Source organism: Prevotella sp. P4-51 (genome assembly GCF_002251455.1).
GTDB lineage: Bacteria > Bacteroidota > Bacteroidia > Bacteroidales > Bacteroidaceae > Prevotella.
On the sequence record NZ_NPJM01000038.1, the window covers coordinates 1 to 46898 of the forward strand.

The window sequence follows — 46898 nt, forward strand, 5'->3', positions numbered from 1 at the left end:
TCAATGAGATACACAAATTTTCAAAGAACTAATTCTATTACTAAAACGTTAAATATCAGAGCTTTAAATTAACATTTCAAACAGGGCTAATCCAGTGCGTTTTTAGTACGACAAACTGGACACCCTAATTGTTTATAGAAGCATGACCAATATGAAGATACAATACGCATCCGACCTGCATCTGGAGTTTGCCGACAATTGGCGGTATCTGAAAGCCCACCCCTTGGAGGTGACGGGCGACATACTGCTGCTTGCCGGCGACATCGGCTATCTCGGCGATGACAACTACTCCAAGCATCCCTTTTGGGACTGGGCATCGGAGAACTACAAGGAGGTGCATTGCTGCATGGGCAACCATGAGTTCTACAAATATTATGATGTGGCGACACTGCCCGACGGCTATCTCTTGGAGGTACGTCCCAATGTATTCAGCCACTACAACGGTATTGCGAGGATTGGCGACACCGACATCATCCTCTCCACCCTTTGGTCGAGGATTCCTTTGGAGGACGCTTACTTCACCGAGCAAGTGATAAGCGACTTCCGCCGTATATTATATAAAGGTGAGCTGATGACCCATGCCCAATTCAATGCTGAGCATGAACGTTGCCTCACCTTTATCAAGGATGCAGTGGCATATTCGCAAGCAGCCCATAAGATTGTTGTCACCCATCATGTACCATCGTTCCGTATGCTCCACCCAAAGTTTCAAGGCAGCAAGGCAAACGTGGCGTTCACCGTAGAGTTGGAGGACTATATCACCGATAGCGGCATAGACTATTGGATATACGGACATTCGCACACCAACATCGATGCCAGGATAGGCAACACCCAATGCTTGTCCAACCAGTTGGGCTATGTTTTCTCTAACGAACATCAGGACTTCTCCCATGGCAAGTACCTGACCATATAGCCATCCACATTTTTTTCATCCACCCTCTTTACAAGCTCTTCCCTATCGGAAGGGCTTTTTTTGTGCCTTTCGAGTTTGATTTTTGAGTATGATTGCGAGTGTAATCAAAATTAGAGTTAAGATTTGGCTCCGCGGAAAGTCATTTCGGTTTAAGATTGAAGAAAAGGTAGTTCCTTTGCATCGGCAATAAGCCAAACCATAGTAAAATCAAACTTGAAAATATGAAGTCATTTGTAATATTCGCCATTGTCGTGACCATAATCTATGTCATCTACTATACGGTCATCATCGTGCAGGATCTGTACGGAAAGCCCAAGGACGAGAAGTCACAGGGCGAGTCGTTTGATGTCAGTGACATGACCGACGAGGAAGAGTCGATAGCGGTCAGCGAGAGCGACGGTGGTTTCAGCGTAGGCGACAACCAATATGAGACAGCCTACGAGGAGAAGCAGCTTGCAGAGCCTACAGAGGAGGCAGCCGCCACTGCGGAAGAGAGCAAGCCTCATGTGCTTGAAAAGATACAAAGCGCAATCGAGAAGAAGATGGAGGAAGTGAATACCACCTATTCCGACCCCATGTATTCGGAAGAATTGAACAACACCATCATCGCCCGCGGTCTTCGTCACAATGGACGTGACATGGTCAAGGTGGAATCACTCAATAATGAGATATGATGTCAAAAACAAGAAGTGCATTTCTATCATTATATGCCGCTTTAACCCCAGCTCTGGCCAGTGCTAAGTGTGGCAACGTGGACTACAGCTGGGGAGCGGACGCACTTGCGAGTGCCCATGACTATGCCGTGACGATGATGCTCTATATCGTTTATCTGTGCTATGCAGTGGCGGGCATCGTGGTCATAGTCAGCGCCTTGCAGATATATATAAAGATGAATACGGGCGAAGAAGGAGTGAAGAAGAACATCATGATGCTGGTGGGAGCCTGCCTGTTCCTCATAGGAGCGACCATCGTCTTCCCCGCTTTCTTCGGTTATCAGATTTGAGATACAGGTGATACGAGATAAGATAACTCAAAGTGTAACAAATTAAAAGGTAAAAAGAATGTTTGAAAGGATTAACAAGAAGGTGAAGGGATTCTTCTCTTCACAGCGCATGAAAACGCTCGCCCTGATGTTGCTTGTCGGCACCACCGCAGCAATGGCACAGAACGCAGCCGGCGACTACTCGGCAGGAACGACCGCGCTTACCACAGTGACGGAGGAGATTGCCAAGTATGTACCTATCGTGGTGAAGCTCTGCTATGCCATTGCAGGTGTCGTTGCAATTGTCGGAGCCATAAGCGTTTACATCGCCATGAACAACGAGGAACAGGACGTGAAAAATATCTTAGTCCTCCAAAATTGGTTGGAAAGGATAAGAAAGGAAGTGACAAATAAAGTGCTTAGTATCAAGCGAATAAGCGATTTTTTGATTTTTCCGATTCTTGCTCAACCGACTCTTAAAAAGATATAATAAAATGATTTTTGTTTCTGATTTGTTTCTCATATATGGCTTGATTTTCATATCTTTGCACATGCTTTCAAAGGCATAATCACGATGCAGAAACGATATATCAGCATCCGAAAAGCCCAACCCTCGCAGACCCTCTGCAAAATTCATTTTCCCTTCTTTCGGGAGTAAATTACCAAAATAAAATATAAACAAGCATGGCAAGACCAAAGAAACAAGTCAAACTGAAGGAGCCGATTAAGATTCGTCTCAAACCTCTCGCAGATGGCAACAAGAGTATCTATCTTGACATCTACTGGAAGGGAGTCAGAAAGTATGAGTATCTGAAACTCTATATCATTCCTGAGGTCAATCCACTCTGCAAGGAGCAGAACAAGGAAACGATGGCACTCGCAGAACGTATCAAGGCAGAGCGCATCAAGGCTCTCCATGGTCACGGAGTGCAAGACTGGGAAACCGTCAAGCAGGGTTCACAACTCTTGACAGGATGGATCAAGAAGTATTGTGAAGGTGGAGTCAGCACCAAGAAGTCAACCCTCCATTGTCGTGTTGAAATGCTTCACACCGTGGAGAAATATCTTGAAGAGTCCAATCAGACCTTCATCACCCTTGAAGAGGTCAATGCTGATTTCTGCCGTGGGTATGTGAAGTTCCTTCGCACCTTCCCAAACTCACACTGCAAGTACATTGAGCCAAGACCTATCAGCCAGAACACGGCAAGCCGTTACCTCGGCATGTTCTCGACTACTCTCAACAATGCTGTCCGTCAAGGTATTATCCGAAACAATCCAATGAAGGAACTGGATGCCAAGGAGCGCATTCAGCCAAAGGATGGCAAGAAGGAATACCTTACCATTGAGGAACTTAAAGCCCTCATGGCAACCGACAGTTACCGCCCAGAGGTCAAGCAAGCCTTCATCTTTGCTTGTTTCACTGGATTGCGACTCAGTGATATGTACAAACTTGCACCGATTCACATTTTCAAGACTCCTGACGGCAAGGGCGAGTATATTGACATGGAAATGCAGAAGACGGAGAAGCCTGTCATCATCCCACTCTCTGAAGAGGCAAAGCGTTGGTTACCAAAACCAAAGGGAATAACAACTCCCTTCTTTGATATACCAACTACTCAGACCGTCATAGGCAGAGCCCTTCGCAAATGGGCAGAGGCAGCAGGTGTAGAGAAGCACATCAGTTTCCACTGTTCACGTCACACCTTCGGCACAATGATGCTGACACTTGGCGCAGACCTGTTCACCACAAGCAAGTTGATGGGTCACACCAACATTCAGACCACTGAAATCTATGCGAAAATCGTAGATAAGAAGAAGGAGGAAGCCATCAACCTCATTGATGGAATGTTCAAGTAAAGGATGTACTTTGAAAGTACCCCCCCCCTTCAAAGAGTTAAGGGAGGTGACTTGAAATCACCCCCTTTGATAAACCAGGGTGGTGTTTCACCCCAGTGGTATAACCAATTATAACAATCATTGATATGACCATCACACTTCGACAAAAAGACCTTGAAAACGACAACAAGAGCCTGTATCTTGACATCTATGAGAATGGCAAGCGCAAGTTTGAGTTCCTTTCCCTCTACCTAATCCCTGAGATTAACCAAGAGACAAAGGAACGCAACGAGGCTACCTTGAAACGTGCGCAGGAGATTCGTGCCGAGCGCGTCCTTCATCCCGAGACCATTCCCGAGAAAGGTCACTTGATGGTTGTACCCGACATTCCCAACGATGACTCACCCGAAGTCATTGACTGGATCCAGACTTACATGGAGTGGATGGACGGCAATCCCGAATATTCCAAGAGGACTGTCGAGCAGACTCAATACCTTCAAGAACGCATGAAGGAGTTTCTGAAAGCCAAACGCAGACCGCACATCACTCTGATGAAGTTCGATAAGACATGGTTCAAGGCATTCTTTCTTTGGCTGAAGAATGACTATGTACCTCAGAAGTATGTGAGAGTCAAGGCAAAGCCGTTGAGTAATGCCAGTTTGCGGAACATGCAGCAACGCATTGTCGCAGTATTCAACAAGGCAGTCAAGACTGGCAAGTTGAAGGCAAACCCCTTCTATCAGTTGGAGAAGGAAGACACAATCTCCAAGCCAAAGTCTGGTCACAAGCTGTACCTTACACCCGATGAACTCAAACTCTTCATGGCATCCGAAGAGACTAACGGAGTCAGGGAAACCCAGTTGGCATTTGGCTTCGCTTGCCTTACAGGACTACGCATCAGCGACATAAGGGCTTTGCGATGGTCAAACATCATGAGGAACGAGGTAACGAACACACTTGTAATCGTCCAGAAGAAGACCAAGGAACTCAATGCCGTCCCAATCTGCTCAACCGCAGAAGCATGGATGCCACCCAAGAAGGATGACAAGGTTTTCCACCTTCCTGCCCATGCCAATGTGGATGCAGCTCTCAAACGAATAGCCAAGAAGGTAGGTATCACGAAGACAATCTCCTTCCATACCTCCCGACATACCTTTGGCACATTGATCCAAGCGGCTACTGGTGACATCGAGACCACCAAGAAACTCATGGGTCACAAGTCGCTCAAATCAACCGCAGTCTATGCAGACGTGCTGACTGAGGAAAAGGTCAAGGCTATCTCCAATACCAAGACGGTATTCAGGAGTCGCAAGCCACACACCGAGAACAAGAAGATTCCACGAACCAAGCGAACGGCAGCGACCAACACGCACCCTCGCAAGGTCATAGATATACAGGATAACGAATAACGGCTAACGAGCCGATTCAGGATAACAACCAGTTTCATTTCATCAAAAGCAGTGCCCTGATTCAAGGTAGTGGTTTCCGCTACCCTTAGGGGCTTGCTATCTCAAAACCAAGCATTCAGGATAACGTAAACAACTAAATATCAAGATTATGAATAAGACTATTGACAACGAGACTCTTCTTTTGAAGGTAGAGTCATTTGAGCATCGCATCGAGGTTCTGGAGAACACTCTCAGCGCAGCCAAGGAGGTATTGACACTTGAAGAAGCAGCCCTTTTCATGGGTATATCAAAGAGCAGTCTCTACAAGATGACCCATCGTCATGAGCTTCCTTTCTTCCGTCCAAACGGCAAACTCATCTACTTTGAGAAGGCTGAACTTCTGAAGTGGATGCGTCAGAACCGCAGCATGTCTGAGGCTGAGACCAAGGAGGCAGCAGCCCAGAAGCTGAATGAACTTGCCAACCACTAATCAATGAGTATTATGAATCAGGATTTCAATCAACAGCAGTACAACGACAAACTGGCTCAGGTAGCCAGCCTTGCCGTTACCTATGCCAAGGATGGCACAGGCTATCACAGTATGAAGGATGCCTTCAATGAACTGTGCGAGATTTCACATGCCAACAAGGGCATTGACCAAGAAAACACTATCGGCAGACGAACCCTGCTTGTGCAGAGTGTCTGCATCAAGGCTATCCATGCGCTCACTCCATACCAGAACGAGCGACTTGAACAGCAGCTGAAGGACATTGCTTCGGACTATCCCGAGCATCGTCACCTGCATTTCCGCAGATAGTTTCTTCTTTCCCTTTTGTCATATCATAGACATATCAATGAGAGTTACCGCTTACATACGTCAGAAAGATACATCGAAGAACGACCTTGACAGCCGTGCTTCGGTGTACTTCCGTGTCCGTGACAAAGGGCTTGATGTCAAGTGCGCAAGCGAACTTCAGATCAATCCCAATCACTGGAGCCAAGAACGACAGGGCTACAAGAGCCGTGTCAATCTTGTGGATGACGATACCAGAAACCTCTTTGACTCACAGGTCAAGGAGATTACAGGTATCATAACCAGGGAATACTATATCGGAGCAAACTCCGACTGGCTAAGACGACTGATATTTGCCTATCACCACCCCAATGCCTATTGCATGGGCAGTGGCATGGCGGTAAGCAAATCCTTTGTCATCTGGGCAGAGAGGTACCTTCAGAACAAGCATTTCGGCAAGCATCAGGAGTGCAACACCCGATGCCTGATTGACAAGGTTACTCGTTTTGAGGATGAACACAAACACCCGATGAACATTGACAGCATGACTGCCGATGATCTTCGTGTGTTTGCGGATTTCCTGTCTTCTGACTATGACATATCTATGAATACCATCGTCACTAACATGACCTTGATGCGTACCGTCTGCAACTGGGTACGAAAGCAGGGAGTCACAAACAATGACCCCTTCTTTGGCTATGACATGCCCAAGGCACTCTATGGCACTCCATATTTCCTGACCATTCAGGAGCGTGACCAAGTTCTGGATGCAGACCTAACGGATGATGCAGAACTTGCTGAGTATCGTGATATGTTCGTGTTTCAGTGTATGGTCGGATGCCGTCATAGTGATCTTGTGACCTTCACCCCCAAGAACATTATTGACGGTGTTCTGGAATATATCCCCATCAAGACCAAGGGCAAGTTAGGTGACGTTGTAAGGGTTCCTCTTATCCCCAAGGCTATGGCTATCCTTGATGGCCATGACCATGGTGATGATGAACCAATCTTCCCCAAGCATTATAACTTCAAGTTCAACGATGCTATCCGTAGAATCTTGAAGCGTGCCAAGGTAAATCGTGTTGTCACTGTGATTAACCCTAAGACACGGCTTGAAGAGAAGAAGCCAATCTCAGATGTGGCTACCTCTCATCTTGCACGAAGGACTTTTATCGGTAATCTTTACCGCATGGTCAAAGACCCTGATTTGGTTGCTTCTATGTCTGGTCATGCCAAAGGCAGCGTTGCTTTTGCCCGATACCGAGTCATTGATGATGACATGAAGAAATCCCTGGTTGAACTTATCCAGTGATTCTCTTCTTTTTGATGGCATATTCCTTTTCCCTTTATTCGGTTACATTTCAATAATATCATAGACTATGGACGATAAAAAATTACATCGTTGCTTCACTTTCTCTGAAGAGCAGTTGAAGCATCTTCGAAGCAAGAAGTACAAGATTGACCGTATGGAATGCTTCATGTCGCTTGTGGATCTTGCCGAGCCAGTTCCAAAACTTGTGCAAATCAGCAAGACCAAGCAAGTAGAAATCTTGGCAGGTCAAGTTATGGTTGACAATACCCAACTTGCCAAACTCTGGGACAAAGACCGCAAGACGGTTCCAAAGCTGTTGGATGCTATGGAGGCTGTGGGCATTTTCTCTTCTCAGGAAGTGGAAGATAACCGCATCTACACCCTTCATTGTCTCTCAGGCTGGTATGTTGATGCCAAGTTCGTGTCGAATGCCTTTGCCTTAAAGCGCAATAACGACAGTACGGCAATCATCCATGCGGAAGTTCCTGCCTCCAAGGTCATCATCACTGAGGATCCTGATGACAAGAAGAAGGACAAGGAAGGTTCTGCTTCTGCCGATGACAAATCCAATGACTCTGCCGAGGGCAACAATCCTCAGACAACTGGCAATGTGTCGCACCAATCACCACAATCTAATGATAGTGGCAATGTGGGTAAGTCTGGAGCAGATGGCAACAAGTCACCATCACCTCCTGAAAACAATTCCCCGCAGTCTGCTGACAGCCCTTCTCCCCAAGGTGAAGCCGATGGCAAGCAGAATGAAGGGAAGCAGCATGAGCAGATACCTTCTCAGCAAGGAGGACAGCAGCCACAACAGCCTAACGGCAATCAAAGACCGCCTTTCAACGGCTATCAGAAGCCTAACGGCTACTACAACCAGAACGGCAACAAATAGCCGTCTGAGGACTCAGGAATGCGACCTGCACCGCCAAACCATCCCAAAGGACGTTTACCGATACAGGACAACACGGCAAGCCGAAACGACTTTCTAAGCCCTGACGGGAACTTAGCAGGTAAAAGGACCGATTTTTAAGAGGTACTTTTCGAGAAATCCTTTTGTACTACATTATTTGTGACCAAATTTATGCAGTCCTAAAAGTTTCTCGGGCTACTCGCAGGCTCGCAGACCTATGTCCTTCTTTTTTACTGATTTATATTCATCCCTTTAATCATATTCAAAGATATGGCTAAGAAAAAGAAGATTATCAAGAAGACACCCACAAGGGTGCATTCCTTCCGCTGTACCGATAAGGACTGGAAGGAACTGAAAAAACTCGCTAAGGAATGTGGTATGAGCATAGGCAAGTATCTCGTTGAGACTGGCAAGAAGCATCACCCACGTCAGCGACTCACTCCAGAGGAAAGCAAAGCCCTGAACTCTCTGACTGAGGCACGTACCGACTTGATAAAAGTCCGCAGTAAGTTGCACGATGCTTCACCCGAGGAAAAGCAGAAGATGTTCAGATCTCCAAAGTTCATGAAGTGGTGGATTGAAGCCGTTGAACGACTCATCAAACACTGGTATAGCATTGAAGACAACCTTACTTCTCCTGTACTGACCAAAGTTCAAGAAGACGAATGATTATACTCGCAAGACCAGTAGCCTATGGCGGCAATGCCGCAAGGTACGCAATGGAGAAGGAGGATGCAACCGTGGTCAAGGTGAACCACATGCCTGACTATCTCGATGCCACCGAAATCTGGTATCGGATGAAGCATCACTGCCAGTTGCATCAACAGGACAGGACTGTTGGGCGAAAGTTGGAACGCTTCATGACCACGTTTGTACTCTCCCCATCCAAGGAAGAGTCAGAGAACTATACCTTGGATGACTGGGCAAACCTCGCTGATGAAGGATTGGAAGCTTTGGATTCAGTCGGACTTTTACCCAAAGGCTTTAAGGAGAAGGTCAAGACCAATTTCCGCAATTCTATGAGTGTTGCTGCCTTGCATCGGGATTCCAAGTCTGGAACCCTTCACCTGCATCTTGACTGTTGCCGTGTGGATAATGACGGCAAGACCAACGATGTTCACGATGTTCACATCAGAGCAATAAGGGCTGCGGAAATTATCAACGCAAGGCATGGTTGGGAGCAACCTCAGGAGGTTCGTGAAATGCGCCAACAAGATATAGCGGAGTTTTGCGAATATACCCTTCAGAAGATGGATAGTTTCGACATTGACCGTTACTTTGATATGCTTCGCATGAGAGGCTATGAGGTCAATCCAAGGTATGACACTACTAACTGCAAACTTGTGGGCTACACCATCGGCAAGAATGCCTCAGTGTTCAAGGTTTCTGCCATCGGTCGAAAGTTCATGGTATCACAGCTTGAAGCCACATGGAAGAAGATGCATCCTAAGCCTACTCAGGTCAAGATGCGACCTGCTTCACCTTCCGTTTCACCGGCTCGCCCTGCTCGCCATGTTGCTCAGACAACGAAACCTACCCAGTCCAATTCTAAGCCATTGCCAGTTGCTACCAAGACTGCCTTCAATGTCAATGTTAGCGGTGAAATGAAGAGAATCTATATTCCGAACACGGTCAAGGACATCTTCCTCAATGAGGTTCAGGTTCCTGATTCTGATATGACTGCATCAAGAGAGGACATTTCTCATGTAGGTATGCTTCTCTTCCTTGATATGATTGATGCAGCAACAACCGTGTCCGAATCTTGTGGCGGTGGTGGTTCTGCTCCTTCCTCTGGTTGGGGTAAGGATGATGACGAAGACGAGCGTGAGCGGGCTCGCCGTTGCCTCCAGATGGCTCATGCCATGTGCAAGCCACCGCAGAAAAGACGTTCATTCCACCGTTAGACAAATCCTACATATCAATGAGAAGAACAAAACATGTAGAAGAACTCATCGAAGATGACGAGCAGAAGCCTGACTTCGATGACATGATGAACGAAGTCCAGGAAGAGATTGAAGAGCATGATGCCGAGGATGCTGTTGTCAGTCGTGCGCCTGAACTCAGGCAGTTGAGTGAGAACATTGACAAAGCGACCAACACTTGGATCAATGCAACTCTTCAACTGGAGTCTGCCATCCGTAAGTACAATTCAGCTCAGACTGCTCTTGGCAATGCCGTTGACACTATCAGTGGTAAGGTTGACACCATCAATACCCACATTGACAATGTTCTGAAGGATGCCCCAACCAAGTTGAAGGTTTCAGTCAGAGTCGATGATGTTGACTGGAAGAAGATTCAGGACATGTTCGACAAACAACATGAATGGATGACCACTCAGATGCAGAAGCATATCCGTGAGGTCAATCAAATGTTTTATGAAGAACGTAGAAGGGTTCAGGAAAGGTACAAGGAGTACGACGGAACCTACCTCGGACACTATGTGCAGTATTTCTTCTGGTTCTTCTTTGTCCTTGGACTCGTTATTTTCGGCTTGGCTATCTTCCTGATGCTCGACAGTCACTACCACTGGACGAAGTAATCTAATGTTTATACCCTCCAAAATCCCTACGAAACTTGGCATAGTCTAAGTTTGTAGGGATATTTTTTTTCTTGAAAACGTCATTTTCTTGAAAATGTGCACTATTGCCCGTTGTGGGAGCCAGATAGCATGAGTAACTTTGCACCGTCAAAATAAACGAGTGTAAACCTAATTGTTATAAAGTAAGCATTCCGTAAACCACGTATAGATGGTTATGGAATACTTTTTATATAGTCCGCTAAATGGGAATTTACAATTCTGATATACTTCAGATGTAGGTTGCCGTTTCTAAAGCAATATAAAGTTTGTTTAAACTATGGTTGGCATTGTTCAAGCCTTTGGCTTCATATCCATTTGTATCCAAAATGTCACCTGTTTCAAAAAAAGCATACAACTTCAAATTGTAGAAGTCGCACACAGATTGAACTCCAGCCAATTCCATTTCTACAGCGATGCACCCTTCTTCCATACGTTTGCGTACAAGTCCTTTTGTTTCTCTGATCATCGAATCTGTCGTCCATATTTTACCTGTAATATATGGTACAGATAATTTGTCGAAAATTATGGAAAGTTCCTTGCTTGCGGCTATATCAATATAGTCGGATGGTGCTGCAAAATAATATGAACACCCGTCCCCTCTGTAACTTTGTGTCGGTATGATAAATCTACCTTGTGTGGTTGTACGGTCAAGACTGCCACAGGAACCGAACATAATGAACTTTGATGCTCCAGTTAGCCAGCTTGCAAGATGACATTGAGAGGATGCTACTGCTGAACCTATTCCTGACAGGTAGAAAGTTATCGTAACTCCTTTATAAGTTGTTTTATAGATATGCGTATCGCCATTGCAAGCCGGCATAGTTGCAATAATTTCAGATTCGTAGGAATCAAGTAAATGCCGATGAATCTCCTTCGAGAATATTATCAGGCATATATCTGCAAAATCTCCACGTCTGCCGTAGAAATCAAACAGATTGATCATTGGTTCAGTTTCAATATCATAACTATCAGTAATCATAGCATATTGAATCAGATGTGAGTTTTATATTGCTCCGGTATCTCAAGATTGAAAGTTCTGCATAATAACAGGACGTCGTGGACATCATTTTCATCGTATTCATATCCAAGATGGAACTGTACCTGTGCCTCCGGGTTTATGCATGTTACCTCAATATTCCCGATATTTCCTTTACCTGAGAAAGTTTCGCTTGGGAAAGTGTATCCGTCATATAGAATTCCATCTTCGACATATTCGAAACAATGCAGATCGATTATTCTTCCGTTGTCATCTTTCCAGACAGTATGGCTATCGGTCGTATAGTCCATTACAACTTCTCTGTATCCCTTCCAGGTAATCACGGATATGGCCTTACCATAGTCTTTCTTCTCTACGAACAGATCGATGTCGTTATGTATTCTTGTTTCTCTGCCTATAAGTGCATCGACACCCCAACCGCCGTCCAGAAACACCTTTACAGATGCTTCAGACAGCATTTCAAGAATCTCACATGCATCAAAATAAGTGACCATAAAATTGCAATTAAAATAAACTTTGGTGCAAAGTTAATAAAATTCCGTGAGACTAAAGAGACTTATACGTAGAAAGTTAAACATACAACTGTATTTTCGCAGAAAATACTATAAAATGCCACCTGAAAAGCCCACTTTTCGTGCACATTTTTCCAACTAAAGCCATTTTTTCAACCTGATTGCTGAAACGACAATAAGGTTCACAATACCTGATTTTGCACCTTCAGGAACGCAGCACAAAATGATAGAAAATGAAAATTTCCGTTCATTTCCGTGTTAAGATATGTTAAGCAGATGTTTTCATTTTGGGGTTTTTGAAATTTTTGTTTCCAGTTTGTTTCTTTTGGTACTTTTTGCTTTTTGGGAGTGTTGATATTCAGCACTTTACAATTCGGAAGCAGATTCTGAAAAAGAAGATCATGATGGTCGTCGGCGCATGTATTTTCCTCATTGCAGCAGCCCAGGCACTGCCTCTGTTCTTCGGCATTGGAGGTTAAACGCAGCGTGAGATTGTGAGTATGTAGAACGTTAAAACACTGACAGTTATGGCAGATACAAAGCAAGAGCGTTTTCCGGATTATCCCATTTTCAAGGGACTGCAACGTCCATTGGAGTTCTTCGGGTTGCAGGGACGCTACATCTACTGGGCGGCAGCCACCGCAGGAGGAGCCGTTGCGGGTTTCATCCTCGGCTACTGCATCTTCGGTTTCGTGGCAGGACTCGTGCTGCTAGTCCTCGCCGTAGCTGTCGGTGGCGTTCTCATCGTCATGAAGCAGCGCAAGGGCTTGCACAGCAAGAAGAGTGACAACGGCATATTCATCTATGCCTATTCAAAGAAAGTGTAAAACAAAAAAGAGAATCCATTATGTCCAAGTGGAAAGCTATCAATGATTGTAAGTGAATGGAGGTGGGGGCATCACGCATGAGGGTGCGCCCGCCTTTTTGCGATTAAAAAAGAAAAAGAACAATGACCCTATACATCATACTCATATTCTCAGCCATCTGCGTGGGCATGGCCATCAGTGTCAAGGCATTCGGCACGGGAGGGAAGCGCAAGCGCATCTTCCAGGACATCTACTTCTCCATCGAGGAAGTGGATGGCATCGGCGTGCTCTATACCAAGACGGGCGAATACTCCGCTGTTCTGAAGATGGAGAACCCTGTGCAGAAGTATTCCGCCAACATCGAGGCCTACTATGAGTTCACCCACCTCTTCGCCGCCCTTGCCCAGACCTTGGGCGAAGGCTATGCGCTGCACAAGCAGGACGTGTTTGTGAGGAAGGCATTCAAGGAAGAGAACGGTGGAAATCATGAGTTCCTGAGCGAGAGTTACTTCCGCTATTTCAACGGCAGACCCTTTACCGACAGCGTCTGCTACCTCACCATCACACAGGAGAACAAGAAGAGCCGTCTGATGTCGTTCGACAACAAGAAATGGCGTGACTTCTTGGTGAAGATACGCAAGGTGCACGACCAGCTGAGGGATGCCGGCGTGAAGTCCCGATTCCTCGGCAAAACGGAAGCCTGCGAGTATGTGGACCGTTTCTTCTCCATGAACTTCCGTGACAAGGTGGTGTCGATGACCAACTTCAAGGTCGATGACGAGACCATCGGCATGGGGGACCGTAGCTGCAAGGTGTATAGCCTTGTGGATGTGGATTATGCCAACTTGCCGTCGGTCATCCGTCCCTACGCAAATATCGAGGTGAACAACACCAGTATGCCCGTTGATCTCGTGAGCATCGTCGATAGCGTGCCCGGAGCCGACTGCGTGGTGTTCAACCAGATGGTGTTCGTGCCCAACCAGAAGCGTGAGCTTGCCCTACTCGACAAGAAGAAAAACCGCCATGCCTCCATGCCCAACCCCAGCAACCTGATGGCTGTAGAGGACATCAAGCGTGTGCAGGAGGTGATAGCCCGTGAGAGCAAGCAGCTCGTCTATACCCACTACAACCTCGTGGTGGCAGTGAGCGGCGACACCGACATACAGAAATGCACCAACCATCTCGAAAACTCCTTCTCGCGCATGGGCATCCACATCAGCAAGCGGGCCTACAACCAGTTGGAGCTGTTCGTCAACTCTTTCCCCGGCAACTGCTATGGCATGAATGCCGACTACGACCGATTCCTCACCCTCGGCGATGCCGCCACCTGTCTGATGTACAAGGAGCGCATCGTGCATAATGAGGACACCCCGCTGAAGATATACTATACCGACCGCCAAGGTGTGCCCGTAGCCATCGACATCACAGGAAAGGAGGGAAAGGAGAAGCTGACCGACAACTCGAACTTTTTTTGTTTGGGTCCTTCGGGCAGCGGCAAGTCGTTCCACATGCATGTCTTTATGGACTAAAACGCATCGAAAAGAACTCCAAACAAAACTTAGAGAAGCGTCATAAAATGCTCATTTTCAATACACATTCATTAACATAACGCTCCAACCACCTATTGCGAGTTTCATCCGTTTATAGTAATTTTGTACCACAGTTGTACCATGGGCAGAGGGACACACGGTTCTTAATGAGGGTTCTTATTTCCTCTTATTTCCCCTTGTTTCCTCTTAAAAGTTTCCGTCAAGGACCATCACCCATGAGTCACTGTAAAATTCAAAAAATAACGGTAAAAATGAATACAACAACTCGCATTCCGATCGTGCTGATGTCAGTAGAGGAAACAGCACAGGCAGTAAGCATCAGCGTCAAGACAGTACGCAGTCTTATTCGTCAAGGCAGGCTCAGAGCCGTAAATTTAGGTACGCGCATGACAAGGATCTATTTGCAAGACCTTCTTGAAATAGCCAAGGAACAAGGTTATCAGGTAGTACTCCCTTCTTCCCTATCGTTAGAAGGGACAACTTCCAAGAATGCACAAAGGTTGAAAGATGCCGAGACAGGGGCAGTCAACAAGTTGGCAAAGTGTCGCAAGACTCCCAAGGCTGGGGAAAGAGCACCTGACGGAGTAACCCACGACACCCATTATACGATGGCAGAGGTGTTGAGCACCTTTGATATTAAGTACGGCAGATTCTATGAAGTCCGCAATCGCTACCAACTACAATCAGTCCACGCATGGGGAACGACCTGCTTCAAAAAAGAAGATGTAGAGAGGGTCATTGGACTTTACAATGAAGACCAGGGAAAGAATATTTCAGATGACTGGTACACCTGCTTCGACATCATGAAACTCTACGGATTGGGTAAGACTCAGGTACGCAGATTTGCAGAAACCCATGGAGTGAGAATCCGGAAGTTCAAAGGTGGAAGAGCCAACTATTATCTGAAAGCAGACTGGGAGGCTGCACGCAAGAAGGCTGAGAAAAACAGTACTTCGACCAAGGCTAAGCGGAAGTGAGAAACAAACTCATATACGACCCATACCGTTGTAAATGGTCTGAAACTGCCATCATTGACGGTCGAAATAAACTCACAACGCAGAGAAACGGATATAAGACAAAATGCACTTCCTATACCTGTTTAAAGTCCGATTTTTAGCGTAAAATCATACTCAAAAGCAAATTCAGGTTAAATTCAGACAGTATTTGAAGCCATCTTTGCTTTTCTCTTTTCACGGCAATCTAACTTTGCATCGGATTTGAGAGTTAAAGCGTTGCGACCATGGCTATTCGCATCCACAGATACACATCGGTAAGAATAATAAAAGAACAACAATATGACAAACATTTGTACAAAGGTCACCGTGCGGAAACGACCTATCAAGAACGGACAGACTTCCCTCTATCTGGATTTCTATCCTCCAATCCGCAACCCGAAGACAGGCAAGCTCTCACGCAGGGAGTACCTCGGTCTTTACATCTACACCAACCCTGTTGAACGCTTTCAGCAGGAGTACAACAAGAGTATGATTCAGAAAGCGGAAATCATCAAGTGCCGCAGGACTGAGTCCATCATCAATGAGGAGTATGGCTTCCTCGACCGCAACAAGGGCAAGGAGAGCTTCTTGGAATACTTCAAGAACCTCATGATTGAGCGTGGCAGCAGCCAGAACTGGGCAACCGCCTACATGCACTTCCACAACTACACGCATGGCGAGTGCCGTTTCTGCGACCTTACTGTTCCGTACTGCCAGGGATTTCTCGACTACCTGTTGTCGGATGCCTGTATGCACAACGGCAAGCACATGATGGGAACAACAGCCAACAACAACCTTACCAAGTTGAAGTGCATCCTTGCCATCGCATACGAGGACGGACTGCTCAAAGAGAATATCGCCAAGAAACTTGTGCGTGCCAAGGCTCATGGCAACAAGCGGCAGTTCCTCACCAAGGAAGAGTTGTTGCAGTTGTCTCAGACTCCTTGCAAGAGTGATGTCCTTCGCCGTGCAGGTCTCTTCTCCTGCCTCACAGGTCTTCGCCTCTCTGACTGCATCAGACTCCAGTGGGAGAATATCGTCAAGTTGGCTGATGGCGGCTGGGGAATGGACATTATCACCAAGAAGACTTCCACCGCTGCAATCCTGCCTATCAGCGAAGAGGCTCTGCAGCTCTGTGGCGAGCGAGCAACTGGACAGGTGTTCAAAAATCTCACGAACAGTACAGTGGCATTGTATCTCAAACCGTGGATAAAGGCTTCCGGCATCGAGAAACACATCACCTTCCACTGCTTCCGGCATACCTTTGCCACCTTGCAGTTGGCAGAGGGAACGGACATCTACACCGTGAGCAAGCTTCTTACCCATAGCAACCTTGCCACTACTCAGGTGTATGCCGATGTGGTGGATGAGCTCAAACGTGATGCAGCAGAACGTATCTCTCTCAAGATGCCAACCAAGGGAGAGGGTAATCAGACATAAGTGAATAACATAATCAGGATAACAAATGGAAGAAAACAAATCGTTATCGTTCGACCAGCTGCCCAGTGCAGTTGGCGAACTTCTGACCAAGGTCAATACGATGATGACTCGTCTTGATGACATAGGTCAGAGAATATGCAATGCTCCGTGCGAGAATGACCATGTTCTTATGGACATCAGAGAGGCAAGTGCCTTCGTCCGAAAGAAGGTATCTTCGCTCTATGCTTACACATCAGAAAGACGCATTCCCTTCTACAAGAGAGGCAACACGCTCTACTTCTTCAAAGACCAGCTGATAAAATGGATTGAGGCAGGTGGCTCATGGGACAAGCCTTACGAATCGACCCCGGAGGAACAGGCAGACTTCGAGGCTCATCTGGCAATGTTGCAGAAAAGTAAGAAGAACAAACCTGCCTCCATGAAGAGGGACAAGGATGAGAAAATTCCTAATGGGGAAGAATGACATGACGGATAAGAGAATCATGTAATCTAATTTTTACGAAAGGGGAAAGAGAAACTATTCATTCTTTCTTTGCTGAGTAATCCGTTTCACTTATAACCAGTTTTGCAAGATGAGTAACCAAAGCATAAAATACGGAATCCTGCTGACCAAGGAGCAGCTCGATTTCTTAAAGGATGACAGGCAGGGCTTCCACCGCATGACCGCCTTCGGCACTTTTGTATCAATGGCTTCCACCAAGCCAAGTGTTTATCATAAGACAGGCTTCTCCGCTTCTCTCTCCATCGGGCAGTTTGCCATCTCAACCGTTGAGCTGTCTGCCCTTTGGAAGTGTGACCGCAAGACTGCGGCAAAGGTGGTGGAACTGTTCAATCAGGTGGGTATTCTCTCAACCGAGAGGAACAACCGCACCTCCATACATACGATACTATGCATCGCCTTCTGGTACGTTGACGGCATTAAGGAAGCCATCAAGAATCCCTTCTACAACCGTCAAGCCGTGACTTCCGCCACCCAAGAGGAATCGGTGTCCAATGTCCCATCCGATACCGCTTGCTCTTCGGGAGGCAATCTCTCCAATGGCATAGGTCAGCAGAAAGACAGCAGCGTCAATCCTGTCACTACTGACATTCTGCAGCCCCATGTTCCTGCCTCTTATAATACCTCTTCCCCTTTCGTTGATTCTCATGTTATCGGGGACGGACTTTCAGATCCTTCTCCGATACCACAAGACTTCAAACAAAGGGAAAAGGAAGGTGATGACCATTTTGATTTTGAGGTTGGACAGCCGTCAGAAGATGACAACAATCAAGGAGAAGGGACACCAGCCGTTGAGCTGCTGTCGCCTCCTGTCTATGATGACGAGGGGAACCTATTGCAGCCACCGCCTCATGAAGGACGATGCGAGGATAACACAGAGAGGCATAGCGCACATATCACCCCAAGTCTCTCATGATGTCATTTCTCCTGTTCCCTTATTTCGATTATTGCGTTCCAGACAGGCAAGCTATCCAGGAGCCGCTACCTCTATTAGCCGTAGTTTTTTCGGAGGTCTAAACAAGAAGTACCAGTGTCAGACGGTTTCGCTTCGCCCACCGCTTCCTACTGGCATTCTTGAATGTTCGCAGGCTCACATTGGCTGTCCTGTTATATCAAGTATAAACTTTATAAACCCCATCTACAATGACAAAAGACAAGAATAGCAACATGGAGAAAACCTCAAGGAAGAGACCTCCGAAGACCAGACACATAGACGTTCGTTTCACAGAAGAACACTACAACCTGATAGTACATAATGCCCGACTGTCAGGCAGGAGCAAGAGCACTTATCTCCATGACTTAGGCATCGGACACAAGCCATCCCTACCCATGACCGCAGAGCAGGAGGAAGCCTTGAAGGGCTTAATCGGAGCAAGGTCTGAACTGGTTTATGTGCGCAATGCGCTTCATGCCCTGCCACAGGCCGAGAGACTGAAACTCTTCAAGAGAGCCGACTTCATGGAACGTTGGCTTCAAGGCATCAGCACCCTGATAGAGGAATTGAGCCGCATTAGAGACAAATTCTTGGATATGTTATGATAGCAAAAGCATCAGCAATTCAGCATGGTCAGGCAATGACCAATTACGCAACCAAAAACAACCGCGCGGACATCGTCAAGACCAACCGTCTCAGCGAGGGTCTGCCGCCAATGGGCATGTGGGACGAGATGGTGCTGCATCAGTCCATGTTCAAGCAGAGGTATGCCAAGAAGCCCATCGAACTGACGTCCATCCGCTTTGAGCTTTCCCCATCTGAGGAGGAGGCACGTAACTGGACTATGGAGGACTGGAGAAGATTCCTTGACGAGTTCATTCGTGAGATGGATGGTATCTCCAAGGTGAACCACATCGGCAAGAAGAAGGGCAGGGCTGCTACTTCGGTCAAGCCGACCAACATAGCCAACTCACAATATTTTGCCGCCCTTCACCGTGACTCCAAGAGTGGCATTCCCCACCTGCATCTGGTGGTGAACCGCATCGACATGGACGGTAATCTCAATGATGTGAAGTTCATCGGTGAGCGTGCCGTGATGGCTGCGAAAGCCATCAATCAGCGTCATGGTTGGAAGGATGCCATGGATATTCGTCAGGAGCGCATTGCGGAGGTGACCAAAGCCTGTACGGATGTGCTGCGCTCAATGCCGTTCTTTGATTGGGATGAATATGCCGACCAGTTGAGGGCAAAGGGATATGACATCGAGCTTATCCGTGACAAGAATGGTCAAGGCAGGGTGCATGGCTACCGCTTCAAGTTCGGTAAAACGTCCATCAAGGCTTCCGAACTGGGTGTAGGAAGGAATCTCACTGCATCGAAAATCGGTAATACCTTCCGCAAGCTGCACCCTCAGCCAACACCTGTTGCAGTTAGTCAAAGACCTTCGTCATCTGTTTCAAACGCTACCACATTGGACAGCAGAAATACGGCATCGCAAGGTGGTCAGTCTCGCACAAGCAATGTTACCAATCCTGACCTGCCTGACGGATTGAGAAAGATTATTGAAGTCGATGGTGAGCGTTTCAGCATAGTCATGCCGAGAACGGCTTACGACACGATGAACAGTTGTATCGAAGTTCCCGAGAATGGATCCGCAAGCCACACTGACATTCTGAATGTGGCTATGCTGCTCTTCATGAACTACCTTGATGCAGCCACATCGATGTCTGAGTCATGTGGTGGCGGTGGCAGTCCTGGCAGTGGTTGGGGACGTGATAAGGACGATGATGACCGTGACTGGGCAAGACGCTGCGCAATGCAAGCCAACACACTCTGCAAGCCGATAAGGAGAGGCATGAGACGATAACTTTTCAAACAAAAACGGTATGGGAAGAAACAAAAAAGATGCCACACAGGATGTGCTTAATCTATACAATCAGATGCAGGAGGACGAGAACATCGAGAGTGGCAAGGAAGAAATCAAAGTGACCCTGGAAGAGATTGAATCAGCCAAGAAAGCACTCTATGAGGCAAAGGAGGAACTGGACAATGCCTATCGGAGGTTGGAATCAACGAAAGTGGCACTTATGGCTGCCCACAGGAGTACGGAGAACATCGTTGACGGCATCTGCCATGCCATAGTCAAGGCTGAGCAAAGTAACCTCAAAGTTGGCATCAATGATGAAGGACTTGCCCAGTTGGACGAGCGGAACAACACCGCCATTTCTGCCTTCAAGCAAGCCCTTGACGAGCATGAGAAGTGGATAAAAGAACTGTTCGCTCACCAGCAGAAGGAACTCAAACGAATCCGAAATATCGAGGAGGGTGCATACTTCAACGGTCGCACCTATGCCTGGATGTTCGGCTTGGCTTTTGTAAGTTGGGCAATCATCTTGGTTGAAATAACCATTTGGATATGTATCAAACTTTTTTAGCAAACTCAAAACATCAGAATTATGACAGACAACGAATACAGCAAGACAAGAAAAGCAGCTGCCGATGCCCTTATCTACTGGGCAAAGACAGGTATGAGACAGTTCACCATGCGTGATGCAGTAAACAACTACCTGAAGGCGAGCGGTGCAAACCGCACCTCCATTTAATCGTTCCACCCTCGGTCAAACAGCCAGACAATGACTCCAAATAACATCTGAAAAAGAAAGACAAACATTTTGACCATTAAGTACATAATGTATAATGGCATAACAATAAAATATATCAGCCACATTGCAAGATAATTTTTTATTCGTCTGTGTCTAATAATTTTACTCCCATAGGCCATCCAAGACCAAGATCAGAATATTCATCTGATGAAATTTCTTCAGTATTATCCGAAAGATATTCAAGCGGTGTGTCCAAGAATGCATTTTCTCCGATTTTCAAAACATTGGGATGAAGTCGCATTTCGGCAACAAGATTTCCATCATAATCATTGATAATATGTGTAAGGTTCATACAATCACAGAATGCCATATCACCTATTTCTCTTAGAGAAGACGGAAGTTCTATATAGTCAAGAAAATGGCAGCCCATAAATGCACCACTGCCTATAACTTCAAGGCAATTTGAAAGATGAACATCGTTCAAACTAAGGCATCCAATGAATGCATCTACCCCTATTTCCTTAACATTTGGAAGATTCACCGACTTCATATATCGACATCTGCTGAATGCACAATCTTCAATGTAGTTAGCATCGGACGTGAATGATTCTATGTTTTTGTTCAAACAGAGAACAACGCTCTTACGACCATCGTGATAGTGTTTGTAGACAATATCATTTTCTACTGCATACATATAGTCATTATTGTACATCAACATGAACTTGTTAGATAGAAAAGGCACCACAGAAGCTTTTATTCGCTGTTGGCGTGACAAAAGACGTGTGGTCATATTGCAGTTCTTGTATATTTTCTCTATGTACGCAAGCCTTGGCGCACTCAATTTCTCATACATAACTACAATATCTTCTCGCATCTCGTCCAATGAATGTAACTCGCCATCGGAACAGAACTCCTGCATATATTCATACTGTTCTTTTGACACCTCAATAGATTCAAACTCTTCCAAAAGCATTGACTCAATGATGTCAGTGGCGGGAACAATGTTGCCGTCTTTGTCTATCAAGTCTTTAACAAGATAAACATCAATCTTGCACCTTAGCTTCATTGTATTTCTCACTCCATTTTTGTTGCCAAATGTCCATCAAATAATCCATAGATGTCTCTATTCCAGCCTCCTTGGCCTTATTATACCAAAACTCCGCTTTATCTCTGCTTTGTTGAGTGCCAGAACCACATTGATATCTCAATCCGAGCGGAATAAATGATGGAGTATAGCCCAATTCTGCTGCTCTGTGTAGCCACTGGAATTCCTCTTCTTCGTCAAGAATACTTATTCCATCAAAGACTATTCGATGCATCTGGTTTCTGTTAACCAATTTCACCATGCAGTACAGAGAACCTTTCTTTGCACCTTCCAATAATATTGTTAGCGAAAGATGGTAATCATTCTCCGTCCCAATGCCATTTTCGTAATAATCTGCTAAGAGACCATATCCATCAACATACCCTAACTCTACGCATAATTTACATATCTCAAAGGACAACTGAGGATTGGGGGTAATTACGGACGACCCAATCGCATAGAGTTCTGCAACATGAATTATAACATTTAAGTCAGCGTTCTTCACTGATTCTACATCTTTGGACTCGAACTTAGTATGTGGGTTCAGCCTTATTTCCTTCTCGAATTGAACGAGGTCAATCATTGATATTAGTTTCTCAAACTGTTCCATTATGCAATTGATTTAGTATTGTAGTGGCAGTGGTCTAATACCGCTGCCACTTCCAATAATATGTTGCCTCAAATGTTGCGCCAATCACTCTTGTCCGTTAACCTTCCGTTCTTGAAAATCATGCGCACACCATTGAAATTGTAGTGCTCGAATCTGTTATTTCCTATAACATATTCATTATATGGTCTTTGCGTGAGGAATATGTTGTTATCTCCCTGCATCACTCTGCCTAATTCCTGGAGGAGCACTAAAGGAGTACCGATAGGACAATCCATGAATTGAGCATTGTTCTTAAAGAGACCTACAATCTTTGCTACAAGAGTAGCTCCGTACTTCGCACTATACTTTTTTTGAATAATATTGTACTTGTGTCTGCAGAAGTCAAATGCAGTAGGTGACACTTTGGCTGTTGCAGGAATATTCTTTATTTCAAGGTTCTTGCACTTATAAAATGCATTTTCGCCTATTGATTTGAGCGTTGCTGGCATAGTTAATGAGGTCAACTTCTCGCAACCGCCAAACGCAACATTGCCAATTGTGTTAAGAGAAGTAGGTATATTTACAGATTCAAGACTATTACAGTTGGTGAATGTTCTTTCTTCCAAAGTTTTGATCTTATTTGAAAGTTTGACGGTTTTAAGACAGACACATCCAAAGAAGGCGCAACTGCCAATCTTGTTGACATTTTCACCCATAACAACTGTATCCAAATATCTACATCCCTCAAATGCACTCGGACCAATCTCTGTCACGCTTGCAGGAATCGTTATTTCACAGAGTCTTGCTGCTCCATAAAACGCTCCCAGCCCTATCGTTTTAATGGTATTCGGCAACTTCACATGAGTAACCTCGCTATTACGAAATGCTTGTTCACTGATAGCCACAACTGTATAAGTGCCATCATACATCTCAACCTTTTCAGGAATAACGATATTCCCTCTATACGAAGAAGAATAGATGTTTCTGACCCCGTTGTTTTCCTCAAATGTCTCATACAACACTTCGCATGTCTTAGAGACCGTATCTATGACATTGTAACGGATTCCATCCACATACGTTGCCTGTGCTTTTGACGAAAGAGCCATGAATAGTAGGCTCAGAATACTTAACGTTCTTTTCATAATACCTTGTTTTATTGATTATAGTTTTATGCCGCAAAGGTACACTTGTTTACTCAAAAACAAAGTAATGATATACGTATATAGAAAAATCCCGTCTGGGTTATGGCGGGATTTTTATGTATCATGGATATCTGAGTTTATTTATCGGGAAGGATTTCCTCAATTTCATCCTCTATTCGCCTTAGATTATTGGAATCAGGTTCTTCTTCTGTGATTTCCAATAACCATTTTTTTGCAAGTTGTTTGGTAAGAAACTTTCCTGTCTTACACTTCATCCAGTTTATGACGGCCTTTTCAAAAAGGCTCTTATAGAGCCAACCTGTTTGATACGGGATTGTCTGATTTTGTACGAAATGACCCAATATTGAATAAACCAAATCCTCGTTTCCTGTTGAATCGCAAAGATGAAGTGCCAAAGCGTTGGCCAACGACTCCTCACGGAAGTATCCGTACAATTGCCCCAAGTCTTTAAGGTTGCCTTCACCAATGATGCCGAATTCATTTTCATCGAATACATCCATCATAAGATGCATTAGTTCATGCAAAAGAACAAACGTCAATAATGCTTCAAAAGACACATGGTTGTTTGATGCATCATGTATATGGTCAATCCAAAGGAAAATACTACAATGTTTATTCACATCATCAAAAGAACTAATGACACTTCCATTCACGGACTTTATTCCTTCACCTGCAAAATATCGTTCCGTATCTCGCTTGTAACATCCCAAAAGGACAGCTTCAACCTCCTCTCTTTCATTAGCCTTATCAAATTCTTCATTTTCAATCTTGTTATGGAGTTCTTTCTTATCTAAATTAATCGACCTCACTTTATCAGAAGGTATCTCCCTTTCATCCGAAGTTTTGTCGCCACATAAGGTGTGTGTGACTAAATAGATATTCACGCTATTCAATAACTGGTATATACATGTTGCCCCGGACTTGATATCGAATCCCCTCCTTTTTAGATTGAGTTGGATTGTTTCCTCAAATTTGGCCAAAACATCTCCTTGAATAATAGAATCAGTAGTTTTGAAGGCACTCTCAATAACAGGAAGTAAGTCCTTTATATCTGAAAGCCTGGAGACTGCTTCTTGGTTACTTATATTGATATTATTATAGTTTATATCTGATACCCGAATTGGCGCACAGAGTGTTGGTTTTGATTTATCTTTAATTTCACTGGTTTTTTTTCCTGCGGTTTTCTTTACAAACGACATAATTTAATATTTAAAAGGTTAAACTTTCAGGTAATGAAATGAAATTTACAGGCAAACTTAGCGAACTGACTTCTTTCTTCTTGTCATATTCAATAGTGTACCATTCCTCTATATCCTGTTTGCCGAGTGCAAGCAAGACACTGGCATTGGCTTTGGGCTTATGTTGAAGCCAGAACTGATCGAAGCCATCCCTTCCGTTCTTCACCTCATTCGCATTTATCTTCTCTCTCAGCTCAAAGTACATGCCATAATAGCATAACTCACAAATGTGGTATATCTCTTCCATGCTCATGATTATTTCTCTGCGTCTGAGCTCTTGTCTTGTATGCAAAAGCATCCACAGATAGATAACTTTTGCTTCCTTGGTAGGGAAGTCAATAAGTTTGCGCTCGTTGGTAGATGCATTTTGAAGATACACATCATATCTGCCCATGTTGTTCATTCGTGTGCCAGTCTTCTTTTGCATATTCGGTCGCGCATCCACCACTTCCACTTTGAAGAGCGGCATCCCACGGAACAACGACTGGAGTTTCTCTATCGGAGAAAGAAACTCATTGACCACCCACTCGTCATTATTTTCCTTTCCTTTGTTGTACAACAGATGCATCAGTTTGGTAATTCCTCCCTGCTGAAGAATCTTTTCTATTGCACTATACTTTCCAAAGAAATCCCCATTACTGGATATGATGTTGAGCACATTTTCCATTTTCTCCTTTGCCACTTCTTTATCTGTCTCTTCAACTTGAAGCAACTCTATGACCTGCAAGCTTTCATCGTTTGATTTTAGCCTGCATGGTAAGATTGACAGCAAATCTGGATTGTTCTGTCGAATCAGGTCTGACATTGTTGTATAAATATTGCGTATCATATAACGATTCCTTTTCGGTTATTTTATTCCAATAAAGTCACTTAGTGGTCTAATTTTAGCACGATATGTATTCCTGTTCTCCTTAAGATTGACCTTGTTCCTGACAGGAATCTCCTTCGTATTATCAAAGAGAAGCACTATATAGTAAGGGGCATGAGAAGGTTGAAACCCGTATGCCTCCAAGGTCTCTCGTGTCCAAATCTGGAAATGACCTTTTGATTTCAGTCTGAACATACTTGCATCTTCTCCATTTGTATGAAGAAGTACGTATTGTAGCCTTTCAAAACCCGGAGTTACCAATAATGAGCCCTTTGAATCACCCGCCCTCATGTAGCAGATTCCTGTTTCGATCATTCTCACTCTTGATTGTGGTTTTGCATGATTGACCATAACCATAAGTTCTTCATTGTTCTCAGACATTTTTCGTAGATAGAGAGCCGCGGTTTCTGTATCTTCGATTTCATTTTTTCTCCTCAATCCGTAGTCCAGATAATCCTTGCTTTGGTCAATACCGATAAACCTACGGTCAAGTAGATTTGCTGCTATGCCAGTTGTACAGCTACCAGCAAATGGGTCGAGAATCAAGTCGTTTGGTTTTGAGGCTGCCAATAATATCCTGTATAGAAGACGCAGAGGTTTTTGGGTAGGGTGTTTACCGCATTTGAGTTCCCATGAAGACAGGAAAGGTATGCGCCATACATCAGACATCCTTGCACCCCCATTTATCTGTTCCATCAGTTCACAGTTGAAGAAGTGTGGCGTTTTCATGTCCTTTCTTGCCCATACGATATATTCAGTCGTGAAATTGAAATAGTTTCTTGACAGGGTAGGTTTTGCATCAGTCTTTTGCCATACGATAATATTGAGGATTTTAAAGCCCATTTCCATCATACAGGATGCGATGGAGAAAATGTTATGATAGGTGCCTGTTGCAAATATTGTAGCCCCATTCTTCATCACTTCGCGACAAGCGGAAAGCCATCTGCGATTGAATGCGTTTATTTCGTCCAAACTTTTGGTTTCATCCCATGCGCCTTTATAGATTGTTTTCTCATTGTCATTATAGCGCACAGTCTTGCCGCTCGACAAGAAATACGGTGGGTCGGCAAAAATCAAGTCCACCGTACACTTGTCAAGACCTTTCATCACTTCAGCACAATCACCATTATATAAGATGAAGTCGCTGTCCTCATTATAGTATGGCTTCAACATATTATATGGCAAATTCCAGTTCCAGTTGGGGTGGAACGTGCTGGGCAGGTTCCGGTTTCGCTTCAAGTTCAAAGTTAAATACGAGAGCCTCAGTCATAGCGTGTCTGTTTTCGATATGACCACCACCATGATAGAAATGTTCTTGTGTAGAGACGTTGAACTGTCCCCAGTATCTATCAATCATATCATTTGAGCGGAACTCGTTATGATGCCACGTAGAGAGCACAAAGTGTGCCTCCGTATCTCTCAATGCCTCAAACAACTCTCGTTCGTTCTCTTCTGTCCAGCCATTATAATAATCCACGTAGCGTCCATAATAAGGAGGGTCACAATATATCATGTCACCACGTCTGGCCTCACGTATCGTTTCAATGAAACTTCTATTACAGAAAGTCCAGTCGAATTGCCTGATTACAGTTTCCACAGCTTTTACCTGATTGCATATTTTGGTTATGTAGGCAGGAGCAAATCGGTTGGGTTTCTTGCAGAATGGTATGTTCCATTCACCTTTTCTGTTGAACCGCATCATACCGTTAAAACCAGCCCTTGACAGGAAAATGAAGTCAAAGGGACTGTGTTCCTTGTTGAATCTGTCTTTAACGAGCCGATAGTGTTCATAACCTGCATCGCCAGCACGTTCAAGCAGTTCCCCTTCACGCTGAAGGTATTCCCTCATGCTCTGGGGTGTCACGATTCCGCTTTTGATGCTATTGTAGAAATTGATGACGTGCGGATTGCTGTCACCTACGATTCTTCGCCCTCCTAATGGGGAGTTGATGCCTACAACCCCTGTTCCGAAGAAAGGCTCTATCCAGTTTGCATTGACTAAGTCTATGCCTGACCTGAAAATCACATCGTTAATCCATGGAACAAGTTTGGTCTTGATTCCCTGTGACTTTATTGGTGGAACAATTACTGCCATGCTTTCATTAATTTAATTTATTCAAAAGATTTTCTTGACGTTCCAGATACTCTTTGTACGTCTTAAGATTATGGTAGTTGGGAGTTCCAATACCTGCAGTTCTCGCATCTACCTTATTGAAATAGCCTTTCCAATAGTCATCGAAGACTTCTTCGCCAAGTTCTGCAAAAGGTCCCATTCCGTTCACCAATTTTTCAATATTTGTAATACCTCCTATATTACGAGTGTTTCCGCTTCCAGGTATATCGTTTGCTATTTTCCACTTTGGCTGAACAAAGAAGATGAAGTCCTCGATTACGGAATGTATAATATCCAATTCATCGACAGAATAGACATCCTTCTCATTTCCCTCAATATTGCTTTGTTTATATAGCATACCGAGAACGGTATGAGAAGAATATGAATTGTATGTATAATCCATATTCTTGATAGTGTCCCGTTCTCTGAAATATCCCCAATATGAGCCTAAAGTGAGTCCATTGACTGAATCACCATCATAATAACTCGACTTGAAATCTACAGCAAACAAATGCCCCTTTTGGTCTTTAAATGTCAGGTCGGGATAAAAGTTCTGTTTCGATGGCAGCTCAAGTTCCAATCCATGACTGCGTGCGAAATTATCCAGTTTAGGAATCAAGAGAATCTCAATGATTTTGGACACCACTTTAGTGTCATTTGTTATAGTATAGACATTCTTGTCAACGTCAATAAATCCCTTGACAATCCAGTCTTTGCTGTCTGTTTCAAGAAATTCCTTGTAAGATTTAACCTCATTAGTGAGTAATTCAAAGAATGTTTCTTTTGTCATACTGTCTTTCTTATATTGTTATTAAATGTTATATCCTCAGCAACCACTGATATTACATCCTCAGCAAAGTCTTCCTCGCTTAATAAAGCATACACCTTTCCTGCAAGCCAAAGTGTCAATAACTCATCTTCTGATATGCCATATATGTGTGCCAGATTCTTCACAAGTTCACGCTTCATATAGCGTTCACCTTTCTCAAACCTGTTATACATTGCAACATCTATTCCCAATTCAGCAGCTACTTGACGTTGTGTCAGCGACTGTTCTTCTCTGAGTTGTTTTATTTTATCTATGAACTTCATAAACGTTCTTGTTGACTGAATTTGGCAACAAAATTAATATAAATAATCCATAAACAAGAATCTTGTTGCCAAAAAGTGTCAATCTAAATGCATTTTTTCCGTATAAGGAGGTTATTTGGTTACTCAAATGCTTAAATTCGGTATGAATTGGCATATTTGAAAACCCCTTATTGATACCAAGTGGAAAATATTTATTTTAGTGTTGCCGCCGAATTATTAACCTGCGTTGTTTATCAACGATATATGCAGACAGAGATACAACCAAGGTACAAGACACCTATTTTCGACCCTAATTTATGCCTCCAGTCCGCCTCCCTAACCCCATCTTTTTTCTTTTTCTACCGTCAATCTCTCTACGGTTGTTGCGAGTGCGATTTTCTATTCAAATGCGCTCTTTGGATAGCAATAAGCCAAATTTGCCCAAAATATTTTCATAAATAATCTTAAATCTGCTTTTTGACCCTGTCATAGTTTTTTCTCTTTGCCGAGTGCTTTGAACGGCTGTTTTACCCTTGTTTAAAATTTGTACCGTTTAGATTTTGTAGTTTTCAAGAAAGTATTGTTGCTCAGTGTGTTATGTAATATAGAAAGGCTTCCACATGAACAGCGTGGTGCGTCAGTTGTGGGAGCAGAACACCGACATCGTCATGGTCGATACGGGTAACTCGTATGAGGGACTCTGCGAGTATGTGGGCGGCAAGTACATCGCCTATACGGAGGACAAGCCCATCACCATGAACCCCTTCAACATCAGCAAGCGGGAGCTGAACATTGAGAAGATAGACTTCCTGAAGAACCTGATACTGCTGATATGGAAAGGCTCGGAGACGCAGATACCCGAACTGGAGTTCCGTGTCGTGGAGCAGTTGGTGACGGAGTATTACGATTTCTATTTCAACGGTGTGCAGCCCTATCCTTCCTCACAGAAGGAGACACTGAGAAAAAACCTCTCCACCATGGAGAAGCGGCGCGGCACGGAGCTGACGCAGATACACGACAAGGTGGAGAAACTCATCAAGGGACTGGAGGAACGGCGCATGGCATTGAGCGTGAAGACCCTCTCCTTCGACTCATTCTATGAGTTCGCCTGTGAGCGTCTCGACCAGATCTGCATCGAGAACAACATCACCACCATCGACTGCGACAACTTCGCCTATATGCTCCAAAACTTCTACCGTGGCGGCAAGTACGACAAGATTCTCAACGAGAACGTGGATAGCACCTTGTTCGACGAGACCTTCATCGTCTTCGAGGTGGATGCCATCAAGGAGAACAAGCAGCTCTTCCCCATCGTGACGCTCATCATCATGGACGTGTTCCTGCAGAAGATGCGCCTGAAGAAGAACCGCAAGTGCCTTGTCATCGAGGAGGCATGGAAAGCCATCGCCTCGCCGCTGATGGCCGAGTACATCAAGTACCTATACAAGACAGCCCGAAAGTTCTGGGCGAGCGTGGGCGTAGTGACACAGGAGATACAGGACATCATCGGCAGTCCCATCGTGAAGGAAGCCATCATCAACAACTCCGACGTGGTGATGCTGCTCGACCAAAGCAAATTTCGTGAGCGATTCGACGAGATCAAGGCGATATTAGGATTGACGGATGTGGATTGCAAGAAGATATTCACTGTCAACCGCTTGGATAACAAGGAGGGAAGAAGTTTCTTCCGTGAGGTGTTTATCCGACGTGGATCGACGAGCGGAGTGTATGGTGTGGAGGAGCCGCACGAGTGCTATATGACCTACACCACCGAGCGAGCTGAGAAGGAGGCATTGAAACTCTATAAGCATGAACTGAAGTGCAGACATCAGGAGGCTATCGAGCGGTATTGCAGAGATTGGGATGCCAGTGGCATCGGGAAGTCGTTGGCATTTGCGCAGAAGGTCAATGAGGCGGGGCATGTGCTCAATTTGACGGACGATGGAGCCACTCGCCGCTGACACGGCGAGCACGGGGGCTGATTGATGGAAACGGAAATCCCGGAATAGACGTAAAGCCCAGATGCCCGAAAGCAAAACTTTCGGGAACGGTGGCTGGGTAGTATTTACGATTAGTAGTAAATACGATTAGTAGTGAATACTACCAATAGTAAATACTACAAGTAGTAAAGTAGTGGAATAGTAGAAACTGAAAGTAGTAAAAACGTAAAGTAGTGAAGCAATGAGACGTTTATACCTTATTATAATATATATGTGTCTTACACTTGTCGTGGGAAGGGTTCATGCGCAGTATTACAGCGTGAACTACGACAAGCAGATCGTTGCCGCCATGGCTGCCGCATTCGGTGCTGGAGCTATGGCAGAGAGCTATTATAACGAGCAGGTGGGCGAAATCTTGAAGCACTACAATGCCGCAGAGGTTGCCACTGCCGGCATCTTCGCTGCCAAGTTCTTGGAGCGCAAGGCATTCACCGACCTCGGCATTTGGAGCAGTAGCACGGAGAACTACTATTACCGCCGCATCCACAATATGGTGGCGAACAAGATTATGCCCAAGATATGGACGGTGGCAGGAATGATGCTGAAAAGTCCGCAGACCGCCCTCTACTGGGGCAGTTACCTGATGAAGATATGCGCCGACACAAAGTCGCTGTGTATGCAGTTTGAGAGTGTCGTGACCAACAGTAGCTTGACCTTTGCCGACATTCAGTTCTTGGAAATCAACCAAGAGATAGCCGCCATCCTCAAACTCTCGGAGATAGGCAATGTAGATTGGCAGCAGCTGTTGGATGACATCGCCAGTGTGCCCGGCAACTTCACCGTGGAGAACCTCACCGCCGACATCGAGACGCTTTACAATATGGGAGCATCGTTGGCGACGGCAGGTATCAACGGGGCATCAGGCGCACTCTTGCAGCAGAGTGCCTTCAACGACCTTTTCAATGGCAAGGTGAGTAAAATCATCGACATCTATGACAACTACCATGACCTCTATGAACAGGCAGAGAACGGCATCGGCAGCACACTCCTTAGTCTGGTGGGTGGCGAGGACAACGTGGCAGCCCTCTTCGACCTCTCCAACTACAACATCACCTCGTGGATGACAGACTATCTGAGCGAGACGCAGGGCAACTACTATACACAGCGTTGGTACATTGCCCGACGAGACCAAGGCAGCGTAAGCCTCTGTGACTACTATCCGCCGACCGATGACAACAGTATTCTGAACGGTGACCATTGGTATCGTATCAACACCTCCGACCCCAACTTCTACCCTAACAGCACGCAGCGAGAGCAGATACTGGCCAACTCGGAGAACCATGCCGGATGGAGCCGCAGCCGTGTGCAGCAGCTCAACGCCCAGAGCGACGGCTTCACCTATACGATGAACTATTGGATGTCGTCGTACATCATCAGCCGTGGCGGCAAGCAGACCAAGAAGGCCTACGCCTACGAGATACACGTTACCAAGAGCTGGAACAACGTGGAAGAGGTGTATGAGGATGTCTTCGACTCCTACAGCATGGACTTGAATACCTTCAAGCGTCAGTTGCAGGCACGTCTCTCGGAGTATAACGACAACGAGGAGGGCTATGTCTATTACATCGGCAGTGACGCACGCCGTTACTATCAAGCCACCGATGCCGCCAAACTGAAGGGCGTGGAGAGCGTGACCATCAGCGTCACCTGTTCGGACGGTGTCACCCTCGGACAGGGCAGCACGCAGTACAAGTGCCGTGAGTGCGGCGGTTCGCTCAATGCCCACAGCAAGGAATGCGCCATGAGGACAAGCGTATCAGAAAATAATCTCGACCTATCGGAACTGGACGAGAAGGAACGTGAGGCGAATAGCAAGATAGCCCTGTTGGAGGCGCAGATAAGCCAGTTGGAGACAGAGAACAGGAACCTGCTCACGCAGATAGCCAATGCCTCTGTGGAGGAAGCCCCTGCCTTGCGGCAGCAACATAATGTCAACAAGACGAAGATAGACAACCTGAAGAAGGAATTGGCGACATGGCAGCAGCAGTTGGCAGACATACAGAATGCCAAGAGCGAGGCGGCTAACGACAATGCCACCTCCACCGATGACTACTACCGCATCCCTGCCATCATGCAGGATGTGAAGTCAGCCTACAATCTCACGTGGCAAGGTGCCGGTTCGTGGAACGGCTACACCTACGTCCGAACTGCCACCATGCCCAACATCAACGGCATTATCACCTTCAAGGCGACACTGTCCATTGCAAGGAAGCCCAAGTACTTCCTTGGCATCAAGATACACCGTGCGATACTGCAAATATCGTGGGAGCTGACCTCGGAATACACCGACACACAGGTGGTGGATGTGCTGACCCTTGACCCGAATGCCTCTGACGAGGAGAAGACGAGGCAGGTGAACAGCCGTATCTCGGAGATAGCCCAGGAGTTCCCGTCGTGCAGCATCACCACAGAATATGCCAAGAGCGAGGCAACCCAGACCGCCGACAATGACGATGTAATACACCTGCTCTGGTCGAGCGACCGTCTGGAGATAGCCCGTGAAGTAGATAGCCGTATCACCAAGATTTACGCCGACTTGGTATCATTAGAAAAAATGATGCACTACAAGCGCAGCATCATTGACGTGCTGAAGGACATTCTTCCTTCAATCGACGCAGACCAAGGTCGCAGAAGGACACTCATTGAAGAGTGCTACGAGCGATGGAGAGAGAATGCAGACCCTAACAGAGGGAATGGTGAAGATAACGAGAACGAAAACTGAGGGAGGAACGGAGAATGAGACATACCATCATCATAGCTCTCCTGCTGATTACCCTCTTCCCCAATACAGCCTTGGCGCAATGGGGATTCGATGCGGTATCGGTGGAAGCATACATCAACGACCACAAGAAGCAGCGCAGCCTCTTGCTGGCACGCAGCACTTTGGAGTACAGCAATCAACTGCTGCATGAATACAGCAGTGAAGAGGTGGGCAAATACAAGGAACTGAATGTGGATTTGGACAAATACACCCGGGCCTTCGACATCATCGATGTGATGTACCAGTCGTTGCGCACGGTGCTGAACGTGAAGAGCACCTACCAGACGGTGAGCGACCGCATCAGTGACTACAAGAACCTGTTGGAGGACTTCAATGATAAGGTCATCAAGCGGAAACACATCGAACTGGCTGACACGATGCTCATCAGCATCAACAAGAAAGCCATCGACAACATATACAACGAAGGAAGCCAACTCTACCATAGCGTCAACGACCTCGTGTTGTATGCCACAGGAGCGGCAGCCTGTTCAACTTCCGACCTGCTGATGGTGTTGGACAATATCAACAATTCGTTGGACCTGATAGAAAAACATCTGAACCAAGCCTACTTCCAGACATGGCGGTATGTGCAGCTGCGCATGGGCTATTGGAAGGAGAAGGTGTATCGGACGAGGACGAAGGAAGAGATACTGGAAGATGCCTTCAGCCGATGGAAAGTGGCAGGAAAACTTGACTATTGACGGATTGTAAACAAAAGAAGAACGGACATGAAGAAGACAATGATACTCATCATGGCGGTAGCAACCACCATCAAAGCCACAGCCCAGAGCGTGACCTACAACCACGACTCCTCCAAGCAGAACCAGATAACGGTGATGGAGACAGGTGGCGGTTCTCTCACCCCTGAGTTCTATTATTGGCTGTTACATAACAACTATAAGAAGACAGCGGCAGAGAAGAACAAGTTAGGTTTCCGCACTCTTGCCGGCATCAACCTCTACAACCAAGTAGATGATGCGGAGAAGATAGACTCTGCCCTCACCAAGCGTGCTGAGGTGGAAGCCTTGAACGTAGCCGACCGACAGATAGACCTCGCCTGGCTTGCCGAAAGCAGCAAGATCAACGGTCAGTTGGACAAGATGAAGGCGAACATAGACCATATCATCCCTACAGGAGGCACCATCAACGACAAGCGTCGGTGGGAGGAACTGTACAATATGTACCAGTGTGCCGTGAAAGCCACCAAGGATGCCTATATGCCCAATGCACAGAGAAAGCGGCAGTATCTTAGCATCTATGCCGACCTGACGACACAGAACGAGACACTACTGAAATACCTTGTGCAGCTCAACACCCAAAGCCAGACTACCGCCCTCTTGGCAGCCACCAACGACCGTGTAGTACATAAAGGCAGCATCATCAGCGATGCCAAGAGCCGTTGGCAGGAAAACATGAAGGGCGTGAGGAGCTCGACAGGCACTGACGGCGATGATGCCAACAGCGGTGAGGGTGAAGAAAGTGTGAACAGATAGAAATAAGGGAAGAGAAGAAATAATCACAAAACAGCATAGAGATATGAACGATATTCAGATTTTCAACAACGAGGAATTTGGAGCAGTCCGAACCACAGGAACACCAGAGCAACCCTTGTTCTGTTTGGCTGATGTGGCAAGAGTTCTTGGACTAAAAACCAGCAAGTTGGTACAACGACTTTCGGATGATGTACTTTCAAAGTACCCCATCTCGGATAGTCTTGGAAGAGAACAGGTTACAAACTTTATCAATGAAGACGGACTGTATGATGTCATCCTTGACAGTCGCAAACCCGAAGCCAAACGTTTCCGCAAGTGGGTGACATCGGAGGTGCTCCCCTCTATCCGCAAGCATGGTGCCTATATGACACAGCAGACCATCGAGAAGGCATTGGCAGAGCCAGACTTCCTGATACGGTTAGCAGTCAATCTGAAGGAAGAACGACAAAAGCGTCTGCTTGTCGAACAGGAGTGTGAACACCAAAGGACACGCATCGTTGAGTTGGGATCCAAGGTGGATGACCTGCAACAGGAGGTGACGGAGATGAAGGACAAGGTGAGTTACCTTGACATCATCCTTGCCACGAAGAGCAGTGTCCTGGTCACACAGATAGCACAGGACTATGGCGAGTCGTCCATCCGCTTCAACCGACGTCTGAAGGAGATGAACATCCAGTATCAGCGTGGCAAGCAGTGGATTCTGTATGCCGACTACAAGGACTGCGGTTATGTGACCAGCGAGACCTACCTCATTAAACACAAGGACGGTACGGAGGATGTGCGCATGAACACCAAATGGACACAGAAAGGTCGCCGCTTCCTCTATGAGAAACTGAAGAGCGTGGGAGTCATTCCTGTTATCGAAAGAACATAAAATAAAGAAATAGCTATGGAATCAATATCAAAAATACAGTTACGTCTCTATGCCGCCAAGAGGAAAAACGGCAAGTGGCAGTTGGAGATGTCAAGGATGCCGAAGCGAATCAGCGTTATCGGCAGGACACCCATCGTTGATGAGCATTATATGCCATCTGATTTAGAGGTAGTTTCAATGTCAAAGCTTCACAAATATGTCGGAAGTTACTACGGCAAGATTGTGAAGACCCTCAAAGAGGAAGGCATCATCACCAAGGAATATGGAATGTGGAAACTGCGTGAAGACCTTCAGGACAAGGGCATTGCGGTATATGTCACAGGCAGGATGCGCTGCTTCTACCACTTCTATCTGTCATGGACACCGAAAGGCATAGAGTTTATCAAAGAGATTATCAACAATAGAACCAGGCACTGATGGCAGACAACATACTCAGCGATTTCGGCATCAACATCCTCGAAGAGGAGATTGACGATGTGATATTCCAGACCAACGAGTTCCTGACCGATGCCACCTTCACAGGCTCACAAGGGCCGTTCTGGTGGTTGCCGTTACCAATTCTCCAAAACACGATTTTAATCGCTGTAAATCAGCCACTTGCAGATTTTTGTTTCGTGACACAAAATCAGCGAGGGACAAAAACGGGACAAAACCACGGAAAAATAAAGTCAAGGACACTTCGCCCGAAATATCCCTTGTGGAATACCTCTGTTTCGTTTGCAAAGGTACAAATTTGTCCCTTGAAAAACGAGGGGAAATCCCTATTTCTCTCATTCACAACTCATTTTCCTACCATTGTACCCCAAATGTGGTTATTGCAAACGGTTTTGACCTCAAACAGCATGACTTGCGAAAATCGGGTGTTAAATTTTGTTTTGCACTCTGATGGACATTTTCAAAAACGCGAACTGGCAATAGAACCAAATATTTGCCACCCTTATTGTCCAATCTTTGGTTTTGTGATTGTTTGAACGATAGACATTTGAAGATGCTGAATTTCAAGTGAGTGTCCGACCAATCTACCACATTGCAGCATGGTAAAATAGAACCAAAGAATTGAAAATCAGCACTTTTAATAAACCATAACGGCTGCTTGAATATCATTGTCAACAATATACCTTTGCAGCCGAAATCGATAACGAAATAAACAAAATATCAGATTTATGACAGAAAAGAACGCATTAAAGATGAACCTCGACCATGAGCGCAAGATAGTGGAGCTTCAGTCGAGAGTGAACAAGTTGGAGAACCTTTGCTATATGACAAAGGAAGTGTTGAACCTTGAAGAGGCTTCCGCCTTTCTCGGCATTGCCAAGAGCACGCTCTACAAGATGACGCATCTTAACCAGTTGCCGTACTTCAAGCCTGCTGGCAAGCTCATCTTCTTTGAGAAGAAAGCCTTGCTTGACTGGGTACGAGGAGCAAGAGCCATGTCGGAGGAGGAGATAAGACTGGAGGCTGCAAACCGTCTGAATGAAATGAACAATAGACCATAGCATTATGACGAAAGATGAACTTGTAAACAGTCTGCAAAAACGCGACCCTCTGTTGGCTAATGCGGTCAGCAATATGGTAGACTACATTTCCGACCGCTTTCCTGCTGCTTACCCAAGCAAGGAACAGACGGAAGCAGTCAATACCTATCTTCATTCGGTCTATGCTGACGGTGACGGAACCATGTCGGAAAGAAATTGTGAGCATCGAAGAATTGCATCACAGAAAATTACCATCAATGCCATACAAGTGCTTGACAGCCCCCAACTTGACCGACTGCAACGTGTGCTTGACCATATCGCATACGACAAGGAGTATTATATGCCAGAGAGAGGCTTCGGCATGAGGCGATAGTTCCTCTTTTGACGTCAGAGAGTTTTCCGCATAACAGCATGAACAGATTTACATAACAAAAATAAAACAACGATGAACAGTAATATTTTCAACAGCATTATCCTGAGTAATGAACAAGTAAACTATCTGATGGGTGGCACGGCTGGCATCAACCGCCTTTCATGCCTTTATCAACTCATTCAGATTGTGACACGACAGATTGAAACCTCAAATGAGGTTGGGGAGTCCACAACCGCATTATGGGAGGTGAACATGTCAGAGGTGGCTCTATCCAAACTATGGAAGTGTGACCGAAAAACCGTCTCCAAGATGCTTGACCACATGAACAAATTGGGCATCCTTTCTTCTGTACAGACAAGACGAGGAAGTGTTCACACATTGCTATGCATTTCTGCATGGATTGTTGACGGCAAGAAATATGTCAATCCTCACTATGTTCCCATCAACCAAAGAGACTATTCCGGCAAGTCTAATATTATGACTTCCACAACCGCATTCCCTAACAAGGAGGATCCACCAATCAAAAATGGCGGTACTTCTCCAACACAACTTGCCAACAGTTCCTTTTCTTCCCTAACTTCAGGAAATGGCAATAATGGAGAGGAGGAAGATGTTCCACCGCCAAGCGTCTCTGACATGGAACTGGAGGCAGAAGCCAGAAGGCAATTCGTCAAAGAACAGATGGAAGCGGAGGATGCTCCACAATTGCTGTTGCTTGGGTAATTTGAGAATCGTTATACAACAAGTCTGTGAACAAGTGCAACCGCAGTGCGTAGCGTGCTTGTGCGTAAACTCTGATAGCGGTGCTATGCAAGAAATACCAATGTCATACAAACGCACTTCGTTTGTCCGTATGCCAATGGACTTCTTGAACGCTCGCAAGCTCGCATTGGGTTGCACACATTTATAGAAGCATACTTGGTATGAATAAGAAAAATACAGAAAAGGAGGCACCGAAATACACGAGTCGTCTGATAATAAGGCTTACGCCACAGCTTCATAAGGAGATAGCGGAATATGCTGCTATTTGCGGACTGACCACAAGCGCATACGCACGCAAGCTGTTGGAAGGCAAATATCCCAAACAACGCTTGACTGACAAAGAAATGAAGGCTTTGAACAGCCTTTCGGATGCCAGGGGCGATATACAGAAATTGTTCGGCTTTCTCAAAGGACGTCCGCTTACGGAACGTGAGAACATTCTCCGCAGTGAAATCTTCATGAAACGATGGAGAACAAGTGCAGAAGTTATCTTGAACCGCATGATTGAGATAGAGAAATACTTAACCCAATAGAACATACGACATATATGATAGCAAAAGCAAAGGTAATAAGTCATGGCGCAAATGCCATACGTTACTCAGTAGATAAGGACAAGGCAGAGATAGTAAAGGCCAATCTCTTGCCCGATGATATTTCCCCAACGGCAATGTGGGCAAGAATGCTTGCCTTGCAGAAGAAGTTTGAGGACAAATTGAACCGTTATCATCCGCTCAAAAGGAACATGATACGTATTGAGGTTTCCCCAACCTCGGAGGAAACGCAAGGTTGGACGATGGAGGAATGGCAGAGGTTGGCGGATGACTTTATCCGTGCGTTTGATGCGGTTGACCTTTCAGCCAAGTCGAAGCGCAAGAGTGCAAAGGCAACCAACCTCAAAGACAGCCAATATGTAGTTGCGCTCCATCGTGACAGCAAGAGTGGCATTATGCACCTTCACATTGATGCGAACCGCATAGACATAAGGGGCAACGTGAATGATGCCCATTATATCTACGAAAGAGCGATGGCTGCTGCCGCCAAGGTTGGGCAACAGCGTGATTGGAAAGATGCACAAGAAGTGAGCCGCCAAAATAAGGAAGCGATAATCAATGATTGCCTTTCCGTTTTGGCTAAGATGTCGTACTTTGATTGGGGACTATACACAAAATGCCTCACGCAAATGGGATATGATGTCAAACTACAATCTGACAATAAAGGACAAGTGCGTGGCTATGCCATCAAGCGTGGTAACTCCATTTATAAGTCCTCGGAACTTGGCAAAGGTCGTTGTCTGATGCCCTCAAAGATTGAAGGTACTTGGGCAAAACTGCATCATCAAGAATTGGAGAAACCAGTTTCAACTCCAACAAAGAATACCCAACAGCCAAAGATTATGACTGTACCCAAACCCATGCCTACTGCGGACGACTCTCCAAAGATACGTCACTTCGACTTCTATACGGACGAGTTTCATCATTACCCTGTTGATATTCCTCAGAATTGTCTGGATATCATCGATAAGAATATAGCTTTGGATGCCGACAAAGTATTTGCCAAGATAGGTGATGTGCAGAAGACCGCCATTCTTCTCTTTGCTGAGTACATTGATGCTGCCACAACCATTGCCGCCCAGTCTGGCGGTGGCGGAGGTGGTGCAACCTCAGGTTGGGGACGTGACAAGGACGAGGATGAACTGTCTTGGGCGTATCGTTGCGCTATGATGGCTAATCGCCTGTGCAGACCTCGCAAGAAGCAAGGATATGGCAGATAACCGAATATTCAACCAACAACATTGATACTATGCCAATAGGTAAAAGTAAAATCTCAGATATGGATTTCGGATCTTTCGAGAACACGATAGACAAGAATATCGAAACGGACAAGACCTCGGACAAGTTTGACCAACAGCTTCAAGCCTACAAGGATGCTGGCAATAGTTTGACTTCGGCAAAAAGTGGCCTTGAAATGGCTACTGCTTCCATGCATGAAGCAAAAGACAAATTAAGTGAAGCCTCAGATAAAGCGAATACTGTCACCAAAGCTATTGAAGCCTACATCGGCAAAGTAAAAGACATAACTGTCAAAGCAAAGATTGATGATGCCGATATGGAACAGGCAATCAACAACAGGAAGAAACTCATTGAAAACGAGTCCAAACTTCTTGAAGACCACCGAAAGAAAAACAAAGAAATCCTCACTCGCCATTTCTATGATATGTCTAATATGATGTCAAGGAATGAAGGTGTGTGGTTGTCAAACGGTTGGGTAAAGACTTTGCTTTGGATATTCTTGCCGTGTTTCCTTTATACGGTCATTTCGATTGTCTATTTTGTCGCATCATGCATAGACAAGTAAAAAAAGAGTGTCACGGCATTATATTGAAACTATGTCGTGATACTCTTTTTTTACACGCTTGCAATTGCTTTCTTTTACTATTCGGCTACAAGCTATTAGTTACAAATGGAAAACAGATTACCATATTTAGAGTTATTTGATATTGTTTTATTGTTATGATAAACAGGTGTATTGCTTGTATATCCAAGCTGTTCTTCAGCTTCCTGCATAGAAATTTCAACTGTGAAACGACTGCCTTTCCCTTTCTTGCTGTCCAAACGGATTGTTCCGCCAAGCATCGACACAATATTACGCATTATGGCAAGCCCAAGCCCGAAACCCTCCTTTGCGGCGGCATTTGATAGACGTTCAAACGCACCGAACGCTTGTTTCTGTTCCTCTTCTGTCATGCCTGTACCTGTATCTTCAACGACCAGTGTCAGAACTCCATTATCATATTCAGTAATCAAAGAAACACCGCCTTCTTCTGTGAACTTGACAGCGTTTGACAGCAGGTTATTCCCGATTTGTATTATTCGCTCTTTGTCGGTCAATACAATGGCATCGTGTCCAGTCTTCACGGACAAGGACAGCCCTTTGTTCACGGCAACAGGCATGAACTCCGTTTCAAGTGTGTGCGTGATTGCAGAAATCCGGCAGGGTGACAGACGGGGCTGTTCCTTGCCGTTGTCCAGGCGGAAGAAGTCAAGCAAAGTGTTGAGCATATCCCGCATACGGTCGGAGAATTGCAGTATATTTTGGATATATTGCCCATTATTACCGCTATTGCATTCTTTCCGCAAAAGTTCGGTATAGCCGGTTATTGCCGTCAGTGGTGTACGCAACTCATGGGTAATAGTATGTACCGCTTTCTTTCGGGAGGTTATGAGTACCTCATTTTGTTGCACGGACTGTTCCAATTGCTCGATCAAATCCGTTGTCTTGCGTTTGTATCGTTTAATGTTCTTTGCATCACGGTGTATGATGATATAGGAAATGACCAACAGCAAAAGAACAAATCCCATCAAGCCGCCTATCTGCATAAATGATTTTTTACGCATCGCTGTTATCTCGCTTTCTCTATTTTGTAAATCAGATTGTACCTTCTTTTCGATTTGGCAAATCAATCCTTGCAGTTGTCTGTTAAGTTCTGCATTACGGGCAGCAAGACTATCGGCTTGTTCTGACAATCGACGGCTCTGCGCTTTCTGTTCGTTGACCATGTTTCTATTGGATGAACGGAGCGTAGTCGTTGTTGTCGTTGGCTTCGTTCCCTCTTTTTTGCCGAAGATGCCCAAGAAACCTTTTCGTTTTGGCTTTTTGGACTGTTCCTGCACACTTTTCTGCACAATAACCGGAATTTGATTGGCTATCTTCTTGTTAATAGATTGTTGTTCATCCATTAACCGGACTATCTGGAACATCTGTCGTTCCTTATCCTCTAAAAGACTGCGCACACTATCGATACGCTCTGCTGGATAGGTGACCTTGAAACGGCAGAGCATACTGTCCATTGCCATACGCCGTGCATGGTAATGCTCGATATCTTTATCGTTCCATTCCAGTATTGTTTCACCCAATAGAGAAAATTTTATCATTTGAATATTGATATTGTTTATTTCTTTTCGGAGCTCGTCTATTTTTTTATTGCCAAGTTCTAATGCTTCTATCTCCTGCCATTCATAGAGGCTATTATATGCCATACATCCGATAAGAACGGAGATAAGTATATACCCCAACCGTATTGTCTTATAGAAATTCCTGGATCGTTCCATTATTTTGATGATACTGATTTTTCAAACATGAATAAAAGTTTATCCTTTTCTTCCATACGGGTATTATCAGAATAACCGCCTTTTGTTATTTGATACCCACACGGCTTAACCATAAAAGTGCCTAAGCCTTTAGTGTATGAACTTACTTCTGAGGCATAGTCTTTACTTGTATTTAATGGAACTTTCCCTTCAATAAGACACCACTCATTATTACAACTGATACCTTTAATCTCAGACATCATTTTTTGCAGATCTGTAATAGCTTTGGAACTTGCTACTTGTGGTATCTGTAACTCAAAATAGAGCATCGGTTCGAGAATATCCACTCCTGATTGTTGCAAAGCCAACCTGAAGACATAAGGAGACAATTGTCTAAAATCGGCAGGGGTACTTATCGGACTATAATAAAGGGCATAAGTAAAGGTTACTTTCAAATCCGTCACTTCCCATCCATGCAATCCCGATTGGCAAGACATACGGATTCCTTCAAAAACGGCATTTTGAAAAGAATGGTTCAGATAACCAAAGGAGATTTCACTTTCGATTTGCAACCCTGACCCTATCGGTAAAGGTTCAAGAGTCAGTCCTATGGAGGCCCAGTAAGGGTCGGGAGGGACTTCGATATGGATAATCTTATTCACCTTCTTTTTAGGTCGTTCTTTGTAGATAGTCTTGATTTCATCAAAATGGGCCTTTACGGAGAATCGTTCTTCCAGCAATGTTTGTATGATTTCTTTTTGGGTTAAACCATATAACGAGATTTCCAATTCATCACTATATGAATTTATGGAAAAGGACAGAGACGGGTCTTCAATAAACAATACATTTAGAGCGGATATCAACTTGCTTCTCTCTTCGGGCTTGTCTGGTCGGACAGAAGATTTGAGGGCGGGATGCTGATGAGATAATCCTTGAATCAGACAAGGTTTAACACCTAAATAATCTCCGATTCTTAATTCTTCTATATCTTCTATAATTGCGATATCATTAGCAACCACTTCATCAACATTTATCTCTTTGCCCTGATAAATGGTTTTTAGATTTTTAATCTTGATGAATTTTTCAGAATCATTGACTTTTATAACGGTTCGAAGTCTCAGCCTTCCGTCAATAATTTTTAGAAAACTTCTTTTATGCCCTTTGGGGTCATGTTCTATTTTAGATTTTTATCGGTTTGACTTAACCGATTGAAGAATAAACTTTTAGCGAATTATTTGAGAAATAGAGGTAACGATTTAGCAACTGTGCGAATTTCAGCGTTTTGCGTTGCTATGCTGTCAAATAACTCTCTTATGTGCAAAGATACGAATTTTCTCAAAAATAGAAAATGTGTATGAATGTTTTTCTTGTTTATATAGTCTCTAATTTATAATGTTAGTATTTACAACTGATTATTAATCAATAATTTACGAGCAGTAAATCGGAAATATGGTCGTAATCTTTAATCGTGTATTCTAAAGGGAGAAGATTTTAAAACAGTAAACATCAAATCTTCCTGCGACTATATACCACCTCTATTATGCCGTTGTATTTCTTGGTACGAATCATTTCCAAGTCAATTTTCTTATCGGTAGCACCAAACAGCCTTGTGCCGTTACCGAGAAGAACCGGTATAATCGCCAGATGATAAATGTCTATTTGATTGTTTGCGATGAGTTGTTGCGCCACTTCTGCACCTCCGCAAATCCACACATCTTTACCCGATTCCTGTTTCAACTCCTCTACCAGTTGGCATACATCCATATTCCTGAAACGGATATTTTCTGTGCCCTCTTCTTCACTGTGATGAGTCAATACATAGGTCATCGCTTCCCCGTAGGGCCATTGGTCGGGAGAAAGTTCGGTCACAATTTGGTCGTAGGTTCTCTTTCCCATAATGACCGTGTCCACACCACTGAAGAATGGAGTAAAGGTGTCTTCCATCTCCACGTTTTTATCTTGTCCGCTTATCCATTCAACGGAACCTTCGCTGTCAGCGATATAGCCATCCAGACTGACGGCAATATAAAGGATTACTTTTCTCATAGGTGTATTATTGTAAAAGAGGCAGCACCATTTCAAACGGTTTATTTATTGTAGGGATATTCTTGCTTTTGCTTGCTTTACCCTTTGGCTTTAAGCAATTCTTCAATCCGACCTTTCATAAACCCGGTAAGCGCGAGCGTTTCATTTTCCATTGTTTCCCATTCGTCAGACAGGTTTCCCAAATAGGCTTCCTTTGCCGTTTTCAACAGGGAAGAAAAGGTTTCCGGCAATTGGGGAATCACCCACTCCGCAGCAACATCTTTCGTTGTCACGTCTTCGGTTTCTAATGTAAACCACATGCGGGATAGCGTCAATAGCACATTTCTTTCATCTCCCTTAACATTGGAAATCAAACCGGGTAGAGAAAATTGAATAGCCTTTTGTATTTCGCGGAACGGAATCGGGAGAATAAGTTGTTTGCAATCTGCGCCCTTCAGCGTCATACTACTTTTTCTCGCCTGCCATAATAGAATCGCTATATCAGGGTCGAAACACGCCTGCGGAATCATTCCGGCTTCCATCTCTTTCCGAAGCCACTCCCCATACATATACTCGCATTTGGGCGGAAACTGCCACGGAATAATGTCTTTTTGATGGATGACAGTTATCTCCAATGGTCTTTTTTCGGCGCAACCTACGAAGCCGGAAATTTCCAATAATTGCTTGGTCAACTCCTTTTTCGTTGACAGATTCAATTCTTGTCTGGTTATTATCAATATATCTATGTCACTGTCCGGACGCAATTTATTCATTGTCGCAGAGCCATATAAATACATTCCCAATATCTGCCCCTGCAATAGGGTTTCTGCTATGGAAACGACTTGCTTCACTTGTTGTGGGATTTCATTCCGATTGTTCATTGTATTTTCCATATAGATTTGTTTCCTTTATTCTTTGATTAATACAACAGCGTCAAATGCCAGTTCCAAGGCGGTGGATACACTTGCTTTTCCCCACTTCCGTTCTTGGTATTTATGAGGATTCGAGAGCGTGTCGGCTGTAAAAAGCAACATAGCCCATATTACTTCTCTAAATTCTGCACATGCAGCCAGTGCAGAACATTCCATTTCCACTACTTGACAGCCTTCCTCTTTGCGGTATTGCACCATTTCCAGTGTTTCTCGATAAAAACCGTCTGTTGTCCATGTCTTGACTTCCAAATATGGGATTTTCTTTTGATTTAAAGCAAATTTGATTGCACTTATTCCTGCTGTTGAAATCTTTATGTCTCTGGATGGCGGAAGATAATGGTAAGAAGTTCCCTCATCTCTCAATGCAGAAACGGGTATTAAGAATCTGTTCTCCGGAATATCTTCCAATACACCGCAGGAACCGACAGAAATAATTTCTGTCACACCTCCTGCTATTAAATACTCTAAAATCTGGACAGCAGCAGCACTCCCAACCGGAGCCGGACATAAACATATCCTTTCCTGATTATGAAAGCATTCATAGATGGGATATAATTTTGTTGCACTCTCAAATTCATCTATCTGTATTCCACTGTGGGCATGTGCATACTTTTCCACTTCATCCCCCAAAAATGCAAATACGGCTTTTTTAGGGAAGTGCTTTTTCCCATTTCCCGGCTGAAAGATTGCTTTTGATGCGGTATCGTATTCCAAAATAGGATAATCGTGCTTTACTAATGCCATACTATCATCTCCAATAAAAATTTTCTTTCTCCTTAATTCCGCAACACTATAATTTAACTTTATTTATAAGTTCCTGAGCAACAATAAGTTGCCTAGGATTTTGCCGTGTCAGATTTTTCACTTATCTTAGTGTTGCAATTAGAAAACAAGCGAAAATCGTAACAAGGCGCTGCAAAGGAACAAATAAATTTCTA

At 44.8% G+C, this 46898-nt stretch carries 48 protein-coding genes and 5 pseudogenes; 37 read left to right on the forward strand and 16 right to left on the reverse strand.

Translation table 11 applies throughout. The annotated features are described in order from the left end of the window. Positions 1-142 precede the first annotated feature (142 nt). From CIK94_RS04555 to CIK94_RS04620, 13 genes are all read left to right on the forward strand, one after another. Positions 143-913, forward strand: coding sequence for a metallophosphoesterase (locus CIK94_RS04555; protein WP_007837351.1), 771 nt, complete (start codon positions 143-145; stop codon positions 911-913). A gap of 221 nt (positions 914-1134) precedes the next feature. After that, positions 1135-1587, forward strand: a complete 453-nt coding sequence (locus CIK94_RS04560) for a hypothetical protein (protein ID WP_005812857.1) — start codon at positions 1135-1137, stop codon at positions 1585-1587. Continuing rightward, positions 1584-1916, forward strand: a complete 333-nt coding sequence (locus tag CIK94_RS04565) for a DUF4134 domain-containing protein (protein ID WP_005812854.1) — start codon at positions 1584-1586, stop codon at positions 1914-1916. The genes CIK94_RS04560 and CIK94_RS04565 overlap by 4 nt, the downstream gene beginning before the upstream one ends. Before the next feature lie 58 nt (positions 1917-1974). Continuing rightward, positions 1975-2385: a DUF4134 family protein gene (locus CIK94_RS04570; protein ID WP_074909339.1), complete on the forward strand. Its 411-nt coding sequence runs from the start codon at positions 1975-1977 to the stop codon at positions 2383-2385. 194 nt (positions 2386-2579) lie between these two features. Continuing rightward, the gene (locus CIK94_RS04580; protein WP_006743472.1) at positions 2580-3752 is read left to right on the forward strand and encodes a tyrosine-type recombinase/integrase; all 1173 of its coding nucleotides are present in this window, start codon (positions 2580-2582) and stop codon (positions 3750-3752) included. A 125-nt stretch (positions 3753-3877) separates the two neighbouring features. Next, positions 3878-5140: a site-specific integrase gene (locus tag CIK94_RS04585; RefSeq protein WP_006743471.1), complete on the forward strand. Its 1263-nt coding sequence runs from the start codon at positions 3878-3880 to the stop codon at positions 5138-5140. Positions 5141-5288: 148 nt separating this feature from the next. Beyond that, entirely contained in the window at positions 5289-5609 is a 321-nt protein-coding gene (locus CIK94_RS04590; RefSeq protein ID WP_006743470.1) for a helix-turn-helix domain-containing protein, read from the forward strand. A 12-nt stretch (positions 5610-5621) separates the two neighbouring features. After that, positions 5622-5936 (forward strand): hypothetical protein, encoded by a 315-nt coding sequence (locus CIK94_RS04595; protein ID WP_006743469.1) that lies wholly within the window; start codon positions 5622-5624, stop codon positions 5934-5936. Between the two features lie 37 nt (positions 5937-5973). Then, positions 5974-7224, forward strand: a complete 1251-nt coding sequence (locus tag CIK94_RS04600; protein WP_006743468.1) for a site-specific integrase — start codon at positions 5974-5976, stop codon at positions 7222-7224. A 67-nt stretch (positions 7225-7291) separates the two neighbouring features. After that, entirely contained in the window at positions 7292-8119 is an 828-nt protein-coding gene (locus tag CIK94_RS04605; RefSeq protein WP_005812835.1) for a hypothetical protein, read from the forward strand. A 288-nt stretch (positions 8120-8407) separates the two neighbouring features. Then, entirely contained in the window at positions 8408-8806 is a 399-nt protein-coding gene (locus CIK94_RS04610; protein ID WP_005812832.1) for a hypothetical protein, read from the forward strand. A gap of 50 nt (positions 8807-8856) precedes the next feature. After that, positions 8857-10041, forward strand: a complete 1185-nt coding sequence (locus CIK94_RS04615) for a hypothetical protein (RefSeq protein ID WP_254046135.1) — start codon at positions 8857-8859, stop codon at positions 10039-10041. A 17-nt stretch (positions 10042-10058) separates the two neighbouring features. Next, positions 10059-10676: a hypothetical protein gene (locus CIK94_RS04620; protein ID WP_005812828.1), complete on the forward strand. Its 618-nt coding sequence runs from the start codon at positions 10059-10061 to the stop codon at positions 10674-10676. Positions 10677-10944: 268 nt separating this feature from the next. On the opposite strand, the gene CIK94_RS04625 is transcribed toward CIK94_RS04620, so the two are convergent. After that, entirely contained in the window at positions 10945-11694 is a 750-nt protein-coding gene (locus CIK94_RS04625) for a nucleoside phosphorylase (RefSeq protein ID WP_006743466.1), read from the reverse strand. Positions 11695-11705: 11 nt separating this feature from the next. Next, the gene (locus tag CIK94_RS04630) at positions 11706-12206 is read right to left on the reverse strand and encodes a nucleotidyltransferase domain-containing protein (protein ID WP_006743465.1); all 501 of its coding nucleotides are present in this window, start codon (positions 12204-12206) and stop codon (positions 11706-11708) included. A gap of 395 nt (positions 12207-12601) precedes the next feature. Here CIK94_RS04630 and CIK94_RS04635 point away from each other — a divergent pair. The 11 genes and pseudogenes from CIK94_RS04635 to CIK94_RS14350 all read left to right on the forward strand — a co-directional run. Then, a pseudogene (locus tag CIK94_RS04635) lies at positions 12602-12703 on the forward strand (DUF4134 family protein); the annotation flags it as partial. A 48-nt stretch (positions 12704-12751) separates the two neighbouring features. Then, positions 12752-13051: a DUF4133 domain-containing protein gene (locus CIK94_RS04640; RefSeq protein WP_005816074.1), complete on the forward strand. Its 300-nt coding sequence runs from the start codon at positions 12752-12754 to the stop codon at positions 13049-13051. A 122-nt stretch (positions 13052-13173) separates the two neighbouring features. Beyond that, positions 13174-14544, forward strand: a pseudogene (locus CIK94_RS04645) (conjugal transfer protein TraG); the annotation flags it as partial. Between the two features lie 287 nt (positions 14545-14831). Then, positions 14832-15557 (forward strand): helix-turn-helix domain-containing protein, encoded by a 726-nt coding sequence (locus tag CIK94_RS04650; RefSeq protein WP_254046136.1) that lies wholly within the window; start codon positions 14832-14834, stop codon positions 15555-15557. A 318-nt stretch (positions 15558-15875) separates the two neighbouring features. Next, positions 15876-17015, forward strand: coding sequence for a site-specific integrase (locus CIK94_RS04655; protein WP_094421571.1), 1140 nt, complete (start codon positions 15876-15878; stop codon positions 17013-17015). A 25-nt stretch (positions 17016-17040) separates the two neighbouring features. Continuing rightward, positions 17041-17478 carry a helix-turn-helix domain-containing protein gene (locus CIK94_RS04660; protein WP_094421573.1) on the forward strand — a complete coding sequence of 146 codons (438 nt, stop codon included), beginning with the start codon at positions 17041-17043 and terminating at the stop codon, positions 17476-17478. Positions 17479-17587: 109 nt separating this feature from the next. Next, a complete protein-coding gene (locus CIK94_RS04665) occupies positions 17588-18430 on the forward strand; it encodes a hypothetical protein (RefSeq protein ID WP_094421575.1) in 843 nt (280 codons plus the stop codon). Positions 18431-18657: 227 nt separating this feature from the next. Continuing rightward, positions 18658-19053 (forward strand): hypothetical protein, encoded by a 396-nt coding sequence (locus CIK94_RS04670; RefSeq protein ID WP_094421577.1) that lies wholly within the window; start codon positions 18658-18660, stop codon positions 19051-19053. A gap of 35 nt (positions 19054-19088) precedes the next feature. Then, positions 19089-20315 (forward strand): relaxase/mobilization nuclease domain-containing protein, encoded by a 1227-nt coding sequence (locus CIK94_RS04675; protein ID WP_254046137.1) that lies wholly within the window; start codon positions 19089-19091, stop codon positions 20313-20315. Between the two features lie 19 nt (positions 20316-20334). Further along, on the forward strand, positions 20335-20883 hold the full coding sequence (locus CIK94_RS04680; RefSeq protein WP_094421581.1) for a hypothetical protein: 549 nt from the start codon (positions 20335-20337) through the stop codon (positions 20881-20883). Between the two features lie 21 nt (positions 20884-20904). Then, a complete protein-coding gene (locus tag CIK94_RS14350; RefSeq protein ID WP_158216512.1) occupies positions 20905-21051 on the forward strand; it encodes a hypothetical protein in 147 nt (48 codons plus the stop codon). Positions 21052-21190: 139 nt separating this feature from the next. Here CIK94_RS14350 and CIK94_RS04685 read toward each other — a convergent pair whose 3' ends face one another. The 9 genes from CIK94_RS04685 to CIK94_RS04725 form a co-directional block, all read right to left on the reverse strand. Then, positions 21191-22075 (reverse strand): leucine-rich repeat domain-containing protein, encoded by an 885-nt coding sequence (locus CIK94_RS04685; protein ID WP_158216513.1) that lies wholly within the window; start codon positions 22073-22075, stop codon positions 21191-21193. A 19-nt stretch (positions 22076-22094) separates the two neighbouring features. Beyond that, a complete protein-coding gene (locus CIK94_RS04690; RefSeq protein ID WP_094421585.1) occupies positions 22095-22745 on the reverse strand; it encodes a tetratricopeptide repeat protein in 651 nt (216 codons plus the stop codon). Positions 22746-22813: 68 nt separating this feature from the next. Continuing rightward, the gene (locus CIK94_RS04695) at positions 22814-23866 is read right to left on the reverse strand and encodes a leucine-rich repeat domain-containing protein (RefSeq protein WP_094421587.1); all 1053 of its coding nucleotides are present in this window, start codon (positions 23864-23866) and stop codon (positions 22814-22816) included. Positions 23867-24003: 137 nt separating this feature from the next. Then, positions 24004-25086, reverse strand: coding sequence for a hypothetical protein (locus tag CIK94_RS04700; protein ID WP_094421590.1), 1083 nt, complete (start codon positions 25084-25086; stop codon positions 24004-24006). 10 nt (positions 25087-25096) lie between these two features. Beyond that, positions 25097-25930, reverse strand: coding sequence for a hypothetical protein (locus CIK94_RS04705; RefSeq protein WP_094421593.1), 834 nt, complete (start codon positions 25928-25930; stop codon positions 25097-25099). A 42-nt stretch (positions 25931-25972) separates the two neighbouring features. After that, complete coding sequence (locus CIK94_RS04710) at positions 25973-27166, reverse strand: site-specific DNA-methyltransferase (RefSeq protein ID WP_094421595.1); 1194 nt, start codon at positions 27164-27166, stop codon at positions 25973-25975. Position 27167: 1 nt separating this feature from the next. Next, entirely contained in the window at positions 27168-28088 is a 921-nt protein-coding gene (locus CIK94_RS04715) for a Dam family site-specific DNA-(adenine-N6)-methyltransferase (RefSeq protein ID WP_094421597.1), read from the reverse strand. Positions 28089-28095: 7 nt separating this feature from the next. Next, positions 28096-28896 (reverse strand): type II restriction endonuclease, encoded by an 801-nt coding sequence (locus tag CIK94_RS04720; protein WP_144008293.1) that lies wholly within the window; start codon positions 28894-28896, stop codon positions 28096-28098. Continuing rightward, positions 28893-29198 (reverse strand): helix-turn-helix domain-containing protein, encoded by a 306-nt coding sequence (locus CIK94_RS04725; protein ID WP_094421599.1) that lies wholly within the window; start codon positions 29196-29198, stop codon positions 28893-28895. The genes CIK94_RS04720 and CIK94_RS04725 overlap by 4 nt, the downstream gene beginning before the upstream one ends. Before the next feature lie 587 nt (positions 29199-29785). Here CIK94_RS04725 and CIK94_RS04730 point away from each other — a divergent pair. From CIK94_RS04730 to CIK94_RS04790, 13 genes and pseudogenes are all read left to right on the forward strand, one after another. Continuing rightward, positions 29786-31138 (forward strand): annotated as a pseudogene (locus tag CIK94_RS04730) (TraG family conjugative transposon ATPase); the annotation flags it as partial. Positions 31139-31358: 220 nt separating this feature from the next. Beyond that, positions 31359-33899, forward strand: coding sequence for a hypothetical protein (locus tag CIK94_RS04735; protein WP_005816117.1), 2541 nt, complete (start codon positions 31359-31361; stop codon positions 33897-33899). 14 nt (positions 33900-33913) lie between these two features. Then, a complete protein-coding gene (locus CIK94_RS04740; RefSeq protein ID WP_005816118.1) occupies positions 33914-34639 on the forward strand; it encodes a hypothetical protein in 726 nt (241 codons plus the stop codon). Positions 34640-34666: 27 nt separating this feature from the next. Continuing rightward, entirely contained in the window at positions 34667-35431 is a 765-nt protein-coding gene (locus CIK94_RS04745; RefSeq protein WP_005816119.1) for a DUF5045 domain-containing protein, read from the forward strand. 43 nt (positions 35432-35474) lie between these two features. After that, positions 35475-36305, forward strand: a complete 831-nt coding sequence (locus tag CIK94_RS04750) for a phage antirepressor (protein WP_005816120.1) — start codon at positions 35475-35477, stop codon at positions 36303-36305. Positions 36306-36320: 15 nt separating this feature from the next. Then, the gene (locus CIK94_RS04755; protein WP_005816121.1) at positions 36321-36722 is read left to right on the forward strand and encodes a hypothetical protein; all 402 of its coding nucleotides are present in this window, start codon (positions 36321-36323) and stop codon (positions 36720-36722) included. Continuing rightward, the gene (locus CIK94_RS04760; protein WP_094421601.1) at positions 36722-37276 is read left to right on the forward strand and encodes a hypothetical protein; all 555 of its coding nucleotides are present in this window, start codon (positions 36722-36724) and stop codon (positions 37274-37276) included. The genes CIK94_RS04755 and CIK94_RS04760 overlap by 1 nt, the downstream gene beginning before the upstream one ends. 192 nt (positions 37277-37468) lie before the next feature. After that, positions 37469-37801, forward strand: a complete 333-nt coding sequence (locus CIK94_RS04765) for a helix-turn-helix domain-containing protein (protein ID WP_004311699.1) — start codon at positions 37469-37471, stop codon at positions 37799-37801. Positions 37802-37805: 4 nt separating this feature from the next. Further along, positions 37806-38153 (forward strand): hypothetical protein, encoded by a 348-nt coding sequence (locus CIK94_RS04770; protein WP_004311700.1) that lies wholly within the window; start codon positions 37806-37808, stop codon positions 38151-38153. A 72-nt stretch (positions 38154-38225) separates the two neighbouring features. Continuing rightward, entirely contained in the window at positions 38226-38876 is a 651-nt protein-coding gene (locus tag CIK94_RS04775; RefSeq protein ID WP_074635735.1) for a hypothetical protein, read from the forward strand. A 200-nt stretch (positions 38877-39076) separates the two neighbouring features. Then, complete coding sequence (locus CIK94_RS04780) at positions 39077-39448, forward strand: antitoxin ParD (RefSeq protein ID WP_074557064.1); 372 nt, start codon at positions 39077-39079, stop codon at positions 39446-39448. 14 nt (positions 39449-39462) lie between these two features. Next, positions 39463-40686: a relaxase/mobilization nuclease domain-containing protein gene (locus CIK94_RS04785; RefSeq protein ID WP_074557063.1), complete on the forward strand. Its 1224-nt coding sequence runs from the start codon at positions 39463-39465 to the stop codon at positions 40684-40686. 29 nt (positions 40687-40715) lie between these two features. Next, the gene (locus CIK94_RS04790) at positions 40716-41270 is read left to right on the forward strand and encodes a hypothetical protein (protein WP_241682543.1); all 555 of its coding nucleotides are present in this window, start codon (positions 40716-40718) and stop codon (positions 41268-41270) included. Between the two features lie 146 nt (positions 41271-41416). Here the strand turns inward: CIK94_RS04790 and CIK94_RS04795 are convergent. The 5 genes and pseudogenes from CIK94_RS04795 to CIK94_RS04820 form a co-directional block, all read right to left on the reverse strand. Beyond that, positions 41417-43024, reverse strand: a pseudogene (locus tag CIK94_RS04795) (sensor histidine kinase); the annotation flags it as partial. Beyond that, positions 43024-44184: pseudogene (locus tag CIK94_RS04800) on the reverse strand (tetracycline resistance ribosomal protection protein); the annotation flags it as partial. The pseudogenes CIK94_RS04795 and CIK94_RS04800, both read right to left, overlap by 1 nt. Positions 44185-44509: 325 nt before the next feature. After that, positions 44510-45049: a dihydrofolate reductase family protein gene (locus CIK94_RS04810; protein WP_042519993.1), complete on the reverse strand. Its 540-nt coding sequence runs from the start codon at positions 45047-45049 to the stop codon at positions 44510-44512. A 77-nt stretch (positions 45050-45126) separates the two neighbouring features. Further along, a complete protein-coding gene (gene ant(9) / locus CIK94_RS04815) occupies positions 45127-45909 on the reverse strand; it encodes an aminoglycoside nucleotidyltransferase ANT(9) (protein ID WP_197065809.1) in 783 nt (260 codons plus the stop codon). 27 nt (positions 45910-45936) lie between these two features. Beyond that, positions 45937-46704 (reverse strand): nucleoside phosphorylase, encoded by a 768-nt coding sequence (locus CIK94_RS04820; protein WP_042520032.1) that lies wholly within the window; start codon positions 46702-46704, stop codon positions 45937-45939. Positions 46705-46898 lie beyond the last annotated feature (194 nt).

What these genes read in the sequence shown, in the direction of transcription:
- CIK94_RS04555 (WP_007837351.1), top strand. Translation starts at nt 143, where the DNA reads ATGACCAATATGAAGATACAATACGCATCCGACCTGCATCTGGAGTTT.
- CIK94_RS04560 (WP_005812857.1), top strand. Translation starts at nt 1,135, where the DNA reads ATGAAGTCATTTGTAATATTCGCCATTGTCGTGACCATAATCTATGTC.
- CIK94_RS04565 (WP_005812854.1), top strand. Translation starts at nt 1,584, where the DNA reads ATGATGTCAAAAACAAGAAGTGCATTTCTATCATTATATGCCGCTTTA.
- CIK94_RS04570 (WP_074909339.1), top strand. Translation starts at nt 1,975, where the DNA reads ATGTTTGAAAGGATTAACAAGAAGGTGAAGGGATTCTTCTCTTCACAG.
- CIK94_RS04580 (WP_006743472.1), top strand. Translation starts at nt 2,580, where the DNA reads ATGGCAAGACCAAAGAAACAAGTCAAACTGAAGGAGCCGATTAAGATT.
- CIK94_RS04585 (WP_006743471.1), top strand. Translation starts at nt 3,878, where the DNA reads ATGACCATCACACTTCGACAAAAAGACCTTGAAAACGACAACAAGAGC.
- CIK94_RS04590 (WP_006743470.1), top strand. Translation starts at nt 5,289, where the DNA reads ATGAATAAGACTATTGACAACGAGACTCTTCTTTTGAAGGTAGAGTCA.
- CIK94_RS04595 (WP_006743469.1), top strand. Translation starts at nt 5,622, where the DNA reads ATGAATCAGGATTTCAATCAACAGCAGTACAACGACAAACTGGCTCAG.
- CIK94_RS04600 (WP_006743468.1), top strand. Translation starts at nt 5,974, where the DNA reads ATGAGAGTTACCGCTTACATACGTCAGAAAGATACATCGAAGAACGAC.
- CIK94_RS04605 (WP_005812835.1), top strand. Translation starts at nt 7,292, where the DNA reads ATGGACGATAAAAAATTACATCGTTGCTTCACTTTCTCTGAAGAGCAG.
- CIK94_RS04610 (WP_005812832.1), top strand. Translation starts at nt 8,408, where the DNA reads ATGGCTAAGAAAAAGAAGATTATCAAGAAGACACCCACAAGGGTGCAT.
- CIK94_RS04615 (WP_254046135.1), top strand. Translation starts at nt 8,857, where the DNA reads ATGGAGAAGGAGGATGCAACCGTGGTCAAGGTGAACCACATGCCTGAC.
- CIK94_RS04620 (WP_005812828.1), top strand. Translation starts at nt 10,059, where the DNA reads ATGAGAAGAACAAAACATGTAGAAGAACTCATCGAAGATGACGAGCAG.
- CIK94_RS04625 (WP_006743466.1), bottom strand. Translation starts at nt 11,694, where the DNA reads ATGATTACTGATAGTTATGATATTGAAACTGAACCAATGATCAATCTG.
- CIK94_RS04630 (WP_006743465.1), bottom strand. Translation starts at nt 12,206, where the DNA reads ATGGTCACTTATTTTGATGCATGTGAGATTCTTGAAATGCTGTCTGAA.
- CIK94_RS04640 (WP_005816074.1), top strand. Translation starts at nt 12,752, where the DNA reads ATGGCAGATACAAAGCAAGAGCGTTTTCCGGATTATCCCATTTTCAAG.
- CIK94_RS04650 (WP_254046136.1), top strand. Translation starts at nt 14,832, where the DNA reads ATGAATACAACAACTCGCATTCCGATCGTGCTGATGTCAGTAGAGGAA.
- CIK94_RS04655 (WP_094421571.1), top strand. Translation starts at nt 15,876, where the DNA reads ATGACAAACATTTGTACAAAGGTCACCGTGCGGAAACGACCTATCAAG.
- CIK94_RS04660 (WP_094421573.1), top strand. Translation starts at nt 17,041, where the DNA reads ATGGAAGAAAACAAATCGTTATCGTTCGACCAGCTGCCCAGTGCAGTT.
- CIK94_RS04665 (WP_094421575.1), top strand. Translation starts at nt 17,588, where the DNA reads ATGAGTAACCAAAGCATAAAATACGGAATCCTGCTGACCAAGGAGCAG.
- CIK94_RS04670 (WP_094421577.1), top strand. Translation starts at nt 18,658, where the DNA reads ATGACAAAAGACAAGAATAGCAACATGGAGAAAACCTCAAGGAAGAGA.
- CIK94_RS04675 (WP_254046137.1), top strand. Translation starts at nt 19,089, where the DNA reads ATGACCAATTACGCAACCAAAAACAACCGCGCGGACATCGTCAAGACC.
- CIK94_RS04680 (WP_094421581.1), top strand. Translation starts at nt 20,335, where the DNA reads ATGGGAAGAAACAAAAAAGATGCCACACAGGATGTGCTTAATCTATAC.
- CIK94_RS14350 (WP_158216512.1), top strand. Translation starts at nt 20,905, where the DNA reads ATGACAGACAACGAATACAGCAAGACAAGAAAAGCAGCTGCCGATGCC.
- CIK94_RS04690 (WP_094421585.1), bottom strand. Translation starts at nt 22,745, where the DNA reads ATGGAACAGTTTGAGAAACTAATATCAATGATTGACCTCGTTCAATTC.
- CIK94_RS04695 (WP_094421587.1), bottom strand. Translation starts at nt 23,866, where the DNA reads ATGAAAAGAACGTTAAGTATTCTGAGCCTACTATTCATGGCTCTTTCG.
- CIK94_RS04700 (WP_094421590.1), bottom strand. Translation starts at nt 25,086, where the DNA reads ATGTCGTTTGTAAAGAAAACCGCAGGAAAAAAAACCAGTGAAATTAAA.
- CIK94_RS04705 (WP_094421593.1), bottom strand. Translation starts at nt 25,930, where the DNA reads ATGTCAGACCTGATTCGACAGAACAATCCAGATTTGCTGTCAATCTTA.
- CIK94_RS04710 (WP_094421595.1), bottom strand. Translation starts at nt 27,166, where the DNA reads ATGTTGAAGCCATACTATAATGAGGACAGCGACTTCATCTTATATAAT.
- CIK94_RS04715 (WP_094421597.1), bottom strand. Translation starts at nt 28,088, where the DNA reads ATGGCAGTAATTGTTCCACCAATAAAGTCACAGGGAATCAAGACCAAA.
- CIK94_RS04720 (WP_144008293.1), bottom strand. Translation starts at nt 28,896, where the DNA reads ATGACAAAAGAAACATTCTTTGAATTACTCACTAATGAGGTTAAATCT.
- CIK94_RS04725 (WP_094421599.1), bottom strand. Translation starts at nt 29,198, where the DNA reads ATGAAGTTCATAGATAAAATAAAACAACTCAGAGAAGAACAGTCGCTG.
- CIK94_RS04735 (WP_005816117.1), top strand. Translation starts at nt 31,359, where the DNA reads ATGAGACGTTTATACCTTATTATAATATATATGTGTCTTACACTTGTC.
- CIK94_RS04740 (WP_005816118.1), top strand. Translation starts at nt 33,914, where the DNA reads ATGAGACATACCATCATCATAGCTCTCCTGCTGATTACCCTCTTCCCC.
- CIK94_RS04745 (WP_005816119.1), top strand. Translation starts at nt 34,667, where the DNA reads ATGAAGAAGACAATGATACTCATCATGGCGGTAGCAACCACCATCAAA.
- CIK94_RS04750 (WP_005816120.1), top strand. Translation starts at nt 35,475, where the DNA reads ATGAACGATATTCAGATTTTCAACAACGAGGAATTTGGAGCAGTCCGA.
- CIK94_RS04755 (WP_005816121.1), top strand. Translation starts at nt 36,321, where the DNA reads ATGGAATCAATATCAAAAATACAGTTACGTCTCTATGCCGCCAAGAGG.
- CIK94_RS04760 (WP_094421601.1), top strand. Translation starts at nt 36,722, where the DNA reads ATGGCAGACAACATACTCAGCGATTTCGGCATCAACATCCTCGAAGAG.
- CIK94_RS04765 (WP_004311699.1), top strand. Translation starts at nt 37,469, where the DNA reads ATGACAGAAAAGAACGCATTAAAGATGAACCTCGACCATGAGCGCAAG.
- CIK94_RS04770 (WP_004311700.1), top strand. Translation starts at nt 37,806, where the DNA reads ATGACGAAAGATGAACTTGTAAACAGTCTGCAAAAACGCGACCCTCTG.
- CIK94_RS04775 (WP_074635735.1), top strand. Translation starts at nt 38,226, where the DNA reads ATGAACAGTAATATTTTCAACAGCATTATCCTGAGTAATGAACAAGTA.
- CIK94_RS04780 (WP_074557064.1), top strand. Translation starts at nt 39,077, where the DNA reads ATGAATAAGAAAAATACAGAAAAGGAGGCACCGAAATACACGAGTCGT.
- CIK94_RS04785 (WP_074557063.1), top strand. Translation starts at nt 39,463, where the DNA reads ATGATAGCAAAAGCAAAGGTAATAAGTCATGGCGCAAATGCCATACGT.
- CIK94_RS04790 (WP_241682543.1), top strand. Translation starts at nt 40,716, where the DNA reads ATGCCAATAGGTAAAAGTAAAATCTCAGATATGGATTTCGGATCTTTC.
- CIK94_RS04810 (WP_042519993.1), bottom strand. Translation starts at nt 45,049, where the DNA reads ATGAGAAAAGTAATCCTTTATATTGCCGTCAGTCTGGATGGCTATATC.
- CIK94_RS04820 (WP_042520032.1), bottom strand. Translation starts at nt 46,704, where the DNA reads ATGGCATTAGTAAAGCACGATTATCCTATTTTGGAATACGATACCGCA.